This window comes from Azospirillum sp. A29, from assembly GCF_042604625.1.
Taxonomy (GTDB): domain Bacteria; phylum Pseudomonadota; class Alphaproteobacteria; order Azospirillales; family Azospirillaceae; genus Azospirillum; species Azospirillum palustre.
This window is the reverse complement of sequence record NZ_CP170467.1, coordinates 1,132,669-1,188,761: the sequence shown is the minus strand read 5'-3', so window position 1 is coordinate 1,188,761 and position 56,093 is coordinate 1,132,669. Positions and strand designations below refer to the sequence as shown.

Annotated in this window: 50 protein-coding genes and 1 pseudogene (2 of these 51 only partly in view); 20 read left to right on the top strand and 31 right to left on the bottom strand. The window is 67.4% G+C overall.

All coding sequences use genetic code 11. From position 1 onward, the window contains the following. From ABNQ38_RS33485 to ABNQ38_RS33460, 6 genes are all read left to right on the top strand, one after another. Positions 1-583 carry the 3' portion of a LysR family transcriptional regulator gene (locus ABNQ38_RS33485; RefSeq protein ID WP_377810578.1) on the top strand. The gene continues 293 nt to the left of window position 1, outside the view, so the window shows 583 of its 876 coding nt (coding positions 294-876); its start codon lies off the left edge, out of view; its stop codon occupies positions 581-583. Between the two features lie 461 nt (positions 584-1,044). Next, positions 1,045-1,419 (top strand): ArsR/SmtB family transcription factor, encoded by a 375-nt coding sequence (locus tag ABNQ38_RS33480; RefSeq protein WP_377810577.1) that lies wholly within the window; start codon positions 1,045-1,047, stop codon positions 1,417-1,419. A gap of 21 nt (positions 1,420-1,440) precedes the next feature. After that, entirely contained in the window at positions 1,441-1,944 is a 504-nt protein-coding gene (locus ABNQ38_RS33475; protein WP_377810576.1) for an arsenate reductase ArsC, read from the top strand. Positions 1,945-1,961: 17 nt separating this feature from the next. Continuing rightward, positions 1,962-3,035 carry an ACR3 family arsenite efflux transporter gene (arsB, locus tag ABNQ38_RS33470; protein ID WP_377810575.1) on the top strand — a complete coding sequence of 358 codons (1,074 nt, stop codon included), beginning with the start codon at positions 1,962-1,964 and terminating at the stop codon, positions 3,033-3,035. Positions 3,036-3,325: 290 nt separating this feature from the next. Continuing rightward, positions 3,326-6,040 (top strand): bifunctional acetaldehyde-CoA/alcohol dehydrogenase, encoded by a 2,715-nt coding sequence (gene adhE / locus ABNQ38_RS33465; protein WP_377810574.1) that lies wholly within the window; start codon positions 3,326-3,328, stop codon positions 6,038-6,040. Positions 6,041-6,081: 41 nt separating this feature from the next. Continuing rightward, positions 6,082-6,327, top strand: coding sequence for a hypothetical protein (locus ABNQ38_RS33460; RefSeq protein ID WP_109490557.1), 246 nt, complete (start codon positions 6,082-6,084; stop codon positions 6,325-6,327). A gap of 132 nt (positions 6,328-6,459) precedes the next feature. Here ABNQ38_RS33460 and iolB read toward each other — a convergent pair whose 3' ends face one another. The 9 genes from iolB to ABNQ38_RS33415 form a co-directional block, all read right to left on the bottom strand. Beyond that, complete coding sequence (gene iolB, locus ABNQ38_RS33455; protein WP_377810573.1) at positions 6,460-7,269, bottom strand: 5-deoxy-glucuronate isomerase; 810 nt, start codon at positions 7,267-7,269, stop codon at positions 6,460-6,462. 102 nt (positions 7,270-7,371) lie between these two features. Continuing rightward, positions 7,372-8,877 carry a CoA-acylating methylmalonate-semialdehyde dehydrogenase gene (locus tag ABNQ38_RS33450; RefSeq protein ID WP_377810572.1) on the bottom strand — a complete coding sequence of 502 codons (1,506 nt, stop codon included), beginning with the start codon at positions 8,875-8,877 and terminating at the stop codon, positions 7,372-7,374. Between the two features lie 8 nt (positions 8,878-8,885). Then, positions 8,886-9,776, bottom strand: a complete 891-nt coding sequence (gene iolE / locus ABNQ38_RS33445; protein ID WP_377810571.1) for a myo-inosose-2 dehydratase — start codon at positions 9,774-9,776, stop codon at positions 8,886-8,888. Between the two features lie 56 nt (positions 9,777-9,832). Beyond that, positions 9,833-11,680 (bottom strand): 3D-(3,5/4)-trihydroxycyclohexane-1,2-dione acylhydrolase (decyclizing), encoded by a 1,848-nt coding sequence (iolD, locus tag ABNQ38_RS33440; protein ID WP_377810570.1) that lies wholly within the window; start codon positions 11,678-11,680, stop codon positions 9,833-9,835. Positions 11,681-11,739: 59 nt separating this feature from the next. Continuing rightward, positions 11,740-13,683 carry a 5-dehydro-2-deoxygluconokinase gene (iolC, locus tag ABNQ38_RS33435; RefSeq protein WP_377810569.1) on the bottom strand — a complete coding sequence of 648 codons (1,944 nt, stop codon included), beginning with the start codon at positions 13,681-13,683 and terminating at the stop codon, positions 11,740-11,742. An 86-nt stretch (positions 13,684-13,769) separates the two neighbouring features. Then, positions 13,770-14,780, bottom strand: a complete 1,011-nt coding sequence (locus ABNQ38_RS33430) for a Gfo/Idh/MocA family protein (RefSeq protein WP_377810568.1) — start codon at positions 14,778-14,780, stop codon at positions 13,770-13,772. A 394-nt stretch (positions 14,781-15,174) separates the two neighbouring features. Then, positions 15,175-16,203, bottom strand: coding sequence for a LacI family DNA-binding transcriptional regulator (locus tag ABNQ38_RS33425; RefSeq protein WP_377810567.1), 1,029 nt, complete (start codon positions 16,201-16,203; stop codon positions 15,175-15,177). Between the two features lie 91 nt (positions 16,204-16,294). Beyond that, positions 16,295-17,887, bottom strand: a complete 1,593-nt coding sequence (locus ABNQ38_RS33420; protein WP_377810566.1) for a DHA2 family efflux MFS transporter permease subunit — start codon at positions 17,885-17,887, stop codon at positions 16,295-16,297. After that, a complete protein-coding gene (locus ABNQ38_RS33415) occupies positions 17,884-19,026 on the bottom strand; it encodes an HlyD family secretion protein (protein WP_377810565.1) in 1,143 nt (380 codons plus the stop codon). The genes ABNQ38_RS33420 and ABNQ38_RS33415 overlap by 4 nt, the downstream gene beginning before the upstream one ends. Before the next feature lie 430 nt (positions 19,027-19,456). Here ABNQ38_RS33415 and ABNQ38_RS33410 point away from each other — a divergent pair, with 430 nt between their 5' ends. Both ABNQ38_RS33410 and ABNQ38_RS33405 read left to right on the top strand, forming a co-directional pair. Then, complete coding sequence (locus tag ABNQ38_RS33410; protein WP_377810564.1) at positions 19,457-20,005, top strand: GAF domain-containing protein; 549 nt, start codon at positions 19,457-19,459, stop codon at positions 20,003-20,005. Positions 20,006-20,149: 144 nt separating this feature from the next. Beyond that, positions 20,150-21,973 (top strand): EAL domain-containing protein, encoded by a 1,824-nt coding sequence (locus ABNQ38_RS33405; protein WP_377810563.1) that lies wholly within the window; start codon positions 20,150-20,152, stop codon positions 21,971-21,973. Position 21,974: 1 nt separating this feature from the next. Here the strand turns inward: ABNQ38_RS33405 and ABNQ38_RS33400 are convergent, their stop codons facing one another. Both ABNQ38_RS33400 and ABNQ38_RS33395 read right to left on the bottom strand, forming a co-directional pair. Next, on the bottom strand, positions 21,975-23,381 hold the full coding sequence (locus ABNQ38_RS33400; protein WP_377810562.1) for a VOC family protein: 1,407 nt from the start codon (positions 23,379-23,381) through the stop codon (positions 21,975-21,977). Positions 23,382-23,484: 103 nt separating this feature from the next. After that, a complete protein-coding gene (locus ABNQ38_RS33395) occupies positions 23,485-24,408 on the bottom strand; it encodes a LysR family transcriptional regulator (protein ID WP_377810561.1) in 924 nt (307 codons plus the stop codon). 151 nt (positions 24,409-24,559) lie between these two features. Here ABNQ38_RS33395 and ABNQ38_RS33390 point away from each other — a divergent pair, with 151 nt between their 5' ends. After that, a complete protein-coding gene (locus ABNQ38_RS33390) occupies positions 24,560-25,855 on the top strand; it encodes an NAD(P)/FAD-dependent oxidoreductase (RefSeq protein WP_377810560.1) in 1,296 nt (431 codons plus the stop codon). Between the two features lie 45 nt (positions 25,856-25,900). Here the strand turns inward: ABNQ38_RS33390 and ABNQ38_RS33385 are convergent, their stop codons facing one another. The 6 genes from ABNQ38_RS33385 to ABNQ38_RS33360 all read right to left on the bottom strand — a co-directional run bounded on the left by ABNQ38_RS33385 (position 25,901) and on the right by ABNQ38_RS33360 (position 30,628). Continuing rightward, on the bottom strand, positions 25,901-26,602 hold the full coding sequence (locus ABNQ38_RS33385; RefSeq protein WP_377810559.1) for a CBS domain-containing protein: 702 nt from the start codon (positions 26,600-26,602) through the stop codon (positions 25,901-25,903). Positions 26,603-26,838: 236 nt separating this feature from the next. Then, the gene (locus ABNQ38_RS33380; RefSeq protein WP_377810558.1) at positions 26,839-27,702 is read right to left on the bottom strand and encodes a cell wall hydrolase; all 864 of its coding nucleotides are present in this window, start codon (positions 27,700-27,702) and stop codon (positions 26,839-26,841) included. 226 nt (positions 27,703-27,928) lie between these two features. Beyond that, positions 27,929-28,126 carry a hypothetical protein gene (locus ABNQ38_RS33375; RefSeq protein ID WP_377810557.1) on the bottom strand — a complete coding sequence of 66 codons (198 nt, stop codon included), beginning with the start codon at positions 28,124-28,126 and terminating at the stop codon, positions 27,929-27,931. A gap of 53 nt (positions 28,127-28,179) precedes the next feature. After that, complete coding sequence (locus ABNQ38_RS33370) at positions 28,180-29,151, bottom strand: AAA family ATPase (RefSeq protein ID WP_377810556.1); 972 nt, start codon at positions 29,149-29,151, stop codon at positions 28,180-28,182. A 155-nt stretch (positions 29,152-29,306) separates the two neighbouring features. After that, a complete protein-coding gene (locus tag ABNQ38_RS33365) occupies positions 29,307-29,513 on the bottom strand; it encodes a hypothetical protein (protein WP_377810555.1) in 207 nt (68 codons plus the stop codon). A 314-nt stretch (positions 29,514-29,827) separates the two neighbouring features. Further along, complete coding sequence (locus ABNQ38_RS33360; protein ID WP_377810554.1) at positions 29,828-30,628, bottom strand: IclR family transcriptional regulator; 801 nt, start codon at positions 30,626-30,628, stop codon at positions 29,828-29,830. 144 nt (positions 30,629-30,772) lie between these two features. Between ABNQ38_RS33360 and ABNQ38_RS33355 the strand changes: the two genes are divergently transcribed. The 8 genes from ABNQ38_RS33355 (at position 30,773) to ABNQ38_RS33320 (ending at position 39,566) form a co-directional block, all read left to right on the top strand. After that, positions 30,773-32,347: an ABC transporter substrate-binding protein gene (locus tag ABNQ38_RS33355; protein WP_377810553.1), complete on the top strand. Its 1,575-nt coding sequence runs from the start codon at positions 30,773-30,775 to the stop codon at positions 32,345-32,347. A gap of 167 nt (positions 32,348-32,514) precedes the next feature. Continuing rightward, a complete protein-coding gene (locus ABNQ38_RS33350) occupies positions 32,515-33,456 on the top strand; it encodes an ABC transporter permease (protein ID WP_109086964.1) in 942 nt (313 codons plus the stop codon). A 14-nt stretch (positions 33,457-33,470) separates the two neighbouring features. Next, positions 33,471-34,379: an ABC transporter permease gene (locus ABNQ38_RS33345; protein ID WP_377810552.1), complete on the top strand. Its 909-nt coding sequence runs from the start codon at positions 33,471-33,473 to the stop codon at positions 34,377-34,379. Between the two features lies 1 nt (position 34,380). Beyond that, positions 34,381-35,985: an amidohydrolase family protein gene (locus ABNQ38_RS33340; protein WP_377810551.1), complete on the top strand. Its 1,605-nt coding sequence runs from the start codon at positions 34,381-34,383 to the stop codon at positions 35,983-35,985. Between the two features lie 22 nt (positions 35,986-36,007). After that, positions 36,008-36,391, top strand: coding sequence for a RidA family protein (locus ABNQ38_RS33335; protein WP_149224340.1), 384 nt, complete (start codon positions 36,008-36,010; stop codon positions 36,389-36,391). An 80-nt stretch (positions 36,392-36,471) separates the two neighbouring features. Continuing rightward, positions 36,472-37,530, top strand: coding sequence for an alanine racemase (locus tag ABNQ38_RS33330; protein WP_377810550.1), 1,059 nt, complete (start codon positions 36,472-36,474; stop codon positions 37,528-37,530). Between the two features lie 27 nt (positions 37,531-37,557). After that, complete coding sequence (locus tag ABNQ38_RS33325) at positions 37,558-38,562, top strand: ABC transporter ATP-binding protein (RefSeq protein ID WP_377810549.1); 1,005 nt, start codon at positions 37,558-37,560, stop codon at positions 38,560-38,562. Next, positions 38,559-39,566 (top strand): ABC transporter ATP-binding protein, encoded by a 1,008-nt coding sequence (locus tag ABNQ38_RS33320; protein ID WP_377810548.1) that lies wholly within the window; start codon positions 38,559-38,561, stop codon positions 39,564-39,566. Before ABNQ38_RS33325 ends, ABNQ38_RS33320 begins: the two co-directional genes overlap by 4 nt. A gap of 57 nt (positions 39,567-39,623) precedes the next feature. Here ABNQ38_RS33320 and ABNQ38_RS33315 read toward each other — a convergent pair whose 3' ends face one another. Next, the gene (locus tag ABNQ38_RS33315; protein ID WP_377810547.1) at positions 39,624-40,358 is read right to left on the bottom strand and encodes an SDR family NAD(P)-dependent oxidoreductase; all 735 of its coding nucleotides are present in this window, start codon (positions 40,356-40,358) and stop codon (positions 39,624-39,626) included. A gap of 103 nt (positions 40,359-40,461) precedes the next feature. On the opposite strand from ABNQ38_RS33315, the gene ABNQ38_RS33310 reads away from it, so the two are divergent. The 3 genes and pseudogenes from ABNQ38_RS33310 (at position 40,462) to ABNQ38_RS33300 (ending at position 43,710) form a co-directional block, all read left to right on the top strand. Beyond that, entirely contained in the window at positions 40,462-40,893 is a 432-nt protein-coding gene (locus tag ABNQ38_RS33310; RefSeq protein WP_377810546.1) for a winged helix-turn-helix transcriptional regulator, read from the top strand. A 79-nt stretch (positions 40,894-40,972) separates the two neighbouring features. Continuing rightward, a pseudogene (locus ABNQ38_RS33305) lies at positions 40,973-41,446 on the top strand (oligopeptide/dipeptide ABC transporter ATP-binding protein); the annotation flags it as partial. A 137-nt stretch (positions 41,447-41,583) separates the two neighbouring features. Further along, positions 41,584-43,710, top strand: coding sequence for a hypothetical protein (locus ABNQ38_RS33300; protein WP_377810545.1), 2,127 nt, complete (start codon positions 41,584-41,586; stop codon positions 43,708-43,710). Positions 43,711-43,807: 97 nt separating this feature from the next. On the opposite strand, the gene ABNQ38_RS33295 is transcribed toward ABNQ38_RS33300, so the two are convergent. The 13 genes from ABNQ38_RS33295 to ABNQ38_RS33235 form a co-directional block, all read right to left on the bottom strand. Beyond that, positions 43,808-44,287, bottom strand: coding sequence for a VOC family protein (locus ABNQ38_RS33295; protein WP_377810544.1), 480 nt, complete (start codon positions 44,285-44,287; stop codon positions 43,808-43,810). A gap of 83 nt (positions 44,288-44,370) precedes the next feature. Further along, positions 44,371-44,805, bottom strand: coding sequence for a CopD family protein (locus ABNQ38_RS33290; protein WP_377810543.1), 435 nt, complete (start codon positions 44,803-44,805; stop codon positions 44,371-44,373). Between the two features lie 36 nt (positions 44,806-44,841). Continuing rightward, the gene (locus ABNQ38_RS33285; RefSeq protein ID WP_377810542.1) at positions 44,842-45,792 is read right to left on the bottom strand and encodes a zinc-dependent alcohol dehydrogenase family protein; all 951 of its coding nucleotides are present in this window, start codon (positions 45,790-45,792) and stop codon (positions 44,842-44,844) included. Positions 45,793-45,894: 102 nt separating this feature from the next. Continuing rightward, positions 45,895-46,854, bottom strand: coding sequence for an isoaspartyl peptidase/L-asparaginase family protein (locus ABNQ38_RS33280; RefSeq protein ID WP_377810541.1), 960 nt, complete (start codon positions 46,852-46,854; stop codon positions 45,895-45,897). Positions 46,855-46,865: 11 nt separating this feature from the next. After that, positions 46,866-47,699 (bottom strand): M55 family metallopeptidase, encoded by an 834-nt coding sequence (locus tag ABNQ38_RS33275; RefSeq protein WP_377810540.1) that lies wholly within the window; start codon positions 47,697-47,699, stop codon positions 46,866-46,868. Next, a complete protein-coding gene (locus ABNQ38_RS33270) occupies positions 47,696-48,790 on the bottom strand; it encodes a P1 family peptidase (protein WP_377810539.1) in 1,095 nt (364 codons plus the stop codon). The genes ABNQ38_RS33275 and ABNQ38_RS33270 overlap by 4 nt, the downstream gene beginning before the upstream one ends. Then, a complete protein-coding gene (locus tag ABNQ38_RS33265; protein ID WP_377810538.1) occupies positions 48,765-49,646 on the bottom strand; it encodes an ABC transporter permease subunit in 882 nt (293 codons plus the stop codon). Before ABNQ38_RS33265 ends, ABNQ38_RS33270 begins: the two co-directional genes overlap by 26 nt. Next, a complete protein-coding gene (gene gsiC, locus ABNQ38_RS33260; protein WP_377810537.1) occupies positions 49,643-50,563 on the bottom strand; it encodes a glutathione ABC transporter permease GsiC in 921 nt (306 codons plus the stop codon). The genes ABNQ38_RS33265 and gsiC overlap by 4 nt, the downstream gene beginning before the upstream one ends. Positions 50,564-50,634: 71 nt before the next feature. Further along, positions 50,635-52,167, bottom strand: coding sequence for a glutathione ABC transporter substrate-binding protein (locus ABNQ38_RS33255; RefSeq protein WP_377810536.1), 1,533 nt, complete (start codon positions 52,165-52,167; stop codon positions 50,635-50,637). A gap of 46 nt (positions 52,168-52,213) precedes the next feature. Beyond that, the gene (locus ABNQ38_RS33250; protein ID WP_377810535.1) at positions 52,214-54,127 is read right to left on the bottom strand and encodes a dipeptide ABC transporter ATP-binding protein; all 1,914 of its coding nucleotides are present in this window, start codon (positions 54,125-54,127) and stop codon (positions 52,214-52,216) included. After that, positions 54,124-54,969, bottom strand: coding sequence for a D-amino acid aminotransferase (locus tag ABNQ38_RS33245; protein WP_377810534.1), 846 nt, complete (start codon positions 54,967-54,969; stop codon positions 54,124-54,126). Before ABNQ38_RS33245 ends, ABNQ38_RS33250 begins: the two co-directional genes overlap by 4 nt. 55 nt (positions 54,970-55,024) lie before the next feature. Beyond that, positions 55,025-55,918 carry a MurR/RpiR family transcriptional regulator gene (locus tag ABNQ38_RS33240; protein WP_098737248.1) on the bottom strand — a complete coding sequence of 298 codons (894 nt, stop codon included), beginning with the start codon at positions 55,916-55,918 and terminating at the stop codon, positions 55,025-55,027. Positions 55,919-56,039: 121 nt separating this feature from the next. Beyond that, positions 56,040-56,093 carry the 3' end of an MORN repeat-containing protein gene (locus ABNQ38_RS33235; RefSeq protein ID WP_377810533.1) on the bottom strand. It continues 642 nt past the right edge of the window, so 54 of the gene's 696 nt are visible here — the last part of the coding sequence; the start codon falls outside the window, past its right edge — the gene reads right to left on this strand; it ends in the stop codon at positions 56,040-56,042.

The window sequence follows — 56,093 nt, the reverse complement described above, 5'->3', positions numbered from 1 at the left end:
GCCGGCCTTCTCCAGCAGTTTCCTCGCCCCGCGGCTGGCCGGCCTGCGGCGGACGCTGCCCAAGCTGGTGGTGGAACTGGTCGGCGACGTCCGTGCGGTCAGCCTGACCCGGCGGGAGGCCGACCTCGCGCTGCGCCTGCAACGGCCGGAGGACGATGGGCTGGTCGCCCGCCGCATCGGCGCGATGGGATACGGGCTCTATGCGACGCGGGATTATCTCGACGGCCGCGACGAGGCCGATTGGGAATTCATCGGCTATGACGACAGCATGGACCATGTGCCGCAGCAGCGCTGGCTGCGGCAGGTGGCCGGCCGGCGCCCCTTCGTCTTCCGCGCCAACGATCTGATGAGCCTGCGCGCCGCGGCCGCGGCAGGCATCGGCATCGCCGCGATTCCGCATTTCCTCGGTCGGATGGATGCAGTCTTGGTCCAGGCGGTTCCGGCCGCGGGCCTTCCGCCGGCGCAGCCGCGCGAACTGTGGCTGCTGGTGCACAACGATCTCCGGCGGTCGGCACGGGTGCGCGCGGTGATGGACGCCCTGGTGTCGATCATCGCCGCAGAGCGGTCGCTGCTGGAGGATTGAAGGCCTTTTTCGCCGTCGCTGTGATGCAATCACGGGCGATGCCATCGGCGGTACCGACAAAATTTTTCGCGAACCGTGATCTCAGCAGGAGGGACGAGGGAACAGATCGGCAAGTCACTCCGTTAATTCAGCAGCATCGAAGAGCAGTGCTCTTGCAGCCTGACCATCTGAATATGGAGGAAACGCATGCCTATCCTGCTTTGGCTTCTGGGCGTTCCCGGAATTATCGTAATCCTGCTCTGGATGACGGGCATCATCGGCTTCTGACCTTCCGTCGGAACAAGCTCTTTACACCAAGGCCTCCGCCGGCACCGCTGCGGGGGCCTTTGGTTTTTCCGGCAGGCGGCATCGAGCGGCAGGCCATAGCAGCATATTTCGATATCCATCGAAATAACGTTGACAGCTGAGGAGCAGGCTGTCATTTCGATGATTGTGGAATCATCGAATTTATGGGTGGCGTCATGGAAAAGAAGGATGTCCTGACCGGGCTGGCGGCGCTGGCACAGGAGACACGGCTGGACATCTTCCGCCTGCTGGTGGAAGCCGGACCGGAGGGCCGCGCCGCCGGATCGATTGCGGAGGCGCTGGCGGTGGCGCCGGCCACCCTGTCCTTCCACCTATCAGCGCTGACCAATGCCGGGCTGATCCTGCAGCGGCGGGAGAGCCGGTCGCTGATCTATTCGGCCGATTTCGAGCGGATGAGCGGCATCCTCGGCTTCCTGTCGGAGAACTGCTGCGGCCGGCCGGTCAATGCCGGCGCCTGCATTCCGGTCTGCGCGCCGACGCCGGAAGCGGCCAATGGCGAAAAGACCGCGGCGCCGCGCTGCGGCTGCTGAGACCCAAAACCGGAGCGAAGAATGGCCGAGAACCGCGTCTACAACGTGCTGTTCCTCTGCACGCACAACAGCGCCCGCAGCGTCATGGCGGAATGCCTGCTGAACCGGGAGGGCAAGGGCCGGTTCCGCGGCTTCAGCGCCGGAAGCCAGCCGTCCGGGCGCATCAACCCCACCGTCCGCGATCTGCTGGAGCGGCTGGGTTTCCCGACGGCGGAGCTGCGGTCGAAGAGCTGGGAGGAGTTCGCCCTGCCCGGCGCCCCACAGATGGATTTCATCGTCACCGTCTGCGACAACGCCGCGGGCGAGGTCTGCCCGGTGTGGCCGGGGCAGCCGATCGGCGCCCATTGGGGCTTTCCCGACCCGTCCGGCGCCGAAGGGAGCGAGGCCGAAAAAGCCACCTTCACCGCCACGGTGTTCGGGCAGATCGAACGCCGCATCCGGTCCTTCGCCAGCCTGCCCATCGCGTCGCTCGACCGCATGGCGCTGAAGCGCCGGATGGACGAGATGACGCAGGCAGAATCGTGACGTGGGGGGTCAAATCCATGACCGCCGATATCCAGTCCGCCCCGGCGGCGCGCCCTGCCATGGGAACCTTCGAGCGCTATCTCAGCCTCTGGGTGGCACTGTGCATCGTCGTCGGCATCGCGCTGGGCCATCTGGTGCCCGGCCTGTTCCAGGCGATTGCCGCGGCCGAGATCGCCCAGGTCAATCTGCCGGTCGCCCTGCTGATCTGGCTGATGATCGTGCCGATGCTGCTGAAGATCGACCTCGGCGCGCTGGGGCAGGTCAAGGAACATTGGCGCGGCATCGGCGTGACGCTGTTCATCAACTGGGCGGTCAAGCCCTTCTCGATGGCGCTGCTCGGCACGCTGTTCATCGGAAATCTGTTCTCGCCGCTGCTGCCGCAGGAGCAGATCTCCTCCTACATCGCCGGGCTGATCCTGCTGGCCGCCGCCCCCTGCACCGCCATGGTGTTCGTGTGGTCCAACCTGTGCGACGGCGAACCGCACTACACGCTGAGCCAGGTGGCGCTGAACGATCTGATCATGGTGTTCGCCTTCGCGCCGCTGGTCGGGCTGCTGCTGGGCGTGGCGTCGATCACCGTGCCGTGGGGCACGCTGTTGCTGTCGGTGCTGCTCTACATCGTCATCCCGGTGGTGGCCGCCCAGTTCTGGCGGCGCAGCCTGCTGGCGACCGGCGGCGAGCCGGCGTTGACGCGCCTGCTCGGCCGCATCCAGCCGGTGTCGCTGCTGGCGCTGCTGACCACGCTGGTGCTGCTGTTCGGCTTCCAGGGCGAGCGGATCCTGGCGCAGCCGATGGTCATCCTGCTGCTGGCGGGGCCGATCCTGATCCAGGTCTATTTCAACGCCGGGCTGGCCTATTGGCTGTCGCGCCGGTTCGGAGTGGCGTGGTGCGTGGCGGCGCCGGCCGCGCTGATCGGCGCCTCCAACTTCTTCGAGCTGGCGGTGGCGGCGGCCATCAGCCTGTTCGGGCTCGGCTCCGGAGCGGCGCTCGCCACCGTGGTCGGTGTGCTGGTAGAAGTCCCGGTGATGCTGTCGGTGGTGCGTATCGTCAAGGCAACCAAGCCCTGGTACGAAGGACAGGCGGGGGCATGACCTCCGCCCTTTCATGGGCTTTTGCTGCGCATGATTGAGACGGGTCCTGCGCACGCCCATAATGTAGTGAAACTACATTTCGGTTAGGGCGTATTTACACCGACAAATGCGGGAAAATGGCATATCGCCTGCCAAAACGCTCCTGCATCCGCTTGAAACGACATGATTCAGATCAATTCTCGCGGCAAGTGGTATGACCACTCTTGCGTCGCCGTCGGGCGGGATGTAGGTTTCCTACATACCGCATGGAACCGAGAGATTCGGGGGTTCCGGGCCGGGAAACCGGTCCTTTGGCGACACCCGACGGGAGACGCCCGATCATGGTCACGACCGTTAAAACCCTTTCCGACCTGAACGCCCTGATCGCGCGGGTGAAGGCGGCGCAGGCGCGCTTCGCCGACTATCCGCAGGAGAAGGTCGATTTGATCTTCCGCAGCGCGGCTCTGGCCGCCGCCAACGCCCGCATCCCGCTCGCCAAGATGGCGGTGGCGGAGACCGGCATGGGCGTCATGGAAGACAAGGTCATCAAGAACCACTTCGCCGCCGAATACATCTACAACAAGTACAAGGACGAGAAGACCTGCGGCGTGCTGTCCGAAGACAACGACGCCGGCATCCTCACCATCGCCGAGCCCGTCGGCCTGATCTGCGGCATCGTCCCCACCACCAACCCGACCTCCACCGCCATCTTCAAGGCGCTGATCGCGCTGAAGACCCGCAACGGCCTCGTCCTCTCCCCCCATCCCCGCGCCCGCAAATCGACCTGCGAAGCCGCCCGCCTCGTACTCGCCGCCGCGGTCGAGGCCGGCGCCCCCGACGACATCATCGGCTGGATCGACGAGCCCTCGCTCGAACTCTCCAACGCCGTCATGCACCACCCCGACATCGCCCTGATCCTCGCCACCGGCGGGCCGGGCATGGTCAAGGCCGCCTATTCCTCGGGCAAGCCCGCCATCGGCGTCGGCGCCGGCAACACCCCCGCCGTCATCGACGAGTTCGCCGACATCAAGCGCGCCGTCGCCTCCATCCTGATGTCCAAGACCTTCGACAATGGCGTGGTCTGCGCGTCGGAACAGTCAGCGGTGGTGGTCGAGGCCGTCTATGACGCCGTGCGCGACCGCTTCGCCCACCATGGCGGCTACATCCTGTCGCCGCGCGAGGCCGACGCCGTGCGCAAGGTGCTGCTGACCGACGGCCATCTCAATGCCGACATCGTTGGCCAGCCCGCCCATGCCATCGCCGCCATGGCCGGCCTGAACGTGCCGCTCGCCACCAAGGTTCTCATCGCCGAGGTTTCGGACGTGGACGACAGCGAACCCTTCGCCCACGAGAAGCTGTCGCCGACCCTGGCGCTCTACCGCGCCAAGGACTTCACCGAGGCCTGCGACAAGGCCGCGGCGCTGGTGGCGCTCGGCGGCATCGGCCACACCTCGGCGCTCTACACCGACCAGGACCGGCAGGCCGACCGCATCCGCCATTTCGGCGACAAGATGAAGACCGCCCGCATCCTGATCAACACGCCGTCGTCGCATGGCGGCATCGGCGACCTCTACAACTTCCGCCTCGCCCCGTCGCTGACACTGGGCTGCGGTTCGTGGGGCGGCAACTCGATCTCGGAGAATGTCGGGCCGCAGCATCTGATCAACAAGAAGACGGTGGCCAAGCGGGCCGAGAACATGCTGTGGCACAAGCTGCCCAAGTCGATCTACTTCCGCCGCGGCTGCCTGCCCTTCGCGCTGGAGGAACTGCGCGGCAAGAAGCGCTGCCTGATCGTCACCGACCGCTTCCTGTTCGAGAACGGCCATGTCAACGACAGCGTCCGCGTGCTGAAATCGCTGGGGCTGGAGGTTGAGACCTTCTTCGAGGTCAGTGCCGACCCGACGCTGGCGGTGGTGCGCAAGGGCGTAGCGCTGGCGAATGCCTTCCAGCCCGACGTGATCCTGGCGCTGGGCGGCGGCTCGCCGATGGACGCGGCCAAGATCATCTGGGTGATGTACGAGGCGCCTGAGGTGGCGTTCGAGGATCTGGCCCTGCGCTTCATGGACATCCGCAAGCGCATCTACACCTTCCCCAAACTGGGGGTGAAAGCGCAGCTGGTGGCGGTGCCGACCACGTCGGGGACGGGATCGGAGGTGACGCCCTTCGCCGTGGTGACCGACGAGCGGACGGGCACGAAGTACCCGATCGCCGACTATGAGCTGACGCCGAGCATGGCGATCGTCGATGCCAATCTGGTGATGGACATGCCCAAGGGCCTGACGGCGGCGGGCGGCATCGACGCGGTGACCCATGCGCTGGAGGCCTATGTCTCGGTGGTGGCGAACGAGTATTCCGACGGTCAGGCCCTGCAGGCGCTGAAGCTGTTGAAGGAGCATCTGCCCTCGGCCTACCGCAACGGATCGCAGGATCCGAAGGCGCGGGAGCTGGTTCACAATGCGGCGACGCTGGCCGGCATCGCGTTTGCCAACGCCTTCCTCGGCGTGTGCCATTCGATGGCGCACAAGCTGGGGGCCGAGTTCCACATCCCGCACGGCATCGCCAACGCGCTGCTGATCGCCAACGTGATCCGCTACAACGCGGCGGACATCCCGACCAAGCAGACGGCGTTCAGCCAGTACGACCGGCCGAAGGGCGTGGCGCGCTATGCGCAGATCGCCCGGCATCTGGAGTTGGGCGGCAGCCGCGACCATGAGCGGGTGGAGAAGCTGATTGCTTGGGTGGAGGAGTTGAAGCGGGCGCTGGAGATCCCGGCCTCGATCCAGGCGGCGGGGGTGCCGGAGGCGGCCTTCCTGGCGCGGGTCGATGCGGTTGCCGAAGCCGCCTTCGACGACCAGTGCACCGGCGCCAACCCGCGCTATCCGCTGGTCGCCGAGATCAGGCAGCTGCTGATCGACAGCTATTACGGACGCGCCTATGTCGAGCCGTCGGCCCAGGACGCCGCACCGGTCGAGGTCAAGCCAGCCGGCAAGTCCGCCGCCCGCAAGGACGCGGCACTCGCCAAGTAAACTCGCCAGATAGCGAACCTCTTACATCAGGATACGAGACCATGAGCAAAGCGATCATGTGGGCCGAAAGCGATGCCCGCGGCTTCGAGACCGAATGCATGTTCAACGAGGACAACCGCAGCTACGAGGTGCTGGTCACCGCCAAGGGCCTAGGAATCGACAAGGCGGAGAGCTTCCCGGTGGTCGAGGATCCCGGCCTGGGGATGTGCCCCGCCGACCTCGCCCGCTCGATCAAGCTGGCCGACCGGCTGGTGTGGGAGATCGACCGGTCGCTCGGCGACCTCTGAAGCGAAACACGCCGCCGTCGGCCGGCAAGGTCCGCAAGGTCCGGCGGCAAGTTGTCTCCCATGGAAAGGCCCCCGTCCGAATTGCCGGACGGGGGCCTTTCCTTTGCCGGGACCTTGACCGCGGCCCCCCGGTCAGACCGGGGCCAGCAGCCAGCGGTGTTCCGGGGCGGTGTTGAAATGCCAGGCGCGGCGGGGGCCGGCCATCACGTTCAGGTAATAGCCGGTGTAGCCGTGGGCGGCGCCGACCGGGTGGTAGCCGCGCGGTACCATGACGAGGTCGCCATTCTCCACCGCCATCGCCTCGTCCAGCGAGCGGTCGTCGGTGTAGACGCGCTGGAAGGCGAAGCCCTGCGGCGGGTCGAGGCGGTGGTAATAGGTCTCCTCCAGCTGGGTTTCCGCCGTTCCGTCGTCGCTGTCGTGCTTGTGCGGCGGATAGCTGGACCAGTTGCCGGCCGGCGTGATGACCTCCACCACCAGAAGACTGTCGGCCGGCTGCGATTCGGGCAGGATGTCGAAGACATGGCGGGTGTTGCTGCCCCGCCCGCGGACCGAGGCGCCGACATCCTCTGGACGGATCAGCCGCACCGGCAGCCCGCCGTTCAGGCCGGGCGCGGTGCAGACCGCCAGTTCCAGTGCGGTGGTGGCCCGCACCCGCCACGGCGTGCCCTGCGGCAGGTAGATCGCGTAGGGCCGCTTGTCCTCGAAGGGCGACATGCGGTCGCCAAGCTCCGCCCACTCCCGGTCGCCGGCCATCGCCGCACCGCGCCCGGCGACGAAGACCAGACAGGTCTCGCGGTCCGCATCCTCGCCGGAAACAATCATCCCCTCCTCCAGGCGGTAGAGGTCGAACCCGATGCACGACCAGCCCGCCGATTCGGGCGTGACATGGTGCACCCGGCCGGCCGGGTCCGGTGCGTGATTGCGCAGCAGCAGCTTGCTCATGGTCGCCCTCTGTGGTGCCGGATGGTCTCGCGATGCGTCTCCGCCCCCTGGCGAAGCCGTGCTGGGCTCAGGTGCGGACAATGAAGGATCATACGCTCCCCCTCACGTCATCGTCGGCATGACGAAGTCGGCGCCGGACCGGATGCCGGTCGGCCAGCGGCTGGTGATGGTCTTCAGCCGGGTGTAGAAGCGCACGCCTTCCGGTCCGTGCATGTGATGGTCGCCGAACAGCGAGCGCTTCCAGCCGCCGAAGCTGTGGAAGGCCATCGGCACCGGGATCGGCACATTGACGCCGACCATGCCGACCTCGATCTCCGCCCCGAAGGCGCGCGCGGTGTCGCCGTCGCGGGTGAAGATGGCGGTGCCGTTGCCGAACTCGTGCGCGTTGATCAGATCGACCGCCGTGCGGTAGTCGGGAACGCGGACCACCGCCAGCACCGGGCCGAAGATCTCCTCCCTGTAGATCCGCATCTCCGGCGTGACATGGTCGAACAGCGTGCCGCCGATGAAATAGCCGTCGCCGCAGTCCGGATCGGCGATTTCGACCCGGCGGCCATCGACCACCAGCTTGGCCCCCTCCTCGACGCCGAGGTCGATGTAGCCGCGCACCTTGTCGCGGTGCTGGCGGGTGACCAGCGGCCCCATCTCCGCCGACGGGTCGGTGCCGGGACCGATTTTCAGGGCGCGCACCCGCTCGGCCAGCCGCTCCACCAGCGCGTCGGCCACCGCCTCCGTTACCGGCACGGCGACCGAGATCGCCATGCAGCGCTCGCCGGCCGAGCCGTAGGCCGCCCCCATCAGCGCGTCCACCGCCTGATCGAGGTCGGCGTCGGGCATGATAACCATGTGGTTCTTGGCTCCGCCCAGCGCCTGCACCCGCTTGCCGTTGGCGGCACCGGTGGCATAGATGTACTGGGCGATGGGGGTCGAGCCGACGAAGCTGACCGCCTTCACGTCGGGATGGCTCAGCAGCGCATCGACCGCCACCTTGTCGCCATGGACGACGTTGAAGACGCCGTCGGGCAGGCCGGCCTGCTTCAACAGTTCCGCCATGAACAGGGCCGCACTCGGCACCCGTTCCGACGGCTTCAGGATGAAGCAGTTGCCGCAGGCGAGGGCCACCGGGAACATCCACATCGGCACCATGGCCGGGAAGTTGAACGGCGTGATGCCGGCGACGACGCCCAGCGGCTGGCGCAGCGAGTGGCTGTCGACGCGGGTGCCGACATTCTCCGCCACCTCGCCCTTCAGCAGATGCGGTCCGCCGCAGGCGAACTCCACCACCTCCAGCCCGCGCGCCACCTCGCCCAGCGCGTCGGAATGAACCTTGCCATGCTCGGCGGTGATCAGGCTGGCGAGCCGGTCGGCGTTCTGCTCCAGCAGCTGCTTGAAGGCGAACATCACCCGGGCGCGGCGCAGCGGGGTGGCGGCCGACCATGCCGGGAAGGCGGCACGGGCGGCAGCGACGGCGCGGTCGACTTCCGCCGCTGTCGCCAGCGGCACCTTGGCGCTGTTGCGGCCGGTCGCCGGGTTGTAGACGTCGCCGAGGCGGTCGCTGGTGCCGTCGACCGGGGCGCCATCGATGAAATGCGGAACGATGTTGGTCATTTGGGTGCTCACAGGCCGTATTCCGTGACGAGCGCGCTCAGATGCTGGCGGCCCTTGGTGACGTAGGTCAGGGGATGGGCCTTGGCGGGGTCCTGCTCCGCCTCGATCACCAGCCACTGGCCGCGATAGTCCGCGCCCTTCAGCGCCTTCAGCACGGCGGGGAAATCGACGCAGCCGTCGCCCGGCACGGTGAACACCCCGTCGATGACGGCGTCGAGGAAGCTGCTGTCGGTTGCCCTGGCCCGCTTCAGCACGTCGGCGCGCACGTCCTTGCAATGGACGTGGTTGATGCGGTGGCCCCATTTGGCGATGACGTCCAGCGGGTTGCCGCCGGCGAAGGTCAGATGGCCGGTGTCGAGCAGGATGCCGACGCTGTCGCCGGTGACCTCGGCGAAGCGGTCGATCTCGTCGGGCGTCTCCACCACCGTGCCCATGTGGTAATGGTAGGCGAGCGGCGTGCCCTGGTCGCGCAGGTAATCGCCGAACTCCGCCATGCGGCGGCCGAACTCCGCCCACTGTCCGGACTCCAGCGTCGGACGCTGCGACAGCGGCGTGCCGCGGGAACCATGGACGCAGCCGGTCGTCTCGGCCACCACCATCACCGGGCAGCCCATCGCCTTCAGCAGCGCCATGTGCGGCTGCACCGCCTCGATCTCCTCGGCGACGGTTCGCTCCAGCAGGCCGGCGCTGTACCAGCCGGACACCAGCGACAGGCCGTAACCGTCGAGGATCGGGCGCAGCACGGCGGCATCGCGCGGAAATTTGTTGCCAAGCTCGAAGCCCTGGAAACCGGCCTCGCGCCCTTCGGCAAGGCACTGCTCCAGCGGCGTCGCCCCGCCCAGCTCAAGCATATCGTCGTTGCTCCAGGCGATCGGGTTGACGCCGAGACGAACGGTCATGATCGGATGCTCCCAAGACGGAAGAAGATGGTGGAAATTGGGGAAGAGGGGCGCGGTCAGCGGCGCTGGCGGGCCTTGTTGGCGACGTAGCGTTCACGGGCCGCCGCGACCTCGGGACGGGTCGAGAGTTCCGGCACCGGCACGTCCCACCACGCCCCGCCTTCCCGGGTCGAGGGCAGCGGGTCGGTGTCGATGACGATGGCGTAGGTGACGGGGGACGCCTTGGCGCGCTCCAGCGCCAGTTCCAACTGGGCAACGCCCGTTACTTTCTCCGTCACCGCACCCAGCGCGCGCAGATGGCCGGCGAAGTCGATGTCGGGCAGAGTCTCCGTCTCGTAATGGGTGTCGCGCAGCAGGTTGTTGAAGGGGGCGCCGCCGCAGGCGTTCTGCAGCCGGTTGATGCAGCCATAGCCGCGGTTGTCGAGCAGGACGACGATCAGCTTGCGCTTCATCGCCACCGACACGGCCAGCTCGGAATTCAGCATCATGTAGCTGCCGTCGCCGACCATGACGAAGGTCTCGCGGTCCGGGCAGGCCATTTTGACGCCGAGCCCCCCGGCGATCTCGTAGCCCATGCAGGAGAAGCCGTATTCGAGGTGGTAGCCGCCGGGCCGGCCGCTGCGCCACAGCTTGTGCAGCTCGCCCGGCAGGCCGCCGGCGGCGCAGACGATTGTGCCGTCTCTGCCGGCGGCGCGGTTGACCGCCCCCAGCACCTGGGCGTCGGTCGGCAGGTCAAGCCCGGCATCGGCGGTCGCCCGGTCGACGACACGGGTCCAGACGGCGGTGCGCTCCTGCGCCAAAGACTGCCAGGACAGCGGCGCCGACCAGTCGCCGAGCCCGGCATCGAGGGCCGCCAGCCCACGCGCCGCGTCGGCGACCAGCGGCAGGGCGTCGCCCTTCACCACATCGAAGGCGGCGACATTCAGCCCGGCGAGACGGGCGCCGCGGTTGGCGAAGATTGTCCAAGAGGCGGTGGTGAAGTCGGCGAGCCGGGTGCCGACCGCCAGCACCAGATCGGCCTCCGCCGCCAGTTCGTTGGCGGCGCTGGAACCGGTGACGCCGATGGCGCCGACGTTGCAGGGATGGTCCCAGACCAGGGCGCCCTTGCCGGCCTGGGTTTCCGCCACCGGGATGCCGCGGCGCTTGGCGAAGTCGGCCAGCGCGTCGCAGGCGCCGCTGTAGAACACGCCGCCGCCGGCGACGATCAGCGGCTTCTGCGCGCCGCGCAGGGCCGCCGTCACCGCGGCCAGCTCGTCGCGGTCGGGCTCCGGCCGGCGGGTGCGGCGGACGGTCCGCTCGAAGACGGAAAGCGGGAAGTCATGGGCTTCCGCCTGCACGTCCTGCGGCAGGCAGAGCGTCACCGGCCCGCACTCCACCGGGTCGGTCAGCACCTGGATGGCGCGGCGCAGGCTGGGCATCAGCTGTTCGGGGCGGGTGATGCGATCCCAGAAGCGCGACACCGGGCGGAAGCAGTCGTTGGCGCTGACGGTGGCGTCCTCGAAACGCTCCACCTGCTGCAACACCGGATCGGGGGCGCGGGTGGCGAAGACGTCGCCCGGCAGCAGCAGCACCGGCAGGCGGTTGACATGGGCCAGCGCCGCCGCCGTCACCATGTTGACCGCACCCGGCCCGATGGAGGTGGTGCAGGCCATCATGCGGCGCCGTCCCTGCGCCTTGGCATAGGCGATGGCAGCGTGCGCCATCCCCTGCTCGTTGTGGGCACGGTAGGTCGGCAGCCGGTCGCGGGCGGCATGCAGCGCCTCGCCCATGCCCGCCACATTGCCGTGGCCGAAGATCGCCCAGACACCGGCGAACAGCGGCAGTTCCTGGCCGTCGATCTCGACATACTGGGCGCTGAGATAGCGGACGACGGCCTGGGCGACGGTGAGACGCACGCTGTCCATGATGGCTTCTCCCTACTGGGGCGGTACGGCCCCTGTTATTCTTGGCGACGGTTCGAGGATCAGGCGGCGTTGCGGCTGCGCTGTTCCTGCCAGAAGGCGATCAGCCGGCCATAGGCGGCCTCCATCGCCGCGACCGCCGCCGCATCGTCGATGCTGCCGGCCAGCCACGCCTCGGCGGCGCTGCCGAACAGGGTGCGGCCGACGGCGAAACCCTTGCAGACCGGCTGGCGGGCAGCCAGCGCCAGCCCGGCCTTCAGCTCCTCCTCCGGCGCGTCGAGGCCGAGGATCAGCACGCCGCGGCACAGCGGGTCATGCCGGTCGATGGTGCCGGCGATGCTGTTCCAGGCTCCCTGGCTGGCCGGCGACGGCAGCTTCCACCAGTCGGGATGGACGCCGAGCCCGTAGAAGCGCTCCAGCGCGCGGGAGATGGTGTCTTCGTCGTCCGGCATACTGGCCGGCATGCCGCGCGGCGGGATGATCTCCAGCAGAAGCTCATGGCCGGTGGCGCGGCAGGCGGCGAACAGGGTCTGGATCTGACGTTCCTGCTCGGTGCGCAGCGCCTCCTCGTCGTCCGGGTGGTAGAAGGCGAGGCACTTCACCACATGCTCGGCCGGCCATTCGCGGATGGTCACGGCGATGTCGGGACCGCCTTCGAAACGCAGCGGGCGCGACCCCGGCAGCTCCACCGGGCGGCCGATCCAGGCGCCGGTGCCGGTCAGCGCGTCCAGCGCGTCCTGGCCGTGGATGCCGTCCAGCAGCATGCCGAAGCCGTCGCGCCCGTCGGAGGTGCGCTGCGCCGCCTGCAAGGCCAGCAGCTTGAAGGCTGCGATGCGCGCCGGGTCGGCGCCCAGCCGCGCCGCCATCGCCTCCAACTGGGCGCGGTGGTCAATGGCAAAGGCCATCACCTCCGGCCAGTCGCGGCGCCGCGTGGTCGCCCAGTGGATGTGCGAGAGGCGGGCATCCTCGCGCAGCCGCGGCGTCGGGCTGCCGTTTTCGAGGAAATAGGACAGCTCCGTCCAGGTCGGGATGGCGGGCGCGCAGCCGTGGCGCGACACCGCGAAGGCGCCGCAGGCGTTGGCGAAGGCGCAGCACTCCTCCAGCGGATGGTCGCGCAGCCAGCCGCGCAGGAAGCCCGACATGAAGGCGTCGCCCGCCCCCAGCACATTGTAGACCTCGACCGGGAAGCCGGGACCGCGGATGCCCTGTTCCAGGCTGTCGGGAATGGCATCGGGGAACACGACGCAGCCCATCGGGCCGCGCTTGCACACCAGCGTCGCGCCGGTCAGTTCGCGGACCCGGCGCAGCGCCGCCAGCGTGTCGGTGCTGCCGCCGGCGATGTGGAATTCCTCCTCCGTGCCGACGATCAGGTCGCAGCCGGGCAGGATGGTCTGCAACAGGGCGGTGACGCCGCCGTCGGCGACGAAGCGCTCCTCCCCCAGACCGTGGCCGGTCAGCTTCCACAGCACCGGGCGGTAATCGATGTCGAACACCACCTTTGTGCCGGTCTCGCGCGCCAGCCGCATCGCCTTGCGCATGGCGGCTTCGGTGGTGGGAGTGGAGAAATGGGTGCCGCTGACCACCACGGCCTTGGCCGAGGCGATGAAGGCTTCCGAGACATCCTGCTCGCAGATCGCCATGTCGGCGCAGTTCTCGCGGTAGAAGATCAGCGGGAAGGTCTTCTTGTCGCGGATGCCCAGGATGACCAGTGCGGTCAGCCGTTCCGGGTCGGTGATGACGCTGCTGGTGTTGACGCCTTCGCGGACCAGCTGTTCGCGGATGAAACGCCCCATATGCTCGTCGCCGACACGGGTCAGCAGGGCGGAGCGCAGGCCGAGGCGCGCTGTCCCGACCGCGATGTTGGTGGGGCAGCCGCCGACATATTTGGCGAAGCTCTGCATGTCCTCCAGCCGGCCGCCGACCTGTTCGCCATAGAGGTCGACGGAGGAGCGGCCGATGGAAATGACGTCGAGTTCGCGCTCACTTTGACCGCGTTGAGTTGGCATGGGTCAGCTCCGCTGTAATCCGGTCGTCGGATTGGCGATGGCAATGGATACGGACCGGCGGAACGGTGTCGCCGGACAGGCGGCCGTCAGCTGTAGAGCGCCGGACGGCTGGGCAGCGTGATGGCGACGGCCTCTCCCTCGCGCTCCTGCGCGGTGACGCAGGCATCCGAGGTGATGGCGGCGACATAGCCGTCCCAGCAGGTCGGGCCGGTGGCGGTGCCCTGGGCGGCGGCCTTCAGGAAGTCCTGAAGCTCCACATCGTAGGAGGCGATGAAACGATCCTTCCAATCGGTCAGGATCGGGTTCTGCAGGCTGGCGTTCAGGCGCATCTGCACCGCCATCGGCTCCGGCAGGCGGGCGATGCCGTCCTCCCCAACCACCTCGCACTGGATGTCGTAGCCATAGTGGCAGTTCACGAAGATCTCGACGTCGATGACGACGCCCTTCGCCGTCTCCAGCACCACGACCTGCGGGTCGCGCAGCTTGCCGTGGCTGCGGGCGGCGCGGCGCGGGAAGATCACGCGGGCGGAAACGTAATCGTCGTCCAGCAGCCAGCGGAACACGTCGATCTCGTGGATCAGCGTGTCGTGGATCGCCATCGGCGTGACGTAATGCTCGGGCACCGTCGGGTTGCGGTGGGCGGCATGGACCATGATCGGCGCCCCGGTGCGGCTGGTCACCGCCTCCTTCAGCGCGATGTATCCGGCATCGTAGCGGCGCATGAAGCCGACCTGGACCAGACGCTTACCGTGCGCCACCTCGGCATCGACGATGCGTTTGGCGCCGTCGGCGGTGGTCGCGAGCGGCTTCTCGCAGAAGCAGGGTTTCCCGGCGGCGATGGCGGCCAGCACATACTGCTCGTGGCTGGCACCCCAGGAGGTGACCAGAACCGCATCGACCAGCGGCGAGGCGATCAGGTCCTCGCCGGTCTGGTAGATCTCGGCATCGGGGGCGATGTCGGCCCGCACCGCCTCGGCGGACTCGCGGTTGACGTCGGTCAGGGCGACGACCTTGCCGCCGGCCAGCACCTGGTTGATGCGCCGGGCATGGTCGCGGCCGATGGCGCCGGTGCCGATGATGCCAAGTCTGACGGTCATTTTTCCAAAGCCTCATGTCGTTCGGTGGGCGAGCGGGGCCACGCGCGCAGCCATGCGCGCTGCGCCCGAGCGGTTCACCGGGGGCGATTGCCGTTTTCGGTTTCTGGGGGGCCGCCCGCTGTCGGGCCGCCGGAATGGCTGGAGTGTGATCGGTTCAAGCGGAATCGCTTGAAGCGTGAATCACACGGAAAACCAAATTCTAGGATTCCGAATCCGTCATCGCGCTTCCTCCCGGCCGTTTCTGGTCTTGATTGGCAGGGGAAGCATTCACCATCGCGCACGGTCCGGTCAACGCGCCTGCCGGCCGGATGGCCGTCAAACATGAGAGATTTTGCAGCACGTCATGATGGTTTTCCATCATGACGCCGGAAGCCTCTCCCCTACAGGCTCTCCGCTACAGGCTTTCCGGCGTCCACAGCTGGGCGGGAAGGAAGCGCTGGCCGGGATTTTCCGCCATGCCGTGTTCGATGCTGTGGACCATCATCTCGATCAGGTCGGTGCAGAGCGCCGGCAGCGGCGTCGCCATCACCACCGAGACATGGCGGTCGAGCAGCCCCTGCCTCGACTCCGGCGTCAGCTCGTGGACGATGCAGGTCACCTCGTCCGGCCGGCGGACCTCGCGCAAGGCGGCGATGGCGCCCTCCATGCCGCCGCCCGCCACATAGATGCCGACGACATCGTCGTGCCGGTCCAGCAGGCCGAGCGTCGCCTCGTAGGTCAACTGGCGCGTCTCGACGTTGACGATGCTGTCCGTCAGGGTGAACTCGGGCGCGAACTCGCGGAAATAGCTGCGGAATCCGGTCTCGCGCAGGGCATGGCCGTGATAGCGGAAGGCGCCGATGAAGACGGCGATGCGCCCCGGCCCCCGCGCGATCTTCGACATCAGCCATGCCGCGGTGCGGCCGGCCTTCAGGTTGTTGGTGCCGATGTAGCCTTCCCGCACGCCCTGGGCGAAGTCGGACAGCAGCGAGAAGGTCGGGATACCGGCGGTCTTCAGTTCGGCGACCGCGGCGGTGGCGTCGTGATGGTCGATGCCGGTCACCGCAACTGCCCTCACCTTCCCCTTCATGCCGCGGATCAGCTCGGCGAGTTCGGCCGGGGATGTCGACTGGACGAAGCGGATGGTGGCGCGCAGCCGGCGGTCGGGATGGCTGCGCACCACCTCCTCGATCCGCGCCGCGAACTCCTGATAGAAGGCGTGGCGCTCCTTTTGAAGGATGAAGCCGAGATGGTAGTCGGGCTGCTGCGCCAGGGCGCGCTGGCGGATGGCGTTGGCGCCGTGGAAGCCGATCTCGGTCGCCGCCTCGAAGATGCGGCGGGCGGTCTCCTCCCGCACGGGGTGCCGACCGTTCAGCAGGCGGTCGATGGTGGCGACACTGACGCCCGCCGCCTTGGCGAGGTCAGAAATCGTCGGGCGCTTCATGGGAGGACAACTCATCCGGTCACGGGCGGGAACCGGCGCTGTCTATCACGAAGCATGAGGGAATGAGAGACCCTTGCACGGCACCTGCCGGTCAGCGCTTCACGGTGCGCAGGATCAGCGCCAGCGGCACCGCCGAGGCGGAGATCAGCATCAGCGCGAAGAACACGTCGATGTAGGACCAGTAGGCGGTCTGCATCTGCACCTGCTGGCCGATGTAGGCCATCGCCCGTTCCCGCGCTCCCGCCTCGCCGCCGGCCATGGAGAAATAGCTCGTCGCCTGCTCCACGGTCCGCTGATAGGCCGGGTTGGACGGCACGATATGCTCGGCCAGCCGGCTGTGATGGAACTGCTCGCGGAAGGCCAGCACATTCTGGGCAATGGACACGCCGATGGAGCCGCCGACATTGCGCGCGACATTGATGAGGGCGGAGGCCTGATCGGTCTTGTCGCGCGGGATGCCGTCGTAGGAGGCCGTGGTTATCGGAATGAAGATCAGCGGCAGGCCGATGCCGATATAGATGCGCGACCATGCGAAGAGCCAGAAGGTGGAGTCCGGGTTCAGCCGCGTCAGGTCCCACATCGCCAGCGCCACGATGGTGGCGCCGGTGGCGATCAGGTATTTCGGCTGGATGCGCCCGGCGAGCCTTCCGACGACCAGCATCATCACCATGGTCACCATGCCGCCCGGCGACAGGGCAAGGCCGGCCCAGGTGGCGGTGAAGCCGTAATATTGCTGGAGAAGCTCCGGCAGGAACTGCGTCGTCGCGATCAGGATGGCGCCGGTCGCCAGCATCACCAGGAAGCAGGAGCCGAACTGCCGCGTCGCCACCATCCGCAGGTCGAGAATCGGGTTCTCCCGCGTCATCTCCCACGGGATCATCAGGCAGAAGGACGCCACGCAGACGATGGCGAAGGTGATGATGAAGCCCGACGCGAACCAGTCGTCGGTCTGGCCGCGGTCGAGCACCACCTCCAGCGATCCCAGGAAGGTCGCCACCAGCAGGAATCCGATCACATCCATGCGGATGCCCTGGCGTTTCAGCCGCTGGCGTTCCTCGATGGCGGATTTCGGTTCCTGCACCAGAAAGCCGACCAGCGCGAAGGCCATCACCCCGACCGGCCCGTTGATCAGGAAGCACCAGTGCCAGGACAGGTTGTCCGACAGCCAGCCGCCCAGCGTCGGCCCGACCACCGGCGCCACCACCACGGCGATGCCGAAGATGGCGAAGGCCTGCCCGCGCTTGGCCGGCGGAAAGCTGTCGGCCAGGATCGATTGCGAAATCGGCACCATGCCGCCGCCGGCAAAGCCCTGGAGCACCCGGAACAGCAGAAGCGATTCCAGATTCCAGGCGAAGCCGCAGGCCAGCGAGCTGACGGTGAACAGCCCCAGGCAGGCCAGATAGAAGCGCTTGCGGCCATAGCGCTTGGCGATGAAGCTGCTGGCCGTCAGCACGATGGCGTTCGCCACGAGGTAGGAGGTGACGACCCACGACGCCTCGTCGGCGCTGACCGCCAGCGTGCCGGAGATGTAGCGCAAGGCGACGTTGGCGATGGTGGTGTCCAGCACCTCCATGAAGGTGGCGATGGAGACCACCACGGCGATCAGCCACGGGTTGCGGCCGCCGGCGGTACTCTGCGACGCATCGAAGCCGCCGGTATCTGCGCCTTCGGCAGCGGCGCTCATCGCACCGTCACCCGCGGCACCACCGACATGCCGGGGCCGATGGAGACGCCGTCCGGCCATTGGTCGACGACGATCTTCACCGGAATGCGCTGCACCACCTTCACATAGTTGCCGGTGGCGTTCTCGGCCGGCAGCAGGGAAAAGGCGGTGCCGGAGCCCGGCTGCACGCTGTCGACATGGCCGGTGACCTTGCGGCCGGGATAGGCGTCGATCTTGATGTCCACCGGCTGGCCCGGCCGCATGTCGGTGATCTGGGTCTCCTTGAAGTTGGCGGTGACCCAGATGTCGTCGGGAACGAAGATGGCGAGGCTCTGGCCGGCCTGGGCGAACTGGCCGACCGCCCCGCTCAGCTGCACCACCCGGCCGGGCTGTGCGGCGGTGACGGCGGTGTAGGACAGATTCAGCTGGGCCTGGGCCAGTTGCGCCTTCGCCCGCGCCAGATCGGCCACGGCGCTGGTCCGCTGCGCCTGGAGCGCCCCGACCTGCCGTTCGGCGGCGATCACCGCGGCGTTGGCGCTGGTCAGCTTGCCCTGCTGTTCCTGCAGGGTGGCGGTGGATTGCTGCGCCTGCTGCACCGTTCCGGCACCGCGGCTTTGCAGGTCGCGGTAGCGCGCCGCATCCTCCTTGGCGAAGCCGACGGCGGCCTCGGCCTGCGAGACCTCGGCCCTGGCCTGCTCGATCTGGGCGCGCTGGGCATCGATCTGGGCGTCGTAGCCGGTGATCGCCGCCTGGGCGGAGTCGATCTGCGCCTGTGCCTGATCCAACGCCGTCTGGTAGTCGCGCGTGTCGATGCGGAACAGCAGGTCGCCGGCATTGACATGCCGGTTGTCGCCGACCGCCACCTCCGTCACATAGCCGCTCACCTTCGCCGCCACCGGGAACTGGCGGGTGTCGATGAAGGCGTCGTCGGTCGACTCGTAGGGGTGGATGTTGCGCTGCCAGTAGATGTAGCCGGCCACCGCCAGCAGGGCGATCACCACCAGCCCGGCGAGGATCGCAATCGGGTGACGGCGGATGAAGCCCGGCGTCTTGCGGACTTCGCCCGCGGCCGGCTGTCCGCGCTCGCTGCGCCCGGCCCGGTTGTCCGCCTCCTGTCCGGTAAGATCGACGACGTCCCTGCGCTGCTGGTCGTCCGGCATGGTTATGACGCTCCTGACCGAAATGCCGGGCGATCAGCAAGGGCCCGGTCGTTGTCGCGCGGGAGCGGCCCCGCTCCCCAGCGCGAAACACCGCAAACCGCCGTTGCGTTGCACCGGCGCGGCAGAAAGCTGCCCAATGCGTCCGCAGAACAGCCATGCCACAGGTGGATGGCGGCTTTGGCCGGCATACAGGGCGACCGGGCAGAGGCAGCGGCCATATGAAAAAACAATCCGATTCTCCGATCTCACCGCATCTGTCAAAATAATATTCAAGCCGACAGATCCAGATTCGGGCCGATGCGTAAAAGGAAGGCGTCCAACTCAGAGTTACGGCAAGCATGACCTTAACGGCGTTGTTATAATATTTCCCTCCAAAAGAACTATTCTGTCGCCGGGCCGCCGGCTTCTACCCGACCTCGGAGTTCGGAGCATGACACCTGTGAACGAAACCGTCGCGAGCGGGATCCCCCCGCAGGCCGCTCCGCAGACCATCGGCCGCGGCGCCGTCCCGGTCGATGACGAGGCGGCGAGGCTGGAGGCGCTGCGCCGTACCGGGCTGCTGGACAGCGAGCCGGAACCCGCCTTCGACGATCTGGTGTCCTGGGCCTGCGACCATTTCCGCGTGCCCATCGCGCTGGTGTCGCTGCTCGATGCCGACCGGCAATGGTTCAAGGCGCGCCGCGGCCTGCCCGTGCAGGAAACGCCGCGCGACGTCGCCTTTTGCCACTTCACCATCCGCCAGCGCCTGCCGATGGTGGTGGAGGATGCCGCCCGCGACCCGCGTTTCCAGGACAACCCGCTGGTGCTGGGCGAGCCGTACATCCGCTTCTATGCCGGCGCGCCGATCATCAACCGGCAGGGTTTGGCGCTCGGTTCCGTCTGCCTGATCGACACGGCGCCGCGCAGTTTCGGCATGGTCGACCGCATGGTGATGGCACAACTGACCGTGACGGCGCTGGCGGCGATTGAACGGCGATAGGACGGACGGTGGCCGGCCTGGAGACCGACGATTGTTTCCATGCCGCATTGCACCATTGTCATTGGCTCTTTGATGGACTTGGCGGCAGGATCGGTGCCGGAATTGCTTGAAGACGAGAGTGCCGGGAGCAGGATGAAAACCGAGATGACGCCCGCGACGGCGAAGCGCCTGCCGCCGGTCCCGGCCCGCGAAGAGGACCGGCTGGCGACGCTCCAGCGCTACGAACTGCTCGACACGCCGGCGGAGGCCGCCTTCGACCAGATCACGCGTCTGGCCGCCAAGCTGCTGAAGGTGCCGGTGGCGCTGATCTCGCTGGTCGACCGCGACCGCCAATGGTTCAAATCGCGGGTCGGGCTGCCGGTGCAGGAGACGCCGCGCGAACATGCCTTCTGCGCCCATGCGCTGGACTCCGATGCCCTGTTCGTGGTCGGCGATGCCCGGCAGGACGAACGCTTCGCCGACAATCCGCTGGTGACCGGCGATCCCAACATCCGCTTCTATGCCGGCGCCCCGCTGCGCACGGCGGACGGGCTGGCGCTCGGCACCATCTGCGTGATCGACGATCAGCCGCGCCCGGCGCTGACGCCGGAGGAGGAGGAGGCGCTGCGCGACCTGTCGGCCATGACGATGGCGCATATCGAGGCGCGGCGCGCCGTCGGCTACCTGCATCCGGTCACCTCGCTGTCGAACCGCTTCCGGTTCCTGGCCGATGCCGATGCCCTGGCAAACGACCCGGCCTCGGTGACGGGAACGGCGGTGGTGATCGATGCCGCGGCGTCCCAGCAATATGCCGAGCTGACCCGGGTGCTGGGGCAGGTCTGCGCCGACGCGTTCGAGGTCGATTGCGCCCGCCGCATCGCCGCCTGCCTGCCGGACCGCACGCGGCTCTACCATCTGTCGCCGGCCCGCTTCGCCTTCATGCTGGCCAGTGGCAACGATCTGATCGATGCGCTCGACCGCATCAGCTCGGCGATCCGCAGCCCCTTCCAGTATCAGGGCGTGCCGATCGCCACCACTGCCGGCGTCGGCTTCGTGCACCGCTCGGACATCGCGGCGGAAAGCCCCGTGGAAAGCGTGGAATTGCTGCGGGCCGCCACCAGTGCCGCCCACCAGTCGCTGGAGACGCAGAAGCCGTGGTGCGCCTATGACGAGGAGCAGGACCGCGCCGCCCACCGTGCCTTCCTGCTGCTGCGCAGCCTGACCGAGGCGATGGGCGGGCAAGGCCAGTTGCACATGGCCTATCAGCCCAAGGTCGACCTGCGCACCGACCGCTGCATCGGGGCGGAGGCGCTGCTGCGCTGGACCCATCCGGAGCTGGGGCCGATCTCGCCCGCCGAATTCGTGCCGCTGGCCGAACGCACGGCGCTGGTGCGCCCGCTGACCGAATGGGTGATCGGTGCCGTCCTGACCCAGGTGGCGCACTGGCACCGGCGCGGCATCGCCTTGCCGGTGTCGATCAACATCTCGATGCTGGATCTGGGCAGCGGCGACTTCGCCGACCGGGTCGAGGCGCTGCTGGACCGCCATGACGTGCAGGCGGACTGGATCGACTTCGAGGTGACGGAAAGCGCCCTGATGACCGACCGGGCTGAGGTCGACCGCCAGCTTCGAAGCCTGCGCCGCCTGGGCATCGCGGTCGAGATCGACGATTTCGGCACCGGCCAGAGCGCCCTGTCCTATCTGAAGGATATCCCGGCGACGGCGGTGAAGATCGACCAGCGCTTCATCCGTTCCATCGCCGATGAGCGCAGCGACCAGATCATGGTCCGCTCGACCATCGACCTTGCCCATGACCTGGGATATCTGGTCATCGCCGAAGGGGTAGAGACGGATGAGGCCTATAACTGGCTGCGCCTTCATGGCTGCGACTTCGGCCAGGGCTACCTGATTTCCCGGCCGCTGGCACCGGCGGCCTTCGAAGACTGGCTGGCGGCGGGAGCCTTCCGTCCCGCCGCCGTGCCGGTCTGACTTACTTCGCCGCGAGGCAGGCGGCGATGGAGGCGCGTTCGATCTCGGCATAGAGGTCGAACGGGTTCAGCACCGCAGCGCCGAGATCGGCTTCGAAGCGCTGCTGGTTCGGGCTGGCGGCGAAGTCCTGCTGGGCATCGTCGCCCAGGTTGGACTGGAAGATGCCGGCGGCGCTGACCGGCAGGAAATCCTCGTAGACGACGGGATCGAAACGGACGACGCCGCTCTCGATCAGCGTTTCCAGATCGGCGCCCGGCACCGGCGGGTTGCGGCGCCCGGCCTCGGTCAGGGAATAGCTGAAATAGCCGAGCCCCTGGCGGCGAATCCCGTCCCAGCTGTCGGGGAAGGGGGCGAACACCTCCTGAAGGGCCGCCATGTACTGCGCGGCGTTGGAGCCGTCGGCCGCCGGGGCGACGAGGCGGCGGGAATCCTGAAGCAGCGTGTCGTAGAGCGCCCGCCCCTTCGGGGTCAGGGCGATGCCGCGCTGCTCGATCTCGCCGAAGCGGGCGGTGTGGACGCCGGACCGCCAGCCGTCGCCATCCTGAAAATCGACCGGCTCGCTCAGCGCCTTGAAGGAGGTCTGGCGCAGCAGGATCGGGCAGCGGCGGGTCGGCGGGCCTTCGACCACCGCCTTCGGCGCAATGCCCTTTTCCGGCATCAGGCGCTGAACCGCATCGATGTCGAGCGTGCGCGGCGTCAGGTGGTTGATGTGCGGGCCCTTGAAGGACACCACGTCGGCGATCAGCCGGTGGGCGTCGTGCAGGCGGTTGTACAGATCCAGCGGCACATTGGCCCGGCTGTGCCAGCGGAAGGTCTCCAGTGCCTCCGCGACGAAGCGCTCGGCATCCTCCTCGTCCAGCCCGCCGTCGGTCTCGGCTTTTTCGATCAGGGCGAGGCAGCCGGGGGTGAAGATGCTGCGCGCGGCGAGCACCGTCTCGGCCTCCTGCCGCAATGCCGCATCGGCGATCAGGTCGAGCCGCAGCAGGGAGGTGAAGACGCGGAACGGGTTGCGGCTCAGCGCCTCCCCGTCCACCGGGCGGAAGGCAGTGGAATGGACCGGGACGCCGGCCTCCGACAGGTCGTAATAGCCGACCGGCTGCATGCCCATCACCGCGAACAGCCGGCGCATGGTGGACAGCTCATCCGCGGTGCCGAGGCGGATGGCGCCGTGGCGCTCCTCGGTGATGCGGGCGAGGCCACCGGCGGACTCCAGACGATGACGCTCTGCCGGATCGGCGGCGAGCAGCGCCGCGTTCACCTCCTCCACCAGCTCGACGAGCGTCTGATAGGCCGGCACCTCCATCCGATACATCTCCGACATGGCGGTGGAGAACAGGGTGCGGATCGCATCGGGTCCGATGACATCGGCTCTGGTGGCATCGACTCTGGTGATCGTCTGGACGCTCATTCCAAATCTCGCTCGCATTGGCTGGCCGGACCTGCGCGGTCCTTGACATGGTCCAGCTATAGCAACGAAGCGGCGGGATGGATTGCGATTGTTTTTCCCGACTTCATGAGGAAAGCTCATGACCTGCCGGGGTGCGGCAGTCCGCCGTCTCCGCCAGGATCCAGTCGCGGAAGGCGGCAAGCGGCGGGTAGCCCGCCCGTTCCGACGGCCAGACGACGTAATAGGCGTTCTCGCTTTCCATCGGCAGATCGAGCGCCGGCACCAACTGGCCCGACCGCAGTTCTTCTTCGATCAGAAACAGCGGAAGCAGCGCCACGCCCAGCCCGGCGATGGCGGCCTGGGAGGCGGTGGCGAACTGGTCGAACAGCATGCCGTGTACGCCGTCGGCCGGCGTGCCGTGCAGGGTCAGCCAGCGCTCCCAGGCGTCGGGACGGCTGGTCAGGTGCAGCAGCGGGGCGAGGCGCAGGTCGGCCGGCTGGCGGAAATCGAAGCGGTCGCGCAGGCTGCGGCTGCAGGCGGGGAGGACCGTCTCCCGGCGCAGCAGGGCCATCTCCCCGCCCGGCCAGTCCGGCCGGCCGAAATGGATCGCGGCATCCACCGGGTCCAGGCGGAAATCGAAGGGCGCCATCCGCGTCACCAGATTGATGGTGATGCCGGGATTGTCGGCCAGGAATTTCGGCAGGCGCGGCGCCAGCCAGCGCGTGCCGAAGGTCGGCAGGATGGCAATGCTGAGCGTGCCGCCATAGGGGTTGGCGCGCAGGTTCAGCGACGCGGTGCTGATGCGGCGCAGTGCGTCGCGCACCTCGCGCACGTAATACTCGCCGCCGGCGGTCAAGCGGATGGTCTGCCGTTCACGGTGGAACAGCTCGACCTCCAGCAGATCCTCCAGCGCCTTGATCTGGCGGCTGACCGCGCTCTGGGTCAGCGACAGCTCCTTGGCCGCCGCGGTGATGCTGCCGGTCCGGGCCGCCGCCTCGAAGGCGGACAGCAGGGCCAGGGAGGGAAGGAAGCGGCGCGGGCTCTGCATCGGGGTGTCTGTAGCGGGGGCTGGGCGGATTTCATTCCGGGATGGAATGACTGGTTGAACAAACATCATTTGGCCGAAGGGGGTAGGCAAGTCAATCTTGCGCACCGGGAATGACTGGCGCACAGAACTGACGCGAAAAGGACCTCAGGGGATGCTGAACGATCCGCGGTCGCATGGGCTTTGGGAACGCACCGCACCGGCGGCGCCGCCGACCGCGCCGCTGACCGGCAGCGTCCGGGCCGACGTTGTGATCGTCGGCGCCGGCTACACCGGCCTGTCGACGGCGCTGCATCTGGCCGAAAGCGGCGCCAGCGCCGTGGTGGTGGAGGCGGTGGAGATCGGCTTCGGCGGCGCCGGGCGCAATGTCGGGCTGGTCAATGCCGGCATGTGGGTGATGCCCGACCAGCTGGTCAGCACCCTGGGACCGGTTTACGGAGAGCGGCTGATCGAACTGCTGGGCAACGCGCCGCGCGCCGTCTTTGACCTGATCACCAGGCACGGCATCGCCTGCGAGGACGAACGCAGCGGCACGCTCCATTGCGGTGTCGGCCCGGCGGGCCTGCGCGAACTGGAACAGCGGGCAGCCATCTGGCAGAAGCGCGGTGCGCCCGTCCGCCTGCTGGACGCGAAGGAGACGGCGGAGAAGGTCGGCACCAGCGCCTACACCGGCTCGCTCCTCGATCTGCGCGCTGGCACCATCCAGCCGCTGGCCTATGCCCGCGGGCTGGCGACGGCGGCCATCGCGGCGGGGGCCCGCATCTTCACCGGCAGCCCCGTGCAGTCGGCGAGCCAAACCAGAGCCGGGTGGGAGGTGAAGACGCCGAACGGATCGGTTACCGCCGACTGGGTGGTGGTCGCCACCGACGCCTACAGCATCGGCCCCTGGGTGCAGCTGCGCACCGAGCAGGTCCACCTGCCCTATTTCAATCTGGCGACGGAGCCGCTGTCCGATGCCATGCAAAAGGCCATCCTGCCGGAACGCCAGGGGGTGTGGGACACCAAGTCGGTGCTGAGTTCCTATCGTTTCGACCGCCGGGGCCGGCTGGTGTTCGGCAGCGTCGGCGCGCTGCGCGGGACCGGAACCGCGGTCCATCGCGCCTGGGCGCAACGCTCGCTGGCGGCGCTGTTCCCGCAGCTGGGTCCGGTGCGGTTCGAAGCCGAATGGTACGGCCAGATCGGCATGACCAAGGACAACCTGCCCCGTTTCCACCGGCTGGACCGCAACGTCATCGGCTTCAGCGGCTACAACGGCCGCGGCATCGCCCCCGGCACCGTGCTCGGCCGCTGTCTGGCCGAGCACATCGCTGGCAAGCTGCCGGAGGCGGAGATGCCGCTTCCCAGCACCGCACCCGACACCCTGTCGGCCCGGGCGGTGCAGGAGGCCGTCTATGAATACGGCGCGCAGGCGACCCATCTGGTCGGAGCGCGGCTGCCGGGGAAGATCTGACCGCGCGTCCTCCCCGGCCAGCCGTTCAGGTTCCAGCCCTCTAAATCAGAGGCCCCAGGCACCGCTTTCGGCGGGGTCGACCACCTGGATGTTGTTCTCCACCGCCTTCACGCCGGGGACACCCTCCGCTGCGACGCGCAGCGCGTCCCGCTGCGATCCGCTGCTGACGAAACCCCAGAGCTGGACGACGCCATTGCGGACGACGATGGCGTCGTGCGAGCGGGAGTCCCACGACAGCTCCTTGACGGCGGCGCTCACCCGGTCCTTCAGGTCACGGTCGTCCGCGGCGGGGGCCGGGGTTTCCGGCGAGACGCTGGCCAGCGCGCGCAGCAGGTTGGCGCGGCTGATGATGCCGACCAGGGCACCCCGGCTTACCACCGGCACGCGCTTGATCCGCCGCGTCTCCATCACCCGTACCACCTCTTCGGGCGAGGCGCTCTCGTCCACGGTGGTGACGTGGGCGGTCATCACGTCGGCGACCTTCCTGGCATGGGACTTGATGAAATCCTCCGCCGGCAGGGTGCCGCCCGACACCAAACCGAGCCACCAGGAGCGGTGACGCTCCGTCCCCAGTTCCACCCGGCGCAACAGGTCGCCTTCGCTGATGATCCCGACCACCTTGCCGGAGCCATCGACCACGGGCATGCCGCTGATGTGGTTCTCCAGCATCGTCCGGGCGGCATCGGCGACGGTCGCGTCCGGACCGATGGTGATGACCCGCGGCGTCATCAGATCGATTGCTTTCATCGTTTCTCTCCCTTTGATGTCGTGGAACGGAGACAGCCTAGGAGGTCGTCAGACGAGAGCGATTGATCTACAGCAATTCTACGCCGGCCTTTCCGCATCATGAAAAATACAGGAAACCCGTCCGCAAATTGGGTCTGGCTTGGATGGTCCGGTACTTGAAAACCGCGGGCGACATAACCGGACCTGCCGGTAGATCCTCCCGGCCATTTCCGCTGGAGGCCGCCCACCCCGGCATTTTACTCAGCAATCTCCGCCACCAGGGTGGCGATGGTGCGCTCTGCGGGCGGCGTCGGCGTGCGGTAGAAGGAATGGCCGCCGATCAAGGCGGTCTTCAGCCGCGCCTCCGCCCAGTCCGGCTTCTGGCGGCGCAGCGCGGCCTGTGCCGGCGGGCTGTAGAACATCGAGGCGCGGGCGGTCGGATCGGGTATGTCGTCGTCGTTCAGGTTCCAGGCCAGCCCGCGCGCGGTGCGCAGCGCTTCCTGGTCGGGGGCAAGGCGCGTCTTCGGCCAGGACGGCATGCCGCCCGCCCGGATCACCGCGGCCTGACGGCGGATCTCCGCGAGGATGCGCCGGGTTTCCACCCGCGGATCGGCCGCCAGCGCCGCCTGTTCGGCCTTCGCCTGCCGGGCCGCCTTCTCCGCCTGCTTGCCCTTTGCCTTGACCGCCTTGGCCTTCTTCCGGTCGGCGGGCTCGACGGGCGCCGCCGCGAAGGGTTCGAACTGGCCGGTGGCGACGACGACGCGGCAGGGCAGCGACGGCTGATCGGCCGAGGCGGCACGATTGGCGACAACCCACATGACGGCCGCCATGGCGTCGGCCCCCTCCCCCCTCGCTTCGGCCCAGCCGGCCAGCGCGAGGCAGCGGCGCTCCCGTTCGGCCTGCCACGGGGTCAGCATGAAGACCGACGTACCGATCATCACCGGCTGCTTGGCACCGCCCCGTTTCGGCACGCCGCCCTTCCCGTCGCCGACGAACCGCGCGCAGCCCTTGTCACCCGGCCGGCAAACGGCATCGCCATCATCTGCACCGACAGCCTGCGCAGCCGCTGCGGTGGGAAGCAGGGCGGCTGCAAGCAGCAGAGTGGTGAGGAGGTTTCGCATCCCGGTCTCTCCGGCTCAGGAAGGGGGACTTCCTTCGACAGGAGCGCGGACTGCAAGTTCCCGGATTCGTCCACCTCTCAGAGTGCTTAAGCCTGAGGACGGAGGATGTACGCCGTTCAGGTTCCGATGGCTTTCTCCGGACAGCCGAACGGGCTGGAAGCCGTCGGAATCCTCCGGCTTCCAGCCCGTTCGGTGGAGTGGGACTGCGGTGAAGAGGGTGGTGGCCTCAGCCGTCCTTGCCGCCGCCCTGCTTATCGCCCGGGGGTTTGTCGCCGCCGTCGCCAGTCCAGTCGTCGGTCAGATATTCCTGCGAGCGGCTGATCTCTTCGACGTCCGCGTGGGAGGGCGGCTTCGGCACCTGGGCTTGCCCGGACTGGCGGTCGTCTGTCGTTGGGCCGTTTGCGGGGTCGGTGGTGATGGACATGGGCTCCTCCTTGTCAGCCGGGAATCCCAGCAAACAGGGGGGAGCCCGCAAGGTTACGCCCGCCGGCGCTGGGGGCGCTGAACGAGGTTGGTCCAAGCCGCATACATCTCCCGCGCATTGCGCGGCTTGCAATCCGCCTTGAGCTGGTCGTAGGCCGCCTGTGCCGCCTCGGCGGTCGGGAAGGCGCCCTGGTCCACACCCCAGGCCACCGCCTCCGCCGGGCTGTAGAAGGTCAGCACACCGTCGGACGCGCCGTCCGCACCCCCTTCCCAGCTGGAACCGGCCGGCCTGGACGGGGCTGCGCCGGCCGTCACGGCCGCAGAAGGCGTCGGCCGGGGTCCGCCATCCTGGCCGCCGCCTTGGCCGTAGATCGCCGCCTCGATCCGTTCCGGCACGCCCTTCCAGTACCCCTCGTCATCCCAGACGATCATGCCCGACGGTCCCTCGCGCGACCATTCGACCAGAACGCCACGGCGGCCATCCTCGCGCACGATGCGCAGGGAGGCGTTGAGCGAGCGGTAGAGCCGCTCGCGCTCGGTCTCCGGCAGGGTTTCGCGGATCTGGGCCTTGCCATTGAGCTGCGCGTCCTCAAGGTGCCAGATCCAAAGGACGTGGCTGCCATGGGCGGTCACCGCGTCCTGCAGAAGGCGCATTTTCTCGGCCTTGTCGACCCAGGCCTGATTCTTGTTCCTGTTGCGGTCGGCAGCATTGTCGAGCATGGCGCGGGCAATCGACACGCCGATCAGCGAGGTCACGCTGTCGATGGCGATGGTCCGGATGTCCGATCCCGGCATGTTGGCGTCGAGCAGATCCTGGATGCGCTCGACGGAACGGTGATCGGCGGCCTCCTCGCTCAACTCATACAGCTCGTCCCCTTTCAGCTCATGCCGGCGCCCGTCGGCGTCGATCATCAGCGTGGGTTGCTGCATGGCCATGATGAAAGTGGACTTGCCCTCGCCGTAATACCCCTTCAACGCCCAGCGTCGGGGAGGCAACGTCGTCTGGCTGACACGTTTGAACGCCATGGAAGAACCTCACAACGGTGAACCGCCCAACTCGTCCAAACAAGCCGGCGCGGCATGCTTGCTTGGATCATAGCAAGATGTTCCCGTTTTGTGCTGAATCTTTTATATGGCGTAGCTTAAGCTATTCTTCGATTACTTTAAAAACCGCGACGCCCTCAGCGGGCGGCGTCGGCGACGGTCACCGGCATGGTCTTGACCATTTCCAGGGCGACGGCGGCGGTGGCTTCGTCGGCGGCCAGGATGGCGTTCGGGTTCATGTGGGAGACAGCGGCGATGGCGGCGAAGAGGATGGCGCCGACAACAATGCGGGCAATGGCGAACTTGGCGGCGAACTTGGCGGATTCGACATCATAGGAGGTCATGGCGGTCTTCCTTCAATTTCGGGTTTGAATTCCGGCGGCCGGTGTCGCGGCCTGTTGAGGAAGATATTGACACGATCCCGCATGCGCAAAAGAGGAGACATCACATTGCTGTACTGGCTCTTTCGCATTGCAGCATAGCGCTGCGAAAGACGGCAATGCGGTCAGTTCTTAATACGGCTTTATGTTTCGCAGCGCTCTATCGGGGATTATGGGGCTTTCGCAGCGCTATTACTGTGCGTTTCCTAGCCCCATTTAAAACATGTGGTGCGCCGTCGTCAAATGACAACCTCCCGGCGCCCCAGTCGGTGCTTCCATCAGCGGCCAGGCGACAGACGCTCCGCGCTGGCTTTCAACGTGTCGATCATCACCTGCTGCGCCTCTTCCGTCGTGTCGGCTGGGACGACGAAGCAGATGGTGGCGATGCAGCGGCCGGACGGATCGCGGACCGGGGCGGCAAGGCAGGTGGTGAAGCGGTCGACCAGCGCCGTGGTGCGGACATAGCCCTGGGTACGGGCGCGGTGCATGTCTTCCAGGAACTCGTCCTCGGCGATGCGGCGGCCGTCGGGCAGGGTGAAATCCTCGGACGGGATGAAGCGCCGGATTTCCTCGGCATCCAGGTGATCGACCAGCAGCCGGCCGGACGCCGTCCAGGGGATCGGCACCTTGATGCCGATCTCGGAACTGATGCGGAACATGCGCCGGCCCGGCTCGTTCAGCACGACCAGATACTTGTCGCCGTCCAGCGTGCAGAACTGCGCGGTTTCCCCCACCGTCTCGGCGATGTGGGCGACCTCGACCCGCGCCTTGCGGATCAGGTCGACGCTGTCGAGGTAATCGCTGCCGTAGTAATGCATCGCCGGCCCGAAATAGACCGTGCCGTCGCCGTCGCGCAGCTCCAGCCAGCGCGCCTCCACCAGCGTGTTGACCAGCTCGTACATGGTCGAGCGCGGCGTGCCGGTGTCGCGGGCGATGTCGGCGATGCGCGTGGGAGCGCGCCGGTCGTGCAGATGCTCCATCAGCGCGATGACACGGTCGATGCCGCGGGCCCGGCCCGTCGGCTTTTCCGCCGACGGCTTCTCTTCTGCCTGCTTCACCGCTGCTTCGCCGCTCTTCATCTGATCCACGCTCCCTGATCGTCGCACAACCGATTAGCACGCGGATTTTCGGCTTGCCAGCGGTCTTTGTCCGATATACCGTTCGCTTGTCTGGAATACAAGACCGACGTCCGATATTTCGGACAAACGGTTCGGGAGACGGAAATGACAGGGATCACGCGACGTCTGTTCAACACCGCCCTCGGCACGACGCTGGCCGCAGGCGGGCTTTCCACTGGAATTCTCGGAAGCTGGACCACCCCTGCGCAGGCCCAGCAGGGCGGCGCATCGGTCGTCACGGTCGCCACCATCGGCGAGCCGCCGACGCTGGACCCGGTCGGCACCACGTCCGACCTCGTCAGCATCATCACCCAGCACATGTTCGAGACGCTGTTCACCTTCGACGGCGACTGGAAGCTGGCCCCGCTGGTGGCCTCGGCCCTGCCGCAGGTGTCGGCGGACGGCAAGACCTACACCATCCCGCTGCGCAGCGGCGTCACCTTCCATGACGGCAGCACCGTCACGGCCGACGACGTGGTCGCCTCGCTGGATCACTGGACCAAGGCCTCGCCGCGCGGCAAGACCGTCGCCCCGCTGGTGGAGAGCATCGCCGCCAAGGGTGCGGACGCCGTCGTCATCGCGCTGAAGGAGCCCTTCGCGCCGCTGACCGCGCTCTTGGCGATGAACAACGGCGCCGCCGCCATCGTGCCGAAATCGGTCATCGACGGGCCGGGCGCCCTGAAGTCGCTGATCGGCACCGGCCCCTACAAGCTGCTGGAGCACAAGCCCGACCAGTATATCCGGCTGGTGCGCCACGACGCCTACGCGTCGCCCGCCGGCGCGCCCAGCGGCTATGCCGGCAGCCGCAAGGCCAACATCGGCGAGGTGCGCTTTGTCCCGGTGCCGAACGCCGCCACCCGCGTGTCGGGCGTCCTCGCCGGCCAGTACCAGTTCGCCGACAGCCTGCCGGCGGAAACCCTGCCGCGCATCAAGGGTGCCGCCGGCGTCAAGCCCGTGATCGTCAAGCCGTTCGGCTTCCCGCTGATGATCATGAACACCAAGACCGGCGTGATGGCGAGCCCGAAGATGCGCCAAGCGGTCCTGGCGGCGCTGGAGCCGAACGACATGCTGCTGGCCGGCTTCGGCGATCCCGAATTCGTCCAGGCGGAGGGGTCGATCTACGCCCAGGGCACGCCCTATTACGATGCGGCCAGCGCCAAGCCCTACGCCGATCATGCGGCCGGCAAGGCGGCGGAGCTGCTGAAGGCCGCCGGCTACAAGGGCGAGCCGATCCGCATCATGACCTCGGTGCAGTACGAGTTCCTGTACAAGATGAGCATGGTGGCCCAGGCCCAGCTCGAACTGGCCGGCTTCAAGGTCGACCTCCAGGTGCTGGACTGGGCGACGCTGCTGCAACGCCGCGGCGACGACAAGGGGTGGGACGCCTTCTTCACCTACCACACCTTCGTGCCGGAACCGTCGCTGATCACCGTGCTGAACCCCAGCTATCCCGGCTGGTGGGACAGCCCGGCCAAGAAGGAGGCGCTGGCCGCCTTCAATCGCGAGATGGACCCGGCGGCGCGCAAGGCGAAGTGGGTGACCCTGCAATCGCTGTTCTACAGCGAGGTGCCGAGCATCAAGGTCGGCGAGTTCTACAACCTCGCCGCCAGCAGCGACAAGCTGACCGGCTACACCCCGACGCCCTGGCCGTTCTTCTGGAACACCGACCTGAAGGGCTGAGGGGCGATAAAGCTCCCTCTCCGCAATCCCCCCTCTCCCCCCCCCGGGGAGAGGGTAGGAGTGAGGGGGATGCACCGCGTGCCTTCCCAAGAATTCTCACCGCGCGTCCCCCTCACCCTAACCCTCTCCCCGGGGGGGGAGAGGGGATTCTCTTTGGGACCGCAATCATGCTCGTTTACATCGTCCGCCGGTTCGCCGGCATGATGGTCGTCATGCTGCTCGTCGCCATGGTGGTCTTTCTGATCGCCCGCGTCGTGCCGGGCGATCCCGCCGCCGTCATGCTGGGCTCCTCCGCCACGCCGGAGGACATCGCGGCGCTGCGCGGCCGGCTGGGGCTCGACGAACCGCTGCTGACGCAGTTCCTGCTCTATCTCGGGCAGATCGTCCGCTTCGACTTGGGCGAGTCCATCTTCCTGAACCGCCCGGTGGCGCAGGCGCTGGCCGAACGGTCGGAGCTGACCGGGCTGCTGACCATGATGTCGGTGGGCATCGCCATGCTGATCGGCGTGCCGGTCGGCATCCTGTCGGCGGCCAAGCGCGGTGGTCTGGTCGACCAGACCGCGGTCGGGCTCGCCATGCTGGCGGCCAGCATTCCCAGCTTCTGGATCGGGCTGACGCTGATCAAGTATCTGGCGGTCGACCATGCCTGGTTCCCGGTCGCCGGCTACGGCCCGCCCGACGCCGACCTGTTGGAACGCATGCGCCATCTGGTTCTGCCCGCCATCGCGCTCGGCATTCCGAACTCGGCGCTGATCCTGCGCTTCACCCGCACCAGCATGCTGGACGTGATGAGCCACGATTACGTCCGCACCGCGCGGGCCAAGGGCCTGCCGCCGCTGGTCGTCGTGCTGAAGCATGCGCTGCGCAACGCGATGATCCCGATCCTGACGGTGATCGGCCTGACCACCGCGGTGATGATCGCCGGCGCCATCGTGACGGAAACCGTGTTCGGCCTGCCCGGCGTCGGCAACCTGATCGTCTCGGCCGTGCTGCGCCGCGACTATCCGGTGATCCAGGGCGCCCTGCTGGTGGTGTCCGCCATCTATGTGCTGATCAACCTGACGGTCGACCTGCTCTATGCCGTGGTCGATCCGCGGGTCCGTTATTGAGAGGGAGGGTTTCCATGGCAAGCGTCCCCGCCGGTCACGGCAACGTCCCCCTTCCCTCCTCCGCCAAGGCCGGGAGCAGCCGGTCGCCGGCCGCCCTGCTGCTGCGCCAGCTGTTCCGCCGCCGGCTGGTGGTTCTGTCCTTCCTGATCATGCTGGCGATCCTGGCGGTGGCGCTGCTGGCGCCGTGGATCACACCGTTCAACCCGATGAAGATGGACATCCTCGGCCGGCTGAAGCCGCCGACCGCTGCCCACTGGTTCGGCACCGACGAGTATGGCCGCGACGTGCTGTCCCGCGTGATGCTGGGCGCCCGGCTGTCGCTGCTGGTCGGGCTGCTGGTCGTGGTGGTGGCGACGCTGCTCGGCACGCTGCTGGGGCTGGCCGCCGGCTATATCCGGCCGCTCGATGGCCTGCTGATGCGGCTGACCGACGCGCTGATGGCCTTCCCCGATATCCTGCTCGCCATCGCCTTCATGGCGGCGCTGGGGCCGTCGCTCTACAACGTCGTGCTGGCGCTCGGCATCGTCTACACCCCGCGCGTCGCCCGCGTGGTGCGCGCCGCCTGTCTGGTGGTACGCGAGATGCCCTTCATCGAGGCGGCGACCGCGCTGGGCGCCTCCACCCCGCGCATCGTCTTCCTGCACATCCTGCCCAACCTGATGTCGCCGATCCTGGTGCAGGCCACCTTCATCTTCGCCTACGCCATCCTGACGGAGGCGGCGCTGTCCTTCCTCGGCGTCGGTGTGCCGCCGACCACCCCGACCTGGGGCAACATGATCGCCAGCGCCCAGCAGTATTTCCAGCAGGCCGACTGGCTGATCCTGTTCCCCGGCTGCGCCATCGTCCTGACCGTTCTGTCGCTCCAGATCGTCGGCGACGGGCTGCGCGATGCGCTCGACCCCCGGCTCCAGAAGGCGAAGTAGGATGAACGCCACATTCCTCATCAAGGGCGCCCGCGTCATCGACGGCACCGGCGCCCCCTGGTTCCCGACCGACGTGCTGGTGGAGCGCGGACGCATCGCCGCCGTTGGCCCGATGCTGGATGCGCCGGACGCCAAACCGCTGGAGGCGCAGGGCCGCTTCCTCGCCCCCGGCTTCATCGACGCCCATTGCCACGACGATCTGATCCAGCTGCGCCAGCCCGGCCGGCCGGAGAAGGTGGCGCAGGGCGTCACCACCGTGGTCGTCGGCAACTGCTCCTTCGGCCTTTACCCGCAGAGCCTCGACAGCGGCGACCCCTTGCGCGAGCATTTCGGCAACCTGCTGGGCACGGTGACGACCCAGGAGACCTTCGCCGACTTCGCCGGCTACCGCGCGGCGCTCGACGGGCGCGGCACCGCGATCAACCTCGTCTCGCTGGTTGGGCACGCCGCGCTGCGCCTCGCCGTCATGGGCTGGCAGAACCGCGCCGCCACGACGGAAGAGCGCGAGGCGATGGCAGCATTGCTGGCCGAGCAGCTGCGCCAGGGCGCGCACGGCCTGTCGCTCGGCCTCGTCTATCCGCCCAGCGCCTGGGCCGACCGCGCCGAGCTGGTGCGGCTGGCGGAGGTGGTGGCGGAGCATGGCGCGCTGCTGACCGCCCATGTCCGCTCCTATGAAGGCGGGCTGATCGCCTCGGTGGACGAGTTCCTCGATCTGCTGAAGGCCGGCGGGGCGAGCGGCCTGCTGTCGCACCTGCAAGCCGCCGGGAAGCCCTATTGGGGCAGCCTGCCGCGGGCGGTGGAGCGGCTGGAGATCGCCCGCAAGGGCGGCACCGACGTCAGTTTCGACATGTACCCCTACCCGGCCGGCTCCAGCACCATCCTGCAACTGCTGCCGCCGTCTGCGCTGGCCGGCGGGGTGGAAGCGCTGCTGGCGCGCATGGCCGATGCCGACGGGCTGGCGGCGCTGCGCCGCGCGGTCGAGGGCGGCGAGGCACCGAATGACGCCGGCTGGGAATCGAAGATCCGCCTGATCGGTTGGGAGAATGTCCGCATCGGCGGCGTTTCGGCGGACGATCTGCGCGCGTTGGAAGGGCTGTCGCTGACCGAGATCGCCGAGGCGGCGAAGGAACAGCCCTTCGACACGCTGGTCCGGCTGATCCGCGCCGACCGCGGCCGCACCAACATCGTCATGTTCCAGCTGGCCGAGGCCGATCTGGAAACCGCGCTGTCGCACCCGCTGCACATGCTGGGATCGGACGGGCTGCCGCGCGAGACCGGCAAGCCGCACCCGCGCGCCTTCGGCAGCTTTCCGCGCTATCTCGCCCGCGCGATCCGGGGCGAGGGCGGGCTGGGGCTGGAGGATGCCGTACGCCACATGACCGCCGTCCCGGCGCAGCGTTTCGGCCTGTCCGACCGCGGGCTGATCCGTCCGGGCATGGTGGCCGACCTGACCCTGTTCACCGCCGACGTGGCCGACCGCGCGACCTTCCAGGACCCGACGCAGCCGCCGCACGGCATCACCGACGTGCTCGTCGCCGGACAGTTCGTCCTGCGCGACAGCGGCCACACCGGTGCGCGTCCGGGCAAGGCCCTGGCCCGTACCTGATCTTTCAACCTGTGAGGACCGAATGACCAACCGCAAGCCGATCTTCGCCGAAAAGGGTGCGAAGCCCGCCGGCCAGTACAGCCACGCCATCGTCGCGAACGGCTTCGTCTATGTGTCGGGCCAGGGGCCGCACCATCCGGAGACCGGCGCGCTGCCCGAGGATTTCGCCGGCGAGGTGCGCCAGACCCTGCGCAACCTGGAGATCATCCTGAAGGCCGCCGGCACCGACCTCGCCCATGTGGTGAAGGTCAACAGCTACCTCAGCGACCTCGGCCGCTTCCAGGAATACAACGCGCTCTATTCGGAGTTCTTCCCGACCGAGCCGCCGGCCCGCACCACCATCGGCTGCCAGCTGAACAACATCCAGGTCGAAATCGACTGCATCGCCGTCCTGCCGACGGCGTAAGGTTCTGAGTGCACGGCCGATCCCATGGCGCCGCCGCCGGGATCGGCCCATTCCCCGAATTCGTGTTCCGGAGCGGTCCCATGCGCGTCGACGATCTCGACACCCCCGTCCCCGTCATCGACCTCGACCGGGTCGAGCATAACCTGACCAAGATGCAGGCCTATTGCGACCGGCACGGGTTGGCGCTGCGCCCGCACATCAAGACCCACAAGCTTCCCCAATTCGCGCTGCGCCAGATCGAGCTGGGCGCCCTCGGCATCACCTGCCAGAAAATCAGCGAGGCGATGGTGATGGCGGAGGCCGGCTGCAAGGACATCCTGCTGACCTACCCCATCGTCGGCGCCGCCAAGGTGGCGCCGCTGGCCGAGCTGGCCGGCAAGACCAAGCTGACGGTGGCGCTCGACAACGCCGTCGCTCTCGACACCGTGGCCGCCGCCGCCGCGCAGGCCGGCGTCGAGATCGGCATCCTGGTGGAGTTCGACAGCGGCGACGGCCGCTGCGGCGTGCAGACCCCGGACGAGGTTCTGACGCTGGCCCGCCGCGCCGCCGGCAATGGCTTGACCCGCTTCCGCGGCCTGATGACCTACCCGCGCGGCCCCCGCACCGTGCCCTTCGTCACCGAGACGCGCGCCCTGCTGGACGGCGCCGGCATCGCGGTGGAGACGGTGTCGGTCGGCGGCACCCCCGGCTGCTGGGATACCCACGAGCTTCCCGGCGTGACCGAGCTGCGCGTCGGCACCTACATCTACCACGACCGCGCCACCGTCGGCGCCGGGGTGGCGACGCTGGAGGAGTGCGCCGTCCATGTCCACGCCACCGTGGTCAGCCGCCCGACTCCCGACCGCGCCGTTCTCGATTGCGGCAGCAAGACCCTGTCGAGCGACCGCGTCGCCCCGTCGGTCGGCGAAGGCTACGGCCTGATCCTCGACTACCCCGACGCGGTGATCGTCCGCGTCAACGAGGAGCACGCGGTGGTCGACCTCAGCCGGAGCGCGGCGAAGCCGGAGATCGGCGACCGCGTGCGCATCCTGCCCAACCATGTCTGCGTGGTGACCAACCTGCACGACCGCATGGCGATCAGCCGCAACGGCGAGGTCGTCGGCGACTGGCCGGTGCCGGCGCGCGGCTGCACCCGCTGATCCACTGCCCCCTACCGGGATCCCGTCATGGACGCTGACCTCACGCTCGACATCCGCAACCTGCAAACCCACTTCACCGCCGATCCCGGCGTGTCGAAGGCGGTGGACGGCGTGTCCTTCGCCGTGCGCCGCAACGAGACGCTGGCCGTCGTCGGCGAATCCGGCAGCGGCAAGTCGGTGACCAGCCTGTCGGCGATGCGGCTGATACCGTCGCCGCCGGGCATCATCGCCGGCGGCGAGATCCTGTTCCGCGGCCGCGACGGTCAGGTGCGCGACCTCGCCCGTATCAGCGAGCGGGCGATGCGCGGCATCCGCGGCAACGAGATCGGCATGATCTTCCAGGAGCCGATGACCTCGCTGAACCCGGTCTACACCGTCGGCGACCAGATCGGCGAGGCGCTGCGCTACCACCAGGGCCTCGACCGCCGGGCGGCGCGGGCGGAGGCGCTGGCCATGCTGAAGAAGGTCGGCATCCCGGCGGCGGAGCGGCGGCTGGACGAGTATCCGCACCAGATGTCGGGCGGCATGCGCCAGCGCGTGATGATCGCCATGGCGTTGGCCTGCCGCCCCACCCTGCTGATCGCCGACGAGCCGACCACCGCGCTCGACGTGACCATCCAGGCGCAGATCCTCGATTTGATGCGGCGGCTTCAGGAGGAGACCGGCACCTCGATCCTGTTCATCACCCACAATCTGGGCGTGGTGGCCGAAGTGGCGCACCGGGTGGTGGTGATGTATTCCGGCCGCATCGTCGAGGAAGGCGATGTCCGCTCGCTGCTGAAATCGCCCAGGCACCCCTACACCCGCGGGCTGCTGGCCTGCATGCCGCATCTGGGCCAGCGCCGCGGCGACGGCGGCCGGCTCTACGCCATCCCCGGCAGCGTGCCGAGCCCGGTGAACCGCCCGGCGGGCTGCACCTTCGCCCCGCGCTGCGCGCTGGCCGAACCCGCCTGCCTCGCCGCGGAGCCGGTGCTGGAGCCGGTCGGCCCCGACCATTCCGCCCGCTGCCGCCGCTGGAGAGACGTGCAATGAGCATCGATACCGTAACCGAACAGCCCCTGCTGAGCGTCCGCAACCTGGAGAAGCGCTTTCCGGTGCGCGGCGGGCTGCTGCAACGGCCGGTCGGCTGGGTGAAGGCGGTGGACGATTTGTCCTTCGACCTGAACCGCGGCGAGGTTCTGGGGCTGGTCGGTGAATCCGGCTCGGGCAAGACCACCGCCGGGCGCAGCATCCTGCGGCTGATCGAGCCGACCGGCGGTTCCATCCGCTTCAACGGGCAGGAGATCACCGGTCTGGCGACGGCGGAGATGCGGGCGCAGCGCCGCCGCATGCAGATCGTCTTCCAGGACCCCTATGCCAGCCTCGACCCGCGCCAGCGCGTGCGCGACGTGATCGGCGAGGCCCTGACGATCCACAGCATCGGCACCCGCGCCGACCGCCGCGACCGCGTGGCGGCCCTGCTGGAGAAGGTCGGCCTGAGCGCCGACGCCATGGACCGCTTCCCGCACGAATTCTCCGGCGGCCAGCGCCAGCGCATCGGCATCGCCCGCGCGTTGGCGGTGGAACCCGACTTCATCGTCGCGGACGAGCCGGTGTCGGCGCTCGACGTCTCGGTACAGGCGCAGGTGGTGAATTTGCTGGGCGACCTGCAGCGCGAGCTGGGGCTTGCGGTGCTGTTCATCGCCCATGATCTGGCGGTGGTACGCTACATCAGCGACCGGGTGGCGGTGATGTATCTCGGCCGCCTGATGGAGATCGCGCCGAGCGATTCCCTGTACGAGCGCCCGCGCCACCCCTACACCATGGCCCTGCTGTCGGCCGCCCCCGACCCGGACCCCGACGCGCCGAAGTCCCGCATGCTGCTGGACGGCGACGTGCCGAGCCCGATGAACCCGCCGTCCGGCTGCGTCTTCCGCACCCGCTGCCCGTTCGCGCTGCCGGCCTGTGCCGAGCCGGAAGCCCGGGCGCTGCGCGAGGTGGCGCCGGGGCATTCGGTGGCGTGCATCCGGGATGATGTGGGGGTGCCGGCGGGGTGAGGGCTTCGATCCCGGTCATCGAACCCCCCACGCCCGGACGTTCAAACGCTCAAGCCCTCAGACCTGCGCCAGCCCGCCGTCGACGAAGACCTCGCCGCCGGTCATGAAGCTGCTGTCGGAGGAGGCCAGGAACGCCGCCACCGCGCCGGTTTCCGAAGGGTCGCCGACCCGCCCGATGGGGGTGGTGCCGCCGAGCGCATCCATGGCCTCCTCGCCCACGATCTCCAGCGCCAGCTCCGTCTTGGTCGGCCCGGGCGACAGCACGTTGACGCGGATGCCGGTTCCGCGCAGGTCCAGCGCCCAACTGCGCGCCAGATTGCGGATCGCCGCCTTGGTCGCGCTGTAGATGCTGAACTGCGGCGTCCCCATCACCCCCGTGCTCGACCCGGTCAGGATGATCGAGGACCCCGCCTTCATCAACGGCAGGGCCTTCTGCACCGTGAAGACCAGCCCCTTCACATTGACGTCGAAGATCTGGTCGTAATGCTCGGGTGTGATCTCCCCCAGCGGGGCGAACGACCCCGTCCCGGCATTGGCGAACAGGATGTCGAGCCCGCCCCGTTCGGCCTTCACCGTATCGTACAGCCGGTCGAGGTCGGACAGGTCGGTGACCGAGCCCCTGACCGCTCGCGCCGAGGCGCCGAGCCGCGCCACGGCGGCGTCGAGCGCCTCCTGACGGCGGCCGAAGATATAGACGAACGCCCCTTCGTCGATGAACCGCTTGGCGGCGCCAAAACCGATGCCGCTGCCGCCACCGGTCACAACCGCGATCTTACCCTGTAGCCTGCTCATGGTGTGCTCCCTGATTGAGATTGCACTGAGCTGGCAACCCACCCACCTATGGACAAGTATGCACCTTTTTGTAAGTGCCCTAAAAAAATGACGGACCGAGAAAATGACGGATGATCCCCTACCTTCCTCCCCACCGCCGCAGACCCCGGCGCCGGAGCGGAGTTGCGACCCGACCCTGCCCGGCTTCACCTGCGGTCTGGACGCGACCCTGCGGATCATCGCCGGCAAGTGGAAGCCGCTGATCCTGTATTTCCTGGCGCAAGGCGGTCCCTACCGCTATGGCGAACTCCGGCGGGCGATCCGCGACGTCAGCGACAAGATGCTGATCCAGCAGCTCAAGGAGCTGGAGGCCGATGGCCTCGTGAAGCGGACCGACTACAAGGAAATCCCGCCGCGGGTGGACTACAGCCTGACCCCGCTCGGCCACAGTCTGGCCGAGGCGCTGGTGCCGCTCTGTTCCTGGGGCACGGAACACATGGACGAGGTCAGCCGGGTCTTTGCCGAGCGGGAGGGCTGGAGCGCCAAGGGGCGGTGAGCGGACTGGTCGGATTTGGCACGGGGGAGGGGGGACGGCAATGGGGCGCCGTCCGCTCCCGACGCGCCGGCTGGATCACGCCTTGGCGGTGGAACCCGACTTCATCGTTGCCGACGAGCCGGTGTCGGCGCTCGACGTCTCGGTGCAGGCGCAGGTGGTGAATTTGCTGGGAGACTTGCAGCGCGAGCTGGGGTTGGCGGTGCTGTTCATCGCCCATGATCTGGCGGTGGTGCGCTGCGACCGGGTGGCTGTGATGTATCTCGGCCGCCTGATGGAGATCGCGCCGAGCGATTCCCTCTACGAGCGCCCGCGCCACCCCTACACCATGGCCCTGGTGTCCGCCGCCCCCGACCCGGACTCCGACGCGCCGAAGTCCCGCATGCTGCTGGACGGCGACGTGCCGAGCCCGATGAACCCGCCATCCGGCTGCGTCTTCCGGAAGCGCTGCCCCTTCGCCCTGCCGGCTTGTGCCGAGCCGGAAGCGCGGACGCTGCGCGAGGTGGCGCCGGGGCATTCGGTGGCGTGCATTCGGGATGATGTGGGGGCGGGGTGAGGGGGAGGTTATTGGTATATGAAGCACTTTACCGGAAAGGTGAATGCTGTAGCCTCCGCGACCATAAAGTTGCTTGACTTCAAGACACAAACCCTTTCAAAAATTGCATATTAAGGTTTTTCTGATGGGTAAAAGCTATGGCATTGGATATTCGTGGAAGTTTGAAAAATACGAAGATTAGTACGAACAAATACGTAGTTGTTGAAGAGCTAATCTCAAATTCTATTGACTCCTTTTTGATAAGAAGAAGTCAAAGCCCTTTAGATTTCGGGCTAATTGTAAATATATCTATTGTGATTTACCCATCTGGACTTTTAGGAGACCAGACTGACATTTCTATTTCCTGCTCAGACAATGGGTGTGGTCTTGGCGACGAGCAAACTGATGCCTTTCTCACGAAAGACACATCGTACAAAGATGACCTATCAATTGCCGGAATTGGAAAGTGCAAGGGAACTGGACGTATACAGTTTTTCCACAGCTTCGAAAAGGTCGGAGTTCGTAGTGCATATCTGAGCCATGGCCGTGTCTTCACGCGTACCCTTCAGCTTGTAGAAGGGCGTAAGAAGATTGGCGCTGCTGATTTTGTGGTGGCTCCTGCTGACGATGAAGATATCGGAACCACAATTATATTGGAGGGCCTAAAGCCCAAAGTGCGCGAGCGTTTTTACAAGGCAGAAAATCTCCATGAGACGTTTTCTGCTTTTAATGTGCGCCGCCATATGATGATGAATTTTCTCCAGCGGCTTGTGAGTCTCAAAGCCGAGCTGGGCAATTTTACGATTTCTTTTGAAACTATCTACCCAAATAAATCTACGGAGCAAACCAGTCTAAACGCATCCGACCTACCTCCTATTACAGACCAAAAGAAGGCTTTAGTCGAAGAACGAGATCCACGCAGCGGTTCTCCACTTGGCAATTATAAAGAATTTACAATTTCTCACTATAAGCTTGATGCTTGCAGCTTTGATTTGCCGCGGAATGCAATCTCACTCTGCGCAAAGTCGTCGCCTGTTTTGGATATAACCAGACGCTATCTGCGAACTCAAGCGGAGCAAAACAATCCAGTGAGTGGATTCCGACATCTTGTACTAATTGAAGGTGATTTTCTAGACCAACAGGTCAATGAGCAGCGTGATGGGTTCGATGGAATACCGTCCGACATACCTGTGGGCGATCTTTTTATCGATGAAACCATATCCTACGACGCGATCTACGATGTAATTGATCCAATCATTGACGAGATGGTGACACCTACCGGCTGGAGCAGGGATAATGTTATCAAAGACGTAGCCGAAAAATTCGGTGTCTTCCCAACAATGATTTCCGATACCGAGACGCGGGTAGTTTATGGAGACAGCCCCAAATCCATCGCAGAGCGTGTTCTAAGAAAATACCAAGAACGCATTATTACGGAAACCGCTAAAATATTTGATCTAAAGCAGGAGATTGCGAAAGCAGAGCCACATACAGCAGAATTTCGCAACAAAATCAATGAACTCTCATGGAGATATACATCTTCCTTAAAAACTTTTGACATGGCCAATTTATCGCAGCTCGTAGTTCGACGCGCCGCAATCGTCGAAATTCTTTCACTCGCTTGCGGCAAGCAGCTGGACATTCAGAAGAATGGCAACAGCGCGAGACGCATGGATGAGCGCATTATTCACAGCATCTTTTTCCCGATGCGAAAGGATAGCCGCGAAACAGGGGATCATGATATTTGGCTGCTCAGCGAGGAGTACCAATATTACGATTATATCGCTTCTGACAAACCACTTTCACAGATTGAATGGAATGACCACTCAAAACTCTTTGAAAGCGGAATAGATGAAGAATTTGATAATGTTCTTCGCCGCCGAGCAGAAGAGCATGGCGCGAAACGCCCTGATATCGCGATTTTTGATAAAGAAGGCTCTGCTATTATCATAGAATTCAAGGCGCCAGGCGTGAGTCTAGACGACCATATTGGAGATCTGTCCGAATATGCTCACCTTCTATTGGCAAAATCAAACGGACGGCTTAAAAAATTCTATGGATACTTGATTGGAGATACAGTCAACCGCATGCGAACGTCAGGGTGGACGCGTTTTCCGCAAGGTAAGGGATTCTTCCGCTCGACCCAGCTTCAGGATCCCGATAATGATCGTGTTGTTGGTGAGCTTTATGCTGAGATGCTATTCTTTGATGATGTTGTAGATAGGGCAAGAAAGAGAATCTCTGTCTACAAAGACCGCCTTCAGGTCAACCTGAATCAAGACTAAATGATCGGGGAAAACGCATCAATTTCTTGGGCAAAATATTCAGAACTCAACTTCCCCGCTTCTATCTGTCGATAAAACGGGGAAGTTGCATATCCCCTCACCCCCGCCGCGCAGCCTCAATCGCCGCCACGTCGATCTTCGTCATCCCCATCATAGCCTCGAACGCCCGCTTGGCCTCCTCTCCACCGGCCGCCAGCGCATCGGTCAGCACGCGGGGCGTGATCTGCCAGGAGATCCCCCAGCGGTCCTTACACCAGCCGCAGGCGCTCTCCTGGCCGCCGTTGCCGACGATGGCGGTCCAATAGCGGTCGGTCTCCTCCTGGTCGTCGGTGGCGATCTGGAACGAGAAGGCTTCGCTGTGCTTGAAGGCCGGGCCGCCGTTCAGGCCGAGGCAGGGGATGCCGGCGACGGTGAACTCGACCGTCAGAACGTCGCCCGCTTTGCCGGACGGGTAGTCGGCGGGGGCGCGGTGGACGGCGGTCACCGCGCTGTCGGGGAAGGTCGCGGCGTAGAAGCGGGCGGCGGCCTCGGCGTCCTTGTCGAACCAGAGGCAGATCGTGGTCTTGGCGACGGCCATGGCGGGTCCTTTCGCGCTGAAACCGAACCGGCCGGGAACAGGTCAAGTGGGCCGGTCCCTCCCGGTCCGACACCATACCGTGTTCAGTAGGGCTTCACCACCACCAGCGTCACGATGGCGATGGCCCCGGCGATCACCGCCAGCGGGGAGAAGCGCAGCAGCGGCGACACCGGCCGCACGCCGGACTCAGGTGCTGGTTCGCCCAGCCGGCGCAGCCCGGCGGCGAGCTTGCCGTGCAGGGCGGACAGAGCGGTGACGATGACGATCTTCGCCACCAGCCAAGGCTCGAAGCCCCAACCGCCGACCACCACCAGCGCGATGCCCAGCAGCCACGCCAGCCCCATCGCCGGGGAGGTCACGCGGCGCTCCCAGCGGCCGACGGCGCGCAGGAGGCGGGCCGGGCCTTCCTCGGCGGCGGTCTTGGCGTCCAGGGCGCTGATCAGGATGGCGGTGGCGGACATCCCCAGGATCCAGAGCGTCACCGCCGTGACGTGCAGCCCGATAAGCCAGATATACACCACGACCGTCCTTCGAAAGCCCGGCCCGACCTCGCGTCAGGCGCCCACTTGCAGGATGATCTTACCGCGGCCGTGGCCGGAATCGAGCCGTTCATGCGCCTTGCCGACCTCTTCCAGCGGCAGGACGGCATCGACGATCACCCTCGCCTGCCCGCGCACGAACAGCGGCGCCATCTCGCGCAGGCGGGCGCCCTCGCGGGTCAGGAAGGTGCCGTAGAGGGTCTGGTTCTTCACATAGAGCGCGTTCAGGTCGCCGGTCGGCGGCAGGATGGTGGCGATGCGGCCGAAGGGGCGCGTGACCTGCGTGCTCATCGGCACATTGCCGCCGGCGGTGTCGAAGGCGGCGTCCACCCCCGCCCCGTCCGCCTCGCGCAGGATCTGGTCCACCACGTCGGTGTCGCGGTAGTCGAGAGTCACGTCGGCGCCGAGATCGCGCATCGCCTCGTGGTTGGCCTTGCTGGCGGTGGCGAGCACGCGGGCGCCGGCCGCCTTGGCGAACTGGATGGCGAAGCTGCCGACGCCGCCGGCCCCGCCATGGATCAGCACCGTCTCGCCCGGCCGCACCGCCAGACGCCGCACGATGGCCTCCCACGCCGTGCCGCCGGCCAGCGGGATGCCCGCCGCCTCGACATGACTGAGGCCGGACGGCTTGTGCGCGACGATGGACGCGGCGGCGACGGTGTATTCGGCATAGCTGCCGTTGGGATTGCCGAAGATCTCCGGGGTGTAGAACACCTCGTCGCCGGCCTTGAAGCCGGTCACGCCGGGGCCGACCTCCTCCACCACGCCCGACACGTCATAGCCCAGCACCGCCGGGAAGGGGATGCCGGCCCAGCTTCCGGCCTGACGGATCTTGGCATCCACCGGGTTGGTGCCCGACGCCACCACCCGCACCAGCAGTTCGCCCGGCCCGGCGACCGGGCGCGGCCGGTCCTGAAGTTCGAACACGTCGGGACCGCCGAACCGCGAAATCACCATCGCACGCATGACGCCATCCTCCGTTCCGGCTGTTGCACTGGACGAGCAGCAACGTGGGACGCCGGCCTCCGCCTGTCCAGCGGGGGAGAGGGGGACTCTCTGGCCGGAGGGTCAGCCGATGCGGAACTCCTCGCGGTGGATCGCGGTCATCGCCAACCCTTCCGGCCCGATGGCGCCACGGTACATGCCGGAGCAGTTGAAGGGCAGCGCCACCCGGCCGTCGCGGTCGATGGCGATCAGGCCGCCGGAGCCGCCGATCACGCCCAGCTCGTCCACCACGTCGCCGGCGGCGCGCTCCAGGGTCTGGCCGGCCCAGCGCATGCGGGCGTCGATCTCGTGGGCGGCGCAGCGGCGGATGAAATGCTCGCCGTGGCCGGTGGCGGAGACGGCGCAGGTGATGTTGTCGGCGAAGGTGCCGGCGCCGATCACCGGGCTGTCGCCGACCCGGCCCCTGGCCTTGGCGGTCATGCCGCCGGTCGAGGTGGCGGCGGCGAGGTTGCCGTCGCGGTCGCGGGCGACGGCGCCGACGGTGCCGTGGCGGCGCTGCTCGTCACCATCGTCGGGGGCGCCGGAGCGGCGGCGCTCCAGCTCGGCCTGGAGGGCGTCCCAGCGCGGCTGGGTGAAGAAATAGGGGGCATCCTCCATCGGCAGACCCTGGCGGCGGCAGAGATCCAGCGCGCCCTCGCCGATCAGCAGGACATGCTCGGTCTGCTCCATCACCGCGCGGGCGGCCAGGATCGGGTTGCGCGGGCCGAACAGCCCGGCCACCGCACCGGCGCCGCGGTCGCGGCCGTCCATGATGGCGGCGTCCATCTCCTGCACGCCCTCGGCGGTGAAGACGGCGCCGCGGCCGGCGTTGAACAGCGGCTCGTCCTCCAGCGCCATCACGGCAACGGTGACGGCATCGAGCGCGCTGCCGCCGTCGGCCAGCACCTCGTGCCCGGCGGCCAGCGCCCGGCGCAGGCCGGCGTGATAGCCCTCGGTCAGCGCCGGGGTCAGGGCGCTGCGCTTGATGGTGCCGGCGCCGCCATGGATGGCAAGGGCGAAGGACTGCGGGTGCGAAAGGGTCATGGGGGCGGGTCTCAGCGCAGGGTGGCCGACATGGCGGACAGGGTGTTGATCCAGCCGAGCGCGGCGGCCATGCTGGCGGCCGGCAGGCGGATGGTGACGGGATCCAGGCGCTCCGACACCGGGATCAGCGACGCCAGATCGGCCAGCGCCGGGCTGGTCATCTCGATCTCCAGCCGGTAGGGCGCGCCGTCGGCCTGCGGCGGCACGCGGAAGGGCGGGATGCTCGCCGCGCGGCGGACGGCGCGGGCCGACGCCTCGCGGATGCGGTCGCGGGCGACCGACGGCGCCACGGAGCGGGCGGCGCGCTGGCCCAGCGCCTGCTTGACCACCACCTGCTCGGCATCCGGGAACAGCGGGGCCATTTCGGCGGCGAAGCGGTCGTCGCCGCTCAGCAGGATCACCGGCACGCCGATCTCGCCAGCATAGGCGCCGTAGTTGCCGGCCTCCCCCAGCTCCAGCCCGTTCACCCGGACGCGGCCGAAGGCGAAGCTGTTGGTGGTGTGGGCAAGGATGCCGTACTGGCGGGCCGAGGTGTGGAAGCCGACGCACATGACACCCGCCGCGTCCGGCTCCAGACCGGCGAACATGCCGATGGGCTTGGGCCGGCCGAGGATCAGCTCGGCGGCCGGATGCAGCTCGTCCGGCAGCAGATTGACCATCGGGCCGTGGCTGTCATTGACCAGGATTTCGCTGGCTCCGGCCTCCAGCGCGCCTTCGATGGCGGCGTTGACCTCGGCGGTCATCAGGCGGCGGGCGCGCTCATACTCGGCATTGCCCGGCGTCACCTGCTGCTGGGAGACCACGCCGGCCACCCCTTCGATGTCGGCGGAGATGTAGATCTTCACGGAATGCTCCCGGAAATCGGTAAGTCTGACATCAACATGTCGGAGAGGCAGGGCCGGGTGGCGCCGTCGCGGCCCACCACCGGCGTGGCGGCGGCCAGCGCGTCGAGGACGGCCTCCTGCGTCGCGTCGGCCATCGCCTCGAACAGCGCGTCGATGCGGCGCTCGTTCAGCATGCGCAGGGGGATGAGGTCGGCCCGCTCGTCATGGTCGATGCGGTTGGCGGTGGTGAAGCCGAGCGCGATGTCGCCGCTGCCATGGCCCCAGAAGGACCCCACCCGCGCCAGCCCGACCCCGGCGCGGCGGATCACCCGGCGCAGCTGGCGGTGGTCGAGCGGCACGTCGGTGGCGGCGACGACGATGACGGAGCCCTTCTCGGGTGCGTCGTCTTTCGCAGGCGGAGCGACGCGGCGGCCGTCGGGCAGGCGCAGCTCCCCCGGCCGGCCGAAATTCGCCAGCACCAGCACGCCGAGGTGATGGCGCCTGCCGTCCAGCTTGAGGCGGCGCGAGGAGGTGCCGATGCCGCCCTTGAAGCCGAAACAGGACATGCCGCGACCGGCGCCGACCGAGCCGACCGCGACCTCCGCACCGTCCTGTTCAGCCAGTGCGGCGGCGAGTGCGGCGGCGGCGTGGGCCTCGGTCACCGCCAGAGCCTGGATGTCGTTCAGCGGGCCGTCGTTGCACTCCATCACCAGCGGATTGACGGTGGCGGTGCTGCGGCCGATGTCGGGGTTGGCGGCGATGGCGTGGCGGACCAGGGCGGAGGAGGCGGTGCCGACCGACAGGGTGTTGGTCAGCAGGATCGGGGTTTCCAGCGCGCCGAGTTCCTCCACCTGCATCAGCCCGACGCTCTTGCCGAAGCCGTTCAGCACCTCGGCGGCGGCGACGGGCTTGTCGCGGTAGAGGTTGCCGGCATGGGGCAGGATGGCGGTGACGCCGGTCTGGATGGCGCCCTCATCGAGCGTGACATGGCCGACGCGCACACCCGGAACGTCGGTGATGGCGTTGCGCGGCCCCGGCTTTAGCCGGCCGCAGGCGAGCCCGAAGGCCCGCGCACGTCTGCCACCGTCAGCGGAGTTTGGGGTCGAGGGCATCGCGCAGTCCGTCGCCGAGCAGGTTGAAGGCCAGCACCGTCAGGAAGATGGCGAGGCCGGGATAGAAGGTGACATGGCTGGCGACGCCGATGTAGCTGCGTCCGTCGGCCAGCATGGCGCCCCATTCCGGGCTGGGCGGCTGGGCGCCGAGACCGATGAAGCTGAGGCTGGCCGCCGTCAGGATCGAGGTGCCGATGCGCATCGAGACATAGACGATGACGCTGGGCAGCGTGCCGGGCAGGATGTGGCGGACCATCAACAGCCGGTCGCGCACGCCGATGGCGCGGGCGGCATCGACATAGACCGCGCGCTTCAGCGACAGCGTGCTGCCGCGCACCAGACGGGCGAAGACGGGAACGCTGAAAATCGCCACCGCATAGATGACGTTCTCGATGCCCGGCCCGAGGATGGCGACGATGCCGATGGCCAGCAGGATGCCAGGGAAGGCCAGCAGCACGTCGCAGACGCGCATGATCAGGCTGTCGATCCAGCCGCCGCGGAAGCCGGCGATCAGGCCCAGCGCCACGCCGGCCACCCCGCCGAGCAGCACCGACAGCAGCCCGACCGACAGCGAGATGCGGGCACCCCACAGGATGCGGCTCAGGATGTCGCGGCCATAGGCGTCGGTGCCGGCCCAATGGTCGGCCGAGGGGCCTTCCAGGATGCGGTCGTAATCGAAGGCCGCCGGGTCGAAGGGGGCGATCCACGGCGCCGCCGCCGCGGCCAGCGCCAGCGCCAGCAGACAGACCCCTGCCGCCATGGCGGTGCGGTTGCGCCGGAACTTGCGCCAGAACTCGCGCAGCGGCGAGCGGACGGCTTCGTGGCTCACGGCCACGGTTGCATCGGTCGTGGTCATGAGTAGCGAATCTCGGGGTTGGCGAAGGCGTACAGCACATCGACCAGCAGGTTGATGATGATGAACTCCAGCGAGAACAGCAGGATCTCCGCCTGGATGACGGTGTAGTCGCGGTAATTGACGCTATCCACCAGCAGCCGACCCAGCCCCGGCCAGGAGAACACCGTCTCCACCACGATGGACCCGCCGAGCAGGAAGCCGAACTGCAAGCCGACCATGGTGATGATCGGGATCAGCGCGTTGCGCAGCGTGTGCTTCCACACCACCAGCCGCGCCGGCACGCCCTTGGCCCTTGCGGTGCGGACGTAATCCTCGCGCGCGATCTCGATGAAGGCGGAGCGGGTGAAGCGCGCCATCACCGCGGCGACGCCGAGGCCGAGCGTCAGCGACGGCATGACGTAATGCTGCCACGTGCCGTATCCGCTGGTCGGCAGCCAGCCGAGCTTGACCGAGAACAGGTCGATCATCAGCAGGCCGAGCCAGAAGGACGGGAAGGCGATGCCCGACACAGCGACAACCATGCCGACATGGTCCTGCCAGCGCCCGCGCTTGGTGGCCGACGCGACGCCGATCAGCAGACCCGCCAGCGTCGCCCACACCATGGCGACGACGGTGAGGTAGAAGGTGGGCATGAAGCGTTCGCCGATCTCCTGCGACACCGGCCGCTTGGACTTCATCGACCGCCCGAACTCGCCCTGCACCGCATTGCCGAGGAAGCGGCCATACTGCACCCACAGCGGCTGGTCGAGGCCGAGATCCTGGCGTACCAGTTCGACGTCCTGCTGGGTGGCATCCGAACCGGCGACCAGCCGCGCCGGATCGCCCGGCAGCAGATGGACGAAACCGAAGACGAAGACGGAGATCACCAGCAGAACCGGCAGGATGCCGGCGAGACGGCCGACGAGATATTTCAGCATGGGGCAGAGGTCCTGGATGGGCAGAGAAAAGATGCCCTCTCCCCCTGGGGAGAGGGCATTCCACACTCACATCACTGCAGATCGGCCTCTTCCATCTGCAGGCCGCCGTCGGCGACGTAGTAGAAGCCGGTCAGCTTCTTCGACTTGCCGGCCAGCAGGTTCTCGACGCCGAGGAAGATCCAGGGCGCGTCCTTCCAGATCTGCTCCTGGGCGACGCGGTAGGCCTCGGCGCGCTTGGCGGTGTCGGCGGTGCCGATGCCGGTTTCGATGGCGGCGTCGACCGTGTCGTTCTTGTAGTAGGCGACGTTGAAGAACTTCGGCGGGAAGCCCTTGCCCCACAGCAGCGGGCGCAGGCCCCAGTCGGCGTCACCGGTCGAGGCCGACCAGCCGCCATACTGCATCTGCACCGTGGCGTCCTCCGGCTTCTCGACGCCCCAGACGCGGGCGGTCTCGACACCGGCTTCGAGCGGGGTGACGGTCAGCTTGACGCCGATCTGCGACAGCTGCTGCTGGACGAACTGCATGCCGCGGATGAAGTTGGTGCTGTTGCGGCCGAACATCTCGGCCTCGAAGCCGTTCGGATAGCCGGCTTCGGCCAGCAGCGCCTTCGCCTTGGCGAGGTCGTAGGTGTACTGGTTGGGCTGGGCGACGTGGAAGCCCAGCTTGGACGGGATCGCGGAATCCAGCGGCCCGGCATAGCCGCGATAAACCACCTTCATCCAGGCATTCTTGTCGATGGCGTAGTTCAGCGCCTGACGGACGCGCGGGTCGTTGAACGGCTTCTTCATGGTGTTCATCGCCACATAGCGGGCGACGATCGACGGGGCGTCGATCAGCTCAAGCTGGTTGTTGGCCTCCACCATCTTCACCATCTCGGGCGGCAGCGGATAGATGAACTGCGCCTCGTTCGTCTGGAGCATGGCGATGCGGCTGCCGTTCTCCGGCACGCTCTTCAGCGTGACGTGGTCGATCTTCGGCAGGCCCGGCTTCCAGTACTTGTCGTTCTTCTCGACCTTCAGCGTGTCCGCTTCCCAGCTGACGAACTTGTAGGGACCGGTGCCGACCGGGTGGCGGCCGATCTCCTTGCCGAAGGTCTCCAGCGCCTTCGGGCTGTGGATCATCGCGCCGGGGTGGGCGAGGTTGTTGTTCAGCGCGCCGAAGGGCTGCGACAGCTTCAGGGTGATGGTGTAATCGTCGACCACCACCGACTCGGCCAGCATCGCCAGCAGGCTCTGGCGCTTCAGCCGGTTGGCCGGGTTGGCGAGACGGTCGAAGTTCGTCTTCACCGCCTGGGCGTTGAAGGGTGCGCCGTCATGGAAGGTGACGTTCTTGCGCAGGCGGTAGGTGTATTCGGTGGCGGTGTCGTTGACGGTGAAGCTCTCCGCCAGCAGCGGCACCAGCTTCATGTCCTTGTCGAAGCCGAACAGGCCTTGGAGCATGGTGCGGCTGGCCGACTGCGACAGCGTGTCGTTGATGTCGGCCGGGTCCAGCGTGGTGATGTTGTCGGGGAGACCGACAACGAGATCCTTGGCCGCGAAGGCCGGGCCGGCGAGAGCGGTGCCGGCGAGCAGGCCGGCGAGAAGCGGAAGGGCGAAGCGGTTCACGTGTAGGCTCCCTGCTTTTTTGGTTCGGAAATCGCCGTCGGCAAACTCAGAAATCGCCGCCGACGGCGTGGCGCGCGACGAAATGGTCCTCGCCGACCGGCACCAGCGGCTGCACCGGCGGCTCGTCGCCGATGGCGCGGATGGGGCTGGGGATCTCGCCGGTCAGCAGCCGCAGGTCGCGGGTGCGGCGGCTGGGATCGGCGATCGGCACCGCCGCCATCAGGCGGCGCGTGTAGGGATGCTGCGGATTCTCGAACACGGCGCGGCGGGGCCCGAGTTCGACGATCTGGCCGAGATACATCACCGCGACGCGGTGGCTGACCCGCTCCACCACCGCCATGTCGTGGCTGATGAACAGGTAGGACAGGCCGCGCCTGGCCTGAAGCTCCATCAGCAAATTGACGATCTGCGCCTGGATCGATACGTCGAGCGCCGCCACCGCCTCGTCGGCGATGATCAGCTTGGGGTCGCAGGCGATGGCGCGGGCGATGCAGATGCGCTGGCGCTGGCCGCCGGAGAATTCGTGCGGATAGCGGCGCGCATGTTCCGGCTTGAGGCCCACCTGGGTCAGCAGTTCCGCCACCCGCTCCTCGATGGCGCGGCGGCGCGACAGGCCCGGCTTGGCGGCCGGCACATAGTCGTGGACCAGCATCGGCTCGGCGACGCTGAAGCCGACGGTCATGCGCGGGTTCAGCGAGGCGAAGGGATCCTGGAAAATGTACTGGATCTTCTCCTTCAGCTTCGCCTGACCGTTGGAATCCAGCGTCGCGGTGTCGAGACCGTCGAAGCGGATGGTTCCGGAGGTGGCGGACTGAAGCCCCATGATGGTGCGGCCGGTGGTCGACTTGCCGCAGCCGGACTCGCCGACCAGCGCCAGCGTCTCGCCCGGACGGACAGCGAAGCTGACCTTCTCCACCGCATGTACCCGCGCCTTGAGCGAGCCGAAGATGCCCTTGCGCACGTCGAAGCGGGTGGTGAGGTCGCGCACCTCAAGAAGCGGAGCGTCGGTCGCGCGCACGGTGTCCTGCACCGGCGGCGGAGCCGGAGGCGCAGCCTCGGCCTTGGCGTCGTCCACCACCAGCAGCGGGAAGCGCACCGGCAGATCCTGGCCGCGCAAGGCGCCCAGCTTCGGCACGGCGGACAGCAGAGCCTTGGTGTAGGGGTGCTGCGGCGCCTGGAAGATGCGCTCGACGGGGCCCTCCTCCACCTTGCGGCCACGCCACATCACGACGACGCGGTCGGCCACCTCAGCCACCACGCCCATGTCGTGGGTGATGAAGATGACGCCCATCCCCATCTCGTCCTGCAACAGGCGGATCAGCCGCAGGATCTGCGCCTGGATGGTGACGTCGAGGGCGGTGGTCGGCTCGTCGGCGATCAGCAGCGACGGCTTGCAGGACAGTGCCATGGCGATCATCACGCGCTGGCGCATGCCGCCCGACAGCTGGTGCGGATGGCGGTCGAGCAGCCGGGCCGGTTCGGGAATGCGAACCTTCTCCAGCATATGCAGCGCCTCCGCCCGCGCCGCCTTGCGGTCGAGGCCCTGGTGTAGCATCACCGCCTCAGCGATCTGGTCGCCGATGGTGAAGACCGGGTTCAGCGACGTCATCGGCTCCTGGAAGACCATGGCGATGTCGTTGCCGCGCATGTCGGTCAGCGCTTCTGCCGGCGGCGTGGCGAGGTCGCGCTCGCGCCCATCGCGGCCCTTGAAGCGGATGCGCCCGCCGACGATGCGGCCGCCGGCATAATCGACCAGCCGCATCAGCGACAGCGAGGTCACCGACTTGCCGCTGCCGGATTCGCCGACGATGGCGACCGTCTCGCCGGGCGCCACGGTGAAGCTGACATCGTCGACGACGCGGAGCGGGCCATGCTCGCCGTCGAAGGCGACGCTCAGCCCCTCCACCGACAGCAGGGCCGGCGCGGTCTCGACCGCTTTCACGGCAGCGGCCACACTCATCGCCCGAGCCTTTCGGCGAACAGCGCGAACAGGCGGCGCCAGACCATGCCCGGCGCACCGCTGCCGACCGGCTTGCCGTTCAGGCTGGTGACGGGGGTGATTTCCTTGGTCGTGCTGGCGATCCAGATCTCGTCGGCGCTGTCGAGCTCGGCCGCCGGGATGTCGCGCTCCTCCAGCCGCAGGCCGGCCTCGGCGGCCAGCCGCAGGATGACGATGCGGGTGATGCCCTCAAGGATGCGGTTGTCGTTGACCGGGGTGGCGATGACGCCGTCCTTCACCACGAAGATGTTGGTGGCGGCACCCTCGGTCACCAGACCGTCGCGCAGTTGCAGCGCATCGACCACGCCGGCATCGGTCGCCGCCTGCTGCGCCAGCACGCTGCCCAGCAGCGCCACCGTCTTCAGGTCGCAACGGCCCCAGCGGATGTCGGGGATGGTGATGGCGGCGACGCCCTGGTCGCGCCACGCCGCGGGCGGGCGCTTCAGCGGGCTGGCCATGCCGAACACCGACGGGGTGACGCCGGCCGGAAAGGCGTGGCCGCGGCTGGATGCGGCGCCGCGGGTGACCTGGAGATAGACCGTCAGGTCGCCGGCGATACCGGACTCCGCAGCCAGCCGCTCCATGATGCCCAGCCAGTCGCCGGCCGACAGCGCGCAGTCGATGCGCAGCTCCGACATGCCGCGTTGCAGGCGGGCGATGTGGGCCTCCGGCTCGAACAGGCGGCCGTTGTAGGCCGCGGTCACCTCATAGAGGCCGTCGGCGAACAGGAAACCGCGGTCCAGCGGCGACACATGGACCTCGTCCAGCGGCAGGTAACGCCCGTTCCAATAGGAGATCGTCATCGCTTTCCAACTTCTTCGGCGCGTGGAGGGGGAGGCCCCGGTTGATCGGCCCGGATCACTCCGTCGGGCGGTTCGATTTCGGCACGACGTGGAGGTAGGGCAGGATGCGTTCGGCGACGTCAGCGGCCTGTCCGACACTGTCCGGGCCGGAGCGCGACAGCGCGGTGCCCAGCGCCACGATCAGCGCCATCAGCCCGGTGGGCGAGCTGTGGCGCACGCCGTGGTCGGCCCCGGCCAGCAGGGTGACGTCGGCCAGCGGCACGATGGGACTGTCCGGCGCATCGGTCAGCGCGATGGCCTTGGCCCCGCGCTCCCGGCACAGCTGCAAATGCTCGATGGTCCGGCGCGAATAGCGCGGCGAGGTGATGGCGATCACCAGATCGCCGGGCCTGACCGTCATCAGCCGGCGGATGGTGCGCTCGGTGCCGGCGAACTCGATGGCTTCGCGCACGGTGTCGACATAGGGCTCCAGCACGTCGGCCAGGAACAGGGCGAGATAGGCGCTGTCGCCGAGGCCGAGCGCCACGACGCGGCCGGCCTCGCGGATCAGCCGGATGGCGGCCTCGCACTGCTCGGGCTGGAGCAGATCCATGGTGCGCGCGATGTTGCCGGCGTCGCTGGCCAGCGATTCCCGCATGATCTCGGCGTTCGAGGTGTCGCGCTGGACGGCGACGCGCAGCTTTTCCACCGGCGCGAAGGTCGATTCGAAGGCGCGCAGCAGATCCTCGCGGAACTCCGGAAAGCCGTCATAGCCGAGGAAGCGGGCGTAGCGGTTGACCGACGCCACCGACACTTCGGCAGCCGCCGCCAGTTCGCCGATCTTCAGGGTCGCGGTGCGAAAGGGATAGGCCAGCGCCCACTCCCCCACCTTGGCGAGGGCGGCCGGAAGCTGCTGCTGGCAGTTCTGCATGCGGATCAGCAGCGATCCCGTCTGAATGGGCGGCTCCATCCCCCGATACCCCTCAACAGCGTCAGCACGGCCCTAATGAGTACAGAGTTACAGGAATGGCATATTTCTGTAAATCCATTTTCACATATGGCCGTATGCGCTCCGACCTTGGGCCAAGCCACTAACGGGAACGGTCGCGAAGGAGTCGGTCGGACTGGTTCAGCCAGTCTTCCAA

Excerpts from the sequence above, each read along its gene's own strand:
- ABNQ38_RS33480 (WP_377810577.1), top strand. The coding sequence starts at position 1,045 with ATGGAAAAGAAGGATGTCCTGACCGGGCTGGCGGCGCTGGCACAGGAG.
- ABNQ38_RS33475 (WP_377810576.1), top strand. The coding sequence starts at position 1,441 with ATGGCCGAGAACCGCGTCTACAACGTGCTGTTCCTCTGCACGCACAAC.
- arsB (WP_377810575.1), top strand. The coding sequence starts at position 1,962 with ATGACCGCCGATATCCAGTCCGCCCCGGCGGCGCGCCCTGCCATGGGA.
- ABNQ38_RS33460 (WP_109490557.1), top strand. The coding sequence starts at position 6,082 with ATGAGCAAAGCGATCATGTGGGCCGAAAGCGATGCCCGCGGCTTCGAG.
- iolB (WP_377810573.1), bottom strand. The coding sequence starts at position 7,269 with ATGAGCAAGCTGCTGCTGCGCAATCACGCACCGGACCCGGCCGGCCGG.
- ABNQ38_RS33450 (WP_377810572.1), bottom strand. The coding sequence starts at position 8,877 with ATGACCAACATCGTTCCGCATTTCATCGATGGCGCCCCGGTCGACGGC.
- iolE (WP_377810571.1), bottom strand. The coding sequence starts at position 9,776 with ATGACCGTTCGTCTCGGCGTCAACCCGATCGCCTGGAGCAACGACGAT.
- iolD (WP_377810570.1), bottom strand. The coding sequence starts at position 11,680 with ATGGACAGCGTGCGTCTCACCGTCGCCCAGGCCGTCGTCCGCTATCTC.
- iolC (WP_377810569.1), bottom strand. The coding sequence starts at position 13,683 with ATGCCAACTCAACGCGGTCAAAGTGAGCGCGAACTCGACGTCATTTCC.
- ABNQ38_RS33430 (WP_377810568.1), bottom strand. The coding sequence starts at position 14,780 with ATGACCGTCAGACTTGGCATCATCGGCACCGGCGCCATCGGCCGCGAC.
- ABNQ38_RS33425 (WP_377810567.1), bottom strand. The coding sequence starts at position 16,203 with ATGAAGCGCCCGACGATTTCTGACCTCGCCAAGGCGGCGGGCGTCAGT.
- ABNQ38_RS33420 (WP_377810566.1), bottom strand. The coding sequence starts at position 17,887 with ATGAGCGCCGCTGCCGAAGGCGCAGATACCGGCGGCTTCGATGCGTCG.
- ABNQ38_RS33415 (WP_377810565.1), bottom strand. The coding sequence starts at position 19,026 with ATGCCGGACGACCAGCAGCGCAGGGACGTCGTCGATCTTACCGGACAG.
- ABNQ38_RS33410 (WP_377810564.1), top strand. The coding sequence starts at position 19,457 with ATGACACCTGTGAACGAAACCGTCGCGAGCGGGATCCCCCCGCAGGCC.
- ABNQ38_RS33405 (WP_377810563.1), top strand. The coding sequence starts at position 20,150 with ATGACGCCCGCGACGGCGAAGCGCCTGCCGCCGGTCCCGGCCCGCGAA.
- ABNQ38_RS33400 (WP_377810562.1), bottom strand. The coding sequence starts at position 23,381 with ATGAGCGTCCAGACGATCACCAGAGTCGATGCCACCAGAGCCGATGTC.
- ABNQ38_RS33395 (WP_377810561.1), bottom strand. The coding sequence starts at position 24,408 with ATGCAGAGCCCGCGCCGCTTCCTTCCCTCCCTGGCCCTGCTGTCCGCC.
- ABNQ38_RS33390 (WP_377810560.1), top strand. The coding sequence starts at position 24,560 with ATGCTGAACGATCCGCGGTCGCATGGGCTTTGGGAACGCACCGCACCG.
- ABNQ38_RS33385 (WP_377810559.1), bottom strand. The coding sequence starts at position 26,602 with ATGAAAGCAATCGATCTGATGACGCCGCGGGTCATCACCATCGGTCCG.
- ABNQ38_RS33380 (WP_377810558.1), bottom strand. The coding sequence starts at position 27,702 with ATGCGAAACCTCCTCACCACTCTGCTGCTTGCAGCCGCCCTGCTTCCC.
- ABNQ38_RS33375 (WP_377810557.1), bottom strand. The coding sequence starts at position 28,126 with ATGTCCATCACCACCGACCCCGCAAACGGCCCAACGACAGACGACCGC.
- ABNQ38_RS33370 (WP_377810556.1), bottom strand. The coding sequence starts at position 29,151 with ATGGCGTTCAAACGTGTCAGCCAGACGACGTTGCCTCCCCGACGCTGG.
- ABNQ38_RS33365 (WP_377810555.1), bottom strand. The coding sequence starts at position 29,513 with ATGACCTCCTATGATGTCGAATCCGCCAAGTTCGCCGCCAAGTTCGCC.
- ABNQ38_RS33360 (WP_377810554.1), bottom strand. The coding sequence starts at position 30,628 with ATGAAGAGCGGCGAAGCAGCGGTGAAGCAGGCAGAAGAGAAGCCGTCG.
- ABNQ38_RS33355 (WP_377810553.1), top strand. The coding sequence starts at position 30,773 with ATGACAGGGATCACGCGACGTCTGTTCAACACCGCCCTCGGCACGACG.
- ABNQ38_RS33350 (WP_109086964.1), top strand. The coding sequence starts at position 32,515 with ATGCTCGTTTACATCGTCCGCCGGTTCGCCGGCATGATGGTCGTCATG.
- ABNQ38_RS33345 (WP_377810552.1), top strand. The coding sequence starts at position 33,471 with ATGGCAAGCGTCCCCGCCGGTCACGGCAACGTCCCCCTTCCCTCCTCC.
- ABNQ38_RS33340 (WP_377810551.1), top strand. The coding sequence starts at position 34,381 with ATGAACGCCACATTCCTCATCAAGGGCGCCCGCGTCATCGACGGCACC.
- ABNQ38_RS33335 (WP_149224340.1), top strand. The coding sequence starts at position 36,008 with ATGACCAACCGCAAGCCGATCTTCGCCGAAAAGGGTGCGAAGCCCGCC.
- ABNQ38_RS33330 (WP_377810550.1), top strand. The coding sequence starts at position 36,472 with ATGCGCGTCGACGATCTCGACACCCCCGTCCCCGTCATCGACCTCGAC.
- ABNQ38_RS33325 (WP_377810549.1), top strand. The coding sequence starts at position 37,558 with ATGGACGCTGACCTCACGCTCGACATCCGCAACCTGCAAACCCACTTC.
- ABNQ38_RS33320 (WP_377810548.1), top strand. The coding sequence starts at position 38,559 with ATGAGCATCGATACCGTAACCGAACAGCCCCTGCTGAGCGTCCGCAAC.
- ABNQ38_RS33315 (WP_377810547.1), bottom strand. The coding sequence starts at position 40,358 with ATGAGCAGGCTACAGGGTAAGATCGCGGTTGTGACCGGTGGCGGCAGC.
- ABNQ38_RS33310 (WP_377810546.1), top strand. The coding sequence starts at position 40,462 with ATGACGGATGATCCCCTACCTTCCTCCCCACCGCCGCAGACCCCGGCG.
- ABNQ38_RS33300 (WP_377810545.1), top strand. The coding sequence starts at position 41,584 with ATGGCATTGGATATTCGTGGAAGTTTGAAAAATACGAAGATTAGTACG.
- ABNQ38_RS33295 (WP_377810544.1), bottom strand. The coding sequence starts at position 44,287 with ATGGCCGTCGCCAAGACCACGATCTGCCTCTGGTTCGACAAGGACGCC.
- ABNQ38_RS33285 (WP_377810542.1), bottom strand. The coding sequence starts at position 45,792 with ATGCGTGCGATGGTGATTTCGCGGTTCGGCGGTCCCGACGTGTTCGAA.
- ABNQ38_RS33280 (WP_377810541.1), bottom strand. The coding sequence starts at position 46,854 with ATGACCCTTTCGCACCCGCAGTCCTTCGCCCTTGCCATCCATGGCGGC.
- ABNQ38_RS33270 (WP_377810539.1), bottom strand. The coding sequence starts at position 48,790 with ATGCCCTCGACCCCAAACTCCGCTGACGGTGGCAGACGTGCGCGGGCC.
- ABNQ38_RS33265 (WP_377810538.1), bottom strand. The coding sequence starts at position 49,646 with ATGACCACGACCGATGCAACCGTGGCCGTGAGCCACGAAGCCGTCCGC.
- gsiC (WP_377810537.1), bottom strand. The coding sequence starts at position 50,563 with ATGCTGAAATATCTCGTCGGCCGTCTCGCCGGCATCCTGCCGGTTCTG.
- ABNQ38_RS33250 (WP_377810535.1), bottom strand. The coding sequence starts at position 54,127 with ATGAGTGTGGCCGCTGCCGTGAAAGCGGTCGAGACCGCGCCGGCCCTG.
- ABNQ38_RS33245 (WP_377810534.1), bottom strand. The coding sequence starts at position 54,969 with ATGACGATCTCCTATTGGAACGGGCGTTACCTGCCGCTGGACGAGGTC.
- ABNQ38_RS33240 (WP_098737248.1), bottom strand. The coding sequence starts at position 55,918 with ATGGAGCCGCCCATTCAGACGGGATCGCTGCTGATCCGCATGCAGAAC.